Origin of the sequence: Gemmiger formicilis, assembly GCF_016900095.1 — a bacterium.
In the GTDB taxonomy this organism is placed as follows: Bacteria; Bacillota; Clostridia; order Oscillospirales; family Ruminococcaceae; genus Gemmiger; species Gemmiger formicilis_A.
In genome coordinates, this window is the sequence record NZ_JACJJP010000018.1 from 1 (window position 1) to 56161 (window position 56161).

Annotated in this window: 57 protein-coding genes (1 of these 57 cut by a window edge); 8 read left to right on the top strand and 49 right to left on the bottom strand. The window is 62.9% G+C overall.

Annotation, left to right across the window (positions count from 1 at the left end; translation table 11 throughout):
- From recA to H6B15_RS09480, 6 genes are all read right to left on the bottom strand, one after another.
- On the bottom strand, positions 1–1093 hold a 1093-nt coding region (gene recA / locus H6B15_RS09455), incomplete at its 3' end, for a recombinase RecA (RefSeq protein WP_243424362.1).
- 123 nt (positions 1094–1216) lie between these two features.
- Complete coding sequence (prmC, locus tag H6B15_RS09460) at positions 1217–2098, bottom strand: peptide chain release factor N(5)-glutamine methyltransferase (RefSeq protein ID WP_345941968.1); 882 nt, start codon at positions 2096–2098, stop codon at positions 1217–1219.
- On the bottom strand, positions 2091–3047 hold the full coding sequence (locus H6B15_RS09465) for a DUF1385 domain-containing protein (protein ID WP_204647742.1): 957 nt from the start codon (positions 3045–3047) through the stop codon (positions 2091–2093). Before H6B15_RS09465 ends, prmC begins: the two co-directional genes overlap by 8 nt.
- 25 nt (positions 3048–3072) lie before the next feature.
- Positions 3073–4515: a sensor histidine kinase gene (locus H6B15_RS09470; RefSeq protein ID WP_204647743.1), complete on the bottom strand. Its 1443-nt coding sequence runs from the start codon at positions 4513–4515 to the stop codon at positions 3073–3075.
- A gap of 40 nt (positions 4516–4555) precedes the next feature.
- The gene (locus tag H6B15_RS09475) at positions 4556–5257 is read right to left on the bottom strand and encodes a response regulator transcription factor (RefSeq protein WP_204647744.1); all 702 of its coding nucleotides are present in this window, start codon (positions 5255–5257) and stop codon (positions 4556–4558) included.
- 37 nt (positions 5258–5294) lie between these two features.
- A complete protein-coding gene (locus H6B15_RS09480; RefSeq protein ID WP_204647745.1) occupies positions 5295–6614 on the bottom strand; it encodes a hypothetical protein in 1320 nt (439 codons plus the stop codon).
- A 200-nt stretch (positions 6615–6814) separates the two neighbouring features.
- On the opposite strand from H6B15_RS09480, the gene H6B15_RS09485 reads away from it, so the two are divergent.
- The 3 genes from H6B15_RS09485 to H6B15_RS09495 are packed head-to-tail and all read left to right on the top strand — an operon-like array spanning position 6815 to position 8401.
- Positions 6815–7024: a helix-turn-helix transcriptional regulator gene (locus tag H6B15_RS09485; protein ID WP_204647746.1), complete on the top strand. Its 210-nt coding sequence runs from the start codon at positions 6815–6817 to the stop codon at positions 7022–7024.
- Positions 7021–7509, top strand: a complete 489-nt coding sequence (locus H6B15_RS09490) for a hypothetical protein (RefSeq protein ID WP_204647747.1) — start codon at positions 7021–7023, stop codon at positions 7507–7509. The genes H6B15_RS09485 and H6B15_RS09490 overlap by 4 nt, the downstream gene beginning before the upstream one ends.
- Before the next feature lie 28 nt (positions 7510–7537).
- Positions 7538–8401, top strand: a complete 864-nt coding sequence (locus H6B15_RS09495; RefSeq protein WP_204647748.1) for a CPBP family intramembrane glutamic endopeptidase — start codon at positions 7538–7540, stop codon at positions 8399–8401.
- Between the two features lie 61 nt (positions 8402–8462).
- Here the strand turns inward: H6B15_RS09495 and deoC are convergent, their stop codons facing one another.
- From deoC to H6B15_RS09635, 28 genes are all read right to left on the bottom strand, one after another.
- Positions 8463–9122: a deoxyribose-phosphate aldolase gene (gene deoC, locus H6B15_RS09500; protein ID WP_204647749.1), complete on the bottom strand. Its 660-nt coding sequence runs from the start codon at positions 9120–9122 to the stop codon at positions 8463–8465.
- Positions 9119–9277 (bottom strand): hypothetical protein, encoded by a 159-nt coding sequence (locus H6B15_RS09505; protein ID WP_204647750.1) that lies wholly within the window; start codon positions 9275–9277, stop codon positions 9119–9121. Before H6B15_RS09505 ends, deoC begins: the two co-directional genes overlap by 4 nt.
- Before the next feature lie 25 nt (positions 9278–9302).
- A complete protein-coding gene (locus tag H6B15_RS09510) occupies positions 9303–9752 on the bottom strand; it encodes a GtrA family protein (protein ID WP_207751520.1) in 450 nt (149 codons plus the stop codon).
- 69 nt (positions 9753–9821) lie between these two features.
- Positions 9822–11753, bottom strand: coding sequence for a bifunctional 4-hydroxy-3-methylbut-2-enyl diphosphate reductase/30S ribosomal protein S1 (locus tag H6B15_RS09515; protein WP_204647751.1), 1932 nt, complete (start codon positions 11751–11753; stop codon positions 9822–9824).
- Between the two features lie 17 nt (positions 11754–11770).
- Positions 11771–12457, bottom strand: coding sequence for a lysophospholipid acyltransferase family protein (locus H6B15_RS09520; protein ID WP_204647752.1), 687 nt, complete (start codon positions 12455–12457; stop codon positions 11771–11773).
- Positions 12458–12495: 38 nt separating this feature from the next.
- Complete coding sequence (gene cmk / locus H6B15_RS09525) at positions 12496–13158, bottom strand: (d)CMP kinase (protein WP_204647753.1); 663 nt, start codon at positions 13156–13158, stop codon at positions 12496–12498.
- Between the two features lie 16 nt (positions 13159–13174).
- The gene (locus H6B15_RS09530) at positions 13175–14410 is read right to left on the bottom strand and encodes an NAD(P)/FAD-dependent oxidoreductase (protein WP_430661839.1); all 1236 of its coding nucleotides are present in this window, start codon (positions 14408–14410) and stop codon (positions 13175–13177) included.
- The gene (locus H6B15_RS09535; protein ID WP_204647754.1) at positions 14397–16103 is read right to left on the bottom strand and encodes a hypothetical protein; all 1707 of its coding nucleotides are present in this window, start codon (positions 16101–16103) and stop codon (positions 14397–14399) included. The genes H6B15_RS09530 and H6B15_RS09535 overlap by 14 nt, the downstream gene beginning before the upstream one ends.
- 33 nt (positions 16104–16136) lie before the next feature.
- The gene (locus H6B15_RS09540; RefSeq protein ID WP_204647755.1) at positions 16137–17072 is read right to left on the bottom strand and encodes a glycosyltransferase; all 936 of its coding nucleotides are present in this window, start codon (positions 17070–17072) and stop codon (positions 16137–16139) included.
- Positions 17069–18187: an FAD-dependent oxidoreductase gene (locus tag H6B15_RS09545; protein ID WP_204647756.1), complete on the bottom strand. Its 1119-nt coding sequence runs from the start codon at positions 18185–18187 to the stop codon at positions 17069–17071. Before H6B15_RS09545 ends, H6B15_RS09540 begins: the two co-directional genes overlap by 4 nt.
- A gap of 46 nt (positions 18188–18233) precedes the next feature.
- The gene (locus H6B15_RS09550; protein WP_204647757.1) at positions 18234–19013 is read right to left on the bottom strand and encodes a glycosyltransferase family 2 protein; all 780 of its coding nucleotides are present in this window, start codon (positions 19011–19013) and stop codon (positions 18234–18236) included.
- Positions 19013–19804, bottom strand: a complete 792-nt coding sequence (locus H6B15_RS09555; protein ID WP_204647758.1) for a sugar phosphate isomerase/epimerase family protein — start codon at positions 19802–19804, stop codon at positions 19013–19015. The genes H6B15_RS09550 and H6B15_RS09555 overlap by 1 nt, the downstream gene beginning before the upstream one ends.
- 13 nt (positions 19805–19817) lie before the next feature.
- Positions 19818–20741 carry a sugar nucleotide-binding protein gene (locus H6B15_RS09560; protein ID WP_204647759.1) on the bottom strand — a complete coding sequence of 308 codons (924 nt, stop codon included), beginning with the start codon at positions 20739–20741 and terminating at the stop codon, positions 19818–19820.
- Positions 20742–20944: 203 nt separating this feature from the next.
- Complete coding sequence (locus H6B15_RS09565) at positions 20945–21571, bottom strand: AAA family ATPase (RefSeq protein ID WP_204647760.1); 627 nt, start codon at positions 21569–21571, stop codon at positions 20945–20947.
- Positions 21572–21732: 161 nt separating this feature from the next.
- Positions 21733–22389 (bottom strand): imidazole glycerol phosphate synthase subunit HisH, encoded by a 657-nt coding sequence (gene hisH / locus H6B15_RS09570; RefSeq protein WP_204647761.1) that lies wholly within the window; start codon positions 22387–22389, stop codon positions 21733–21735.
- On the bottom strand, positions 22386–23159 hold the full coding sequence (gene hisF, locus H6B15_RS09575; RefSeq protein WP_204647762.1) for an imidazole glycerol phosphate synthase subunit HisF: 774 nt from the start codon (positions 23157–23159) through the stop codon (positions 22386–22388). The genes hisH and hisF overlap by 4 nt, the downstream gene beginning before the upstream one ends.
- 15 nt (positions 23160–23174) lie before the next feature.
- Positions 23175–24548, bottom strand: a complete 1374-nt coding sequence (locus tag H6B15_RS09580; protein ID WP_204647763.1) for an N-acetyl sugar amidotransferase — start codon at positions 24546–24548, stop codon at positions 23175–23177.
- Between the two features lie 131 nt (positions 24549–24679).
- The gene (locus H6B15_RS09585; RefSeq protein ID WP_204647764.1) at positions 24680–25084 is read right to left on the bottom strand and encodes a hypothetical protein; all 405 of its coding nucleotides are present in this window, start codon (positions 25082–25084) and stop codon (positions 24680–24682) included.
- Positions 25085–25104: 20 nt separating this feature from the next.
- The gene (locus H6B15_RS09590) at positions 25105–25407 is read right to left on the bottom strand and encodes a Dabb family protein (protein ID WP_204647765.1); all 303 of its coding nucleotides are present in this window, start codon (positions 25405–25407) and stop codon (positions 25105–25107) included.
- 16 nt (positions 25408–25423) lie between these two features.
- Positions 25424–26284, bottom strand: coding sequence for a hypothetical protein (locus tag H6B15_RS09595; protein ID WP_204647766.1), 861 nt, complete (start codon positions 26282–26284; stop codon positions 25424–25426).
- Entirely contained in the window at positions 26281–26964 is a 684-nt protein-coding gene (locus H6B15_RS09600) for a class D sortase (protein ID WP_204647767.1), read from the bottom strand. Before H6B15_RS09600 ends, H6B15_RS09595 begins: the two co-directional genes overlap by 4 nt.
- A gap of 35 nt (positions 26965–26999) precedes the next feature.
- Positions 27000–27869 (bottom strand): hypothetical protein, encoded by an 870-nt coding sequence (locus H6B15_RS09605; RefSeq protein ID WP_204647768.1) that lies wholly within the window; start codon positions 27867–27869, stop codon positions 27000–27002.
- 158 nt (positions 27870–28027) lie between these two features.
- Complete coding sequence (locus H6B15_RS09610) at positions 28028–29587, bottom strand: O-antigen ligase family protein (protein ID WP_204647769.1); 1560 nt, start codon at positions 29585–29587, stop codon at positions 28028–28030.
- A gap of 136 nt (positions 29588–29723) precedes the next feature.
- Positions 29724–30845, bottom strand: coding sequence for an N-acetyl sugar amidotransferase (locus tag H6B15_RS09615; RefSeq protein ID WP_204647770.1), 1122 nt, complete (start codon positions 30843–30845; stop codon positions 29724–29726).
- 153 nt (positions 30846–30998) lie between these two features.
- Complete coding sequence (gene gpmI, locus H6B15_RS09620; protein ID WP_204647771.1) at positions 30999–32525, bottom strand: 2,3-bisphosphoglycerate-independent phosphoglycerate mutase; 1527 nt, start codon at positions 32523–32525, stop codon at positions 30999–31001.
- Positions 32526–32573: 48 nt separating this feature from the next.
- Entirely contained in the window at positions 32574–33344 is a 771-nt protein-coding gene (gene tpiA / locus H6B15_RS09625) for a triose-phosphate isomerase (protein ID WP_204647772.1), read from the bottom strand.
- Positions 33345–33413: 69 nt separating this feature from the next.
- Positions 33414–34622: a phosphoglycerate kinase gene (locus H6B15_RS09630; RefSeq protein WP_204647773.1), complete on the bottom strand. Its 1209-nt coding sequence runs from the start codon at positions 34620–34622 to the stop codon at positions 33414–33416.
- A complete protein-coding gene (locus tag H6B15_RS09635) occupies positions 34591–34914 on the bottom strand; it encodes a hypothetical protein (RefSeq protein ID WP_204647774.1) in 324 nt (107 codons plus the stop codon). The genes H6B15_RS09630 and H6B15_RS09635 overlap by 32 nt, the downstream gene beginning before the upstream one ends.
- Between H6B15_RS09635 and H6B15_RS09640 the strand changes: the two genes are divergently transcribed.
- Genes H6B15_RS09640 through H6B15_RS09650 form a run of 3 tightly spaced genes read left to right on the top strand, consistent with a single transcriptional unit; the run spans position 34913 to position 39168 of the window.
- Entirely contained in the window at positions 34913–36466 is a 1554-nt protein-coding gene (locus H6B15_RS09640) for an alpha-amylase family glycosyl hydrolase (protein WP_204647775.1), read from the top strand. The genes H6B15_RS09635 and H6B15_RS09640 overlap by 2 nt on opposite strands.
- A gap of 39 nt (positions 36467–36505) precedes the next feature.
- Positions 36506–37420, top strand: a complete 915-nt coding sequence (locus H6B15_RS09645; protein ID WP_204647776.1) for an AAA family ATPase — start codon at positions 36506–36508, stop codon at positions 37418–37420.
- A gap of 5 nt (positions 37421–37425) precedes the next feature.
- Positions 37426–39168 (top strand): hypothetical protein, encoded by a 1743-nt coding sequence (locus tag H6B15_RS09650; RefSeq protein ID WP_204647777.1) that lies wholly within the window; start codon positions 37426–37428, stop codon positions 39166–39168.
- Between the two features lie 75 nt (positions 39169–39243).
- Here the strand turns inward: H6B15_RS09650 and lysS are convergent, their stop codons facing one another.
- The 4 genes from lysS to H6B15_RS09670 form a co-directional block, all read right to left on the bottom strand.
- Entirely contained in the window at positions 39244–40734 is a 1491-nt protein-coding gene (gene lysS, locus H6B15_RS09655; RefSeq protein ID WP_204647778.1) for a lysine--tRNA ligase, read from the bottom strand.
- Between the two features lie 75 nt (positions 40735–40809).
- The gene (greA, locus tag H6B15_RS09660; protein ID WP_204647779.1) at positions 40810–41298 is read right to left on the bottom strand and encodes a transcription elongation factor GreA; all 489 of its coding nucleotides are present in this window, start codon (positions 41296–41298) and stop codon (positions 40810–40812) included.
- 117 nt (positions 41299–41415) lie between these two features.
- Positions 41416–42429, bottom strand: a complete 1014-nt coding sequence (gene trpS, locus H6B15_RS09665) for a tryptophan--tRNA ligase (protein ID WP_204647780.1) — start codon at positions 42427–42429, stop codon at positions 41416–41418.
- A 364-nt stretch (positions 42430–42793) separates the two neighbouring features.
- Complete coding sequence (locus H6B15_RS09670; RefSeq protein ID WP_204647781.1) at positions 42794–43048, bottom strand: hypothetical protein; 255 nt, start codon at positions 43046–43048, stop codon at positions 42794–42796.
- Positions 43049–43181: 133 nt separating this feature from the next.
- Here H6B15_RS09670 and H6B15_RS09675 point away from each other — a divergent pair, with 133 nt between their 5' ends.
- Both H6B15_RS09675 and gltX read left to right on the top strand, forming a co-directional pair.
- Positions 43182–43361: a ribbon-helix-helix domain-containing protein gene (locus H6B15_RS09675; protein ID WP_204647782.1), complete on the top strand. Its 180-nt coding sequence runs from the start codon at positions 43182–43184 to the stop codon at positions 43359–43361.
- 84 nt (positions 43362–43445) lie between these two features.
- Positions 43446–44891, top strand: coding sequence for a glutamate--tRNA ligase (gene gltX, locus H6B15_RS09680; RefSeq protein ID WP_204647783.1), 1446 nt, complete (start codon positions 43446–43448; stop codon positions 44889–44891).
- Positions 44892–44968: 77 nt separating this feature from the next.
- Here gltX and galE read toward each other — a convergent pair whose 3' ends face one another.
- From galE to H6B15_RS09735, 11 genes are all read right to left on the bottom strand, one after another.
- On the bottom strand, positions 44969–45997 hold the full coding sequence (gene galE, locus H6B15_RS09685) for a UDP-glucose 4-epimerase GalE (RefSeq protein ID WP_204647784.1): 1029 nt from the start codon (positions 45995–45997) through the stop codon (positions 44969–44971).
- Between the two features lie 124 nt (positions 45998–46121).
- Complete coding sequence (locus H6B15_RS09690) at positions 46122–47012, bottom strand: helix-turn-helix domain-containing protein (protein ID WP_204647785.1); 891 nt, start codon at positions 47010–47012, stop codon at positions 46122–46124.
- A 16-nt stretch (positions 47013–47028) separates the two neighbouring features.
- Entirely contained in the window at positions 47029–48045 is a 1017-nt protein-coding gene (locus H6B15_RS09695; RefSeq protein ID WP_204647786.1) for a hypothetical protein, read from the bottom strand.
- Positions 48046–48070: 25 nt separating this feature from the next.
- Entirely contained in the window at positions 48071–50362 is a 2292-nt protein-coding gene (locus H6B15_RS09700; protein WP_204647787.1) for an ATP-dependent Clp protease ATP-binding subunit, read from the bottom strand.
- A gap of 157 nt (positions 50363–50519) precedes the next feature.
- Positions 50520–51194 carry a CvpA family protein gene (locus H6B15_RS09705; RefSeq protein WP_204647788.1) on the bottom strand — a complete coding sequence of 225 codons (675 nt, stop codon included), beginning with the start codon at positions 51192–51194 and terminating at the stop codon, positions 50520–50522.
- A gap of 45 nt (positions 51195–51239) precedes the next feature.
- Positions 51240–52631, bottom strand: coding sequence for a DUF5711 family protein (locus H6B15_RS09710; RefSeq protein ID WP_204647789.1), 1392 nt, complete (start codon positions 52629–52631; stop codon positions 51240–51242).
- A gap of 41 nt (positions 52632–52672) precedes the next feature.
- Positions 52673–53440 carry a tRNA pseudouridine(38-40) synthase TruA gene (gene truA, locus H6B15_RS09715; protein WP_204647790.1) on the bottom strand — a complete coding sequence of 256 codons (768 nt, stop codon included), beginning with the start codon at positions 53438–53440 and terminating at the stop codon, positions 52673–52675.
- Positions 53441–53450: 10 nt separating this feature from the next.
- Complete coding sequence (locus H6B15_RS09720) at positions 53451–54257, bottom strand: energy-coupling factor transporter transmembrane component T family protein (protein WP_204647791.1); 807 nt, start codon at positions 54255–54257, stop codon at positions 53451–53453.
- On the bottom strand, positions 54247–55161 hold the full coding sequence (locus H6B15_RS09725; protein ID WP_204647792.1) for an energy-coupling factor transporter ATPase: 915 nt from the start codon (positions 55159–55161) through the stop codon (positions 54247–54249). Before H6B15_RS09725 ends, H6B15_RS09720 begins: the two co-directional genes overlap by 11 nt.
- 84 nt (positions 55162–55245) lie before the next feature.
- Positions 55246–56079: an energy-coupling factor transporter ATPase gene (locus tag H6B15_RS09730; protein ID WP_430661840.1), complete on the bottom strand. Its 834-nt coding sequence runs from the start codon at positions 56077–56079 to the stop codon at positions 55246–55248.
- Between the two features lie 18 nt (positions 56080–56097).
- On the bottom strand, positions 56098–56161 hold the end of the coding sequence (locus H6B15_RS09735) for a class I SAM-dependent methyltransferase (RefSeq protein ID WP_204647793.1). The gene runs 803 nt beyond the window's last position; the window shows 64 of its 867 coding nt (coding positions 804–867); the start codon falls outside the window, past its right edge — the gene reads right to left on this strand; its stop codon occupies positions 56098–56100.

Here is a 56161-nt window from a genome sequence, read left to right on the forward strand (position 1 = left end):
GGGCGGCCACGGGGGTGGCCACCTTCTCGATGGGCTTGACGGTGCCCTTCTTGCCGGCGGCGATGAGACGGTCGGCGTTTTCCCGCACGATCTTCTCGATCTCCTCGGCCACGGCGGGGTTGTCCTTCAGGAACTGCTTGGCGTTGTCACGGCCCTGGCCCAGGCGGACATCCCCGTAGTTGAACCAGGCGCCGCTCTTCTGCACGATGCCCAGCTTGACGCCCAGGTCGATGATCTCGCCCACCTTGGAGATGCCTTCGCCGAACATGATGTCGAATTCGGCTTCCCGGAAGGGCGGGGCCACCTTGTTCTTGACGATCTTGGCGCGGGTGCGGTTGCCGATGAAGGAGCCGTTGGAGTCCTTCAGGCCCTCAATGCGGCGCACGTCGATGCGCACCGAGGAATAATACTTCAGGGCACGGCCGCCGGTGGTGACTTCGGGGCTGCCGTAGACCACGCCCACCTTCTCGCGCAACTGGTTGATGAAGATGCAGACGGTGTTGGTCTTGCCGATGATACCGGTGAGCTTGCGCAGGGCCTGGCTCATCAGGCGGGCCTGCAGGCCCACGTGGGAGTCGCCCATTTCGCCCTCGATTTCGGCCTTGGGCACCATGGCGGCCACCGAGTCCACCACGATGGCGTCGATGGCGCCGGAACGGACCAGGGCTTCGCAGATTTCCATGGCCTGCTCACCGGTGTCCGGCTGGCTGACCAGCAGGCTGTCGATGTCCACCCCCAGGGCCCGGGCATAGGTGGGGTCCAGGGCGTGTTCCACGTCGATGAAGGCCACCTCGCCGCCGTTGCGCTGGGCTTCCGCCAGCACCTGCAGCGCCAGGGTGGTCTTGCCGGAAGATTCGGGTCCGTAGATTTCCACAATACGGCCGCGGGGCACGCCGCCGATGCCCAGGGCCATATCCAGGCCCAGGCTGCCGGTGGAGATGGCGTCCACCTGCATGGTGACGTTGGCGCCCAGCTTCATGACCGCGCCCTTGCCGAACTGCTTTTCAATCTGGGCCAGGGCTGTTTCCAGCGCGGCCTTCTTGTCGCCGACGGGTGCCGCCGGGGTGGATTTGGTTTCTTTCTTGGCTGCCATTGTATTACTCCTTTTCAGGGGAAATCCCCTGCCCTGTTTTGTTTTTGTCTGCCCCTATTATACCCGTTCCGGCAGAAAATTACAACTATTTGTTGTGTATTTGTAGGCCGGTTTATGGGTCTTTCACTCCCGGTTCCGGGGTTTTTGCAGCAGAACGGCCCGGTCGTTGCCGCCGTAATCCTGCCGGCAGCTGCCGTTGACCCAGCCGTTTTCCGCCCCCAGGGCCAGCACGGCTTCCCGCTGTTCGTAGCCGATCTCCAGCACCAGCCAGCCGCCGGGGCGCAGAATCTGCTTCCAGGGGCCGGTCAGGCAGCGGTAAAAGACGAGACCGTCCGCCCCACCGTCCAGGGCCATGGCCGGTTCCCGGGCGGTTTCGGGCATCAGCGCCTGCATTTCGGCGCCGGTGAGGTAGGGCGGGTTGCTGACGATGAGATCCGCGCTTTCCGGGGGCAGGGTCTGCCAGTCGGTGAGCACATCCCCCTCCCGCACGGCCACCTCCGCCCCCGGCAGCGCCTGCCGGGCGTTGCGGCGCAGGTAGGCCAGGGCTTCGGGGCTTTTTTCCCAGCAGGTGACCCGGGCGCCGGGCACAAACCGCTTGATGCCCAGACCCAGGCACCCGGTGCCGGCGCACAGGTCCAGCACGGTGGGGGTGGGATTGCCGCTTGCTTGCAGCAGTTTCACGGCGGCTTCGCACACCACCTCGGTGTCCGCCCGGGGGCAGAGCACCCCGGGCCCCACCGCCAGGGTGAAGTCCAGAAAGTCCCACTGTCCCGCAATGTATTGCAGGGGTTCCCGCCCGGCGCGGCGGGCGGTGAGAGCGGCCAGAGACGCGGCCTCCTCCGCCGTCAGCGGGGATATATCCAGCCGGGGGTCCTTGCCCACGGCCAGACGGTAGAGTTCCCGGGCGTCAAAGGCGGCGTCGGGCACATCGGCCTGTTCCAGGGCCTGCCGCACGGCGCGCAGAGCGGCGCGGGGCGCCAGGCCGGTCAGTTGCAGTTCAGCCACGGCTCCAGGCGGCCTCCTCCGGGTTTTCGGGCAGGACGGGGGTCACGGCGGCGATGGCCACCTCGATCATGTCATCCTCCGGCTCAAAGGTGGTCAGCCGCTGCAGCCACAGCCCCGGCACCGACACCGCCCGGGCCAGCAGCGAGTTGGAACGCCCGGCCCAGCGCAGCACCTCGTAGGAGATGCCCACCAGCAGGGGCAGCATGGCCAGCTTGTACAGCACCCGCAGACCGGTGCTGGTCCAGGGCAGCACTGCGTAGAGCACGATACTGATGAGCAGCACCAGAATCAGAAAGCTGGTGCCGCAGCGGGGGTGGAAGCGGGTGTGGCGGCGGATGTTTTCCACCGTCAGTTCCTCCCCGGCCTCATAGCAGGCGATGGTCTTGTGCTCGGCGCCGTGGTAGGCAAACACCCGGTGGATCTCCTTGGTGCGGGTGCACAGGAACATGTACGCCAGGAAGAGGGCCAGCTTGATGACGGCCTCGATGATGACCCGGGGCCAGCGCCCCAGGGTCAGCACATTGGACAGCAGCCCGGTGAGGAAGGTGGGCAGGTACAGAAACAGGAACAGGGCCAGCACCACCCCCAGCAGGGCCGAAGCGGTCATCAGGACGTTCTGGAAGGCGGGGCCGGTGTGTTCGTCCAGCCACTTGTCAAAGCGGGACTGTTCGGCCTCCTGCTCCTCCTCGGTGAGGGCGATGTCGGCGCTGTGCATCAGGTACTTGTACCCCATGCGCAGGTTTTCCACCATGTTGCAGACGCCCCGCACCAGGGGGACCTTGTTGTACCAGTGGGAATGCACATCCTCATAGGTGAGGTCGATGGTGCCGTCCGGGCGGCGCACGGCGCAGCAGATCTTTTTGGGGCCGCGCATCATGATGCCTTCCATCAGGGCCTGGCCGCCCACGCTGGTACGGAATTTTTCGGTCGGACGCGATTCTTGCGGCATAGGATTGGTGTACTCCTTTGTTGTGTCAGATCGGTTCGTGCAGGTGTTCCTGCCCGGAACGGTAGATGGGCAGGGTGATGCGCACCGTGGTGCCCTGGCCCAGGGTGCTGGCGATGTCGGTGGTGCCGCCCAGGGCGGTGACGATGGCATCCACCACCGCCAGGCCGATGCCCGACCCGCGCACCGCGTTCTTGCCCTTGAAAAACTTCACCTTGACCTTTTCCAGGTCTTCCGGCGAGATGCCCCTTCCCTGGTCCCGCACCGACACGGTGACGGTGGTGGGGGTGCGGCTGAGGGTGAGAAACACCGACCCGCCGGGGGGCGAATACTTGATGGCGTTGTCCAGCACGTTGATGAACACCTGCCGCAGCCGGGCGGGGTCCGCCCACACCGGGTAGGGTTCGGGGGGTTCCTCATACACCAGACGCAGGCCTTCCTGCCGGATGCGGCCCTCCACAAACAGGGCGGCGTCGGTGGCTTCGGCCACCAGGTCCAGCACCTGACAGTCCAGCTTGATGCCGTTCTGCAGGCGGGAGAAGTCCAGCAGTTCCTCCACCATGGCGTACAGGCGATCGGTTTCGGCCCCAATGACCTCCAGCCCCTTGCGGTAGTTCTGGTCGGTGGGATCCTGGATGGTGCCGATGGTCTCCACCCAGCCCTTGATGGAGGTCAGAGGGGTGCGCAGTTCATGGCTGACCGAGGAGATGAACTCGTTTTTCATCCGCTCGGTCTCGGTCAGGTGCTCGGCCATCTCGTTGATGGTGTGGCAGAGCCGGCCGATCTCGTCGTTGTAGCGGGTGTCGGGCAGGCGGGTCTGCAGGTCGCCCCCGGCAATGCGGTTGGCGATGGATTCCACCTGACCCAGGGGCCGCACGATGGACCGGATGAAGAAAAGCCCGCTCCACAGCGCAAAGCCCAGGGCCACCAGCACCACCCCCGCCGAGAGCAGCACCGTATTCCACCATTGCCGGTCGGCCAGGGTCAGGCTGGTGACCAGCCGCATGGCGGTGATGTTGCCCGCATCGTAGGGCACCAGGGCGGTGACCGCCATGACCCGCTCCCCGTCCGGGGTGCGGAAGATGGCCCGGCCGAAGCCGTCCGAGCTGATCAGGGCGTGGTAGTAGTCCGCCCCTTCGGTAAGGTTTTCGTTGATGGTGCCGCTGGAGGTGGCCAGCACAATGCCGTTCTGGTCCAGCAGCATGAATTCAAACTTGTCTTTTTCCTCAAACTGTTCCACCGTCCGGCGCAGAGACTGGGCCCGGCTGGCGGCATTGCTGTCGCTGTCGCCGGCGGTGCCGGTGGCCTGCAGCCGGCCGATGAAGGTGGAAAAGCGGCTTTCCATGGCGCGCTCAATGTCGCCGTACAGGTTCTGGTAGCAAAAATACAGGAACAGCCCTTCGGCCAGGGCCAGGATCAGCACCGTGATGAGCAGGCTGCCCCGCAGCCAGCGCTTGGTGATGCTTTGCATGCGGGGTCCCTCCTTTCCTCAGGCGCATGCGGGGTGCGGGTCAGGGGCTCCAGCGGTAGCCGTAGCCCCAGACCGTCAGGATGTGGGTGGGGCTGCTGGGCTCGTCCTCGATCTTCATGCGAAGACGGCGGATGTTCACGTCCACGATCTTCACGTCGCCGTAATAGCCCTTGCCCCAGACACCCTCCAGAATCTTTTCCCGCACCAGGGCGGCGCCGGGATTGCGGAAGAACAGTTCCATGATCTGGAATTCCACCTGGGTCAGGTCGATGGGTTTGCCGGCCTTGTACAGCACCCGGCTCTTTTCGTCCAGCACAAAGCTGCCGCTGACCAGCTGGTCGGGACCGGAACCGTCCCGGCTGTCCCCGGCGTTGCGGTGCACCCGGCGGGCCAGGGCCTCCACCCGGGCGATGAGCTCGGACACCGAGAAGGGCTTGGTGATATAGTCGTCGGCGCCGATGGACAGGCCCCGGATCTTGTCGGTTTCCTGCCCTTTGGCGGACACGATGATGATACCGATGTCGGGGTCATCCCGGCGGATGGTCTCGCACAGGGAAAGCCCGTCCATGCCGGGCAGCATCAGGTCCAGCAGCGCCGCGTCGCAGGGCGGGTTGGCGTGCAGCAGTTCCAGGGCGCGCTCGGCGCTGGGAGCTTCCAGCACTTCCCACCCGGCCATGCGCAGGTTCAGCACCTCCATTTCCCGGATGCTGTTTTCGTCCTCCACTACCAGGACTCGTTTCATATACACAACTCCTTTCAAAGACAGGGAAAGGTTTTTGTCAGGGCAGCACGGTCACACCGGAGAGAATGTCGTCCAGGGTCAGGCCGTAATACTCGGTGAGGATGCGCGCCTGCAATTGCTGGCTGCCGATGGTGGCCACCCGGCTGTATTTGTCGTTGCGCAGGTCGGTCTCCGCCGGGTCCACGACCCGCAGTTCGCAGTACATGATATCCCCGGTCAGGTTGCCGATGATCCAGCCGGTGCCGCCGGCGTTGGCTTTTACCGACACATTGCCGTGCATGGATTCGGGCAGGCGCAGGAAAAACCGGTGTTCGCTGTCGTACACGCCGAAGATGTTGTTGCCGCCTTCCTCGGTGGCGTAGTCCTTCCACAAAAGGAAATGCAGCTGGTTGGTAAGGTTTTCCTGCACGTTGCCGCCGTCGGCCACCTCGGTGGGAATGTCCACCGTGCCGTTGCCGTCCAGATCCATGCTCAGCAGGTCGGTGTCGTAGCGCTGGGTGGCGCGGGACAAATCCGACATCCCCGGCGGGTTGTAGGTTTTGAGAAATCCGCTTTCGGCGTCATAGATGATGATGCTGGACGCCAGGCTGGAGGCGGACCCGGTCCAGCCGTCCACCACCAGGTAGGAGGCGCCGTCCTCCCCCACCCCGGCGTGCAGGCCGGCACAGCCGCTGTAATAGCCCTCCCCCACGGCCAGGGTCTGGGCCGCCAGGAAGGTATCCCCGCCGGTGTAGGTGAGCAGCTGCAGGTTGATGCCGCCGTTTTCCGTCTCGGTGGGCAGCACCAGGACAAGGTCCTCGGTGCCGTCGCCGCCGTCGGTCACATCCGACACCAGCATGTCGGTATAGCTCTGTTTGTTCACCGTCTGGAGGGACTCGTCGCTGTTGTACAGGTACACCACCATATACCGGTCGCCCTGGGCGCTGTCGTACCCCACCAGCAGCTGCAGGGACTGGGCGTCCCGCAGGTGGGCGTAGCTCACCGTCTCCACCTCGCTGGAAAGGCCCTCGGTCTGCTGGGATACCCGCCAGCCCCCCGAATCGGTGGGTTCCAGAATGGCCAGCCAGACGTTGGAGCCGGAGGATTCCGCGGTATACAGCACCGCGGCTTCCTCGGTGCCGTCCCCATCCCAGTCGCCGAAGAGAAAGGGGGAAAGAAAATCGCCGCTGGCCGGGTATTTCAGGGTAGCCACCCCGCCCAGATAGCTGTTCAGCGCTTTCTGTACGGCGCTGGTCTCCCCTGAAAGGCGGGGTGCGCGCAGCAGGCTCTCGGTTTCGCCGCCGGGCAGCACACTGCAGCCGGTCAGGCCCAGGGCCAGCGCCAGGACTGCCGCCGCCCTGCCCCTTGTACAAGGCATACGCGCACCTCCTTTTCCGTGTTTTACGATATACACAGTTAGTATACCACAAGGCCGCCTTTCCCGCAACGCGTAAGGAGGCAGCTCACTTTGCAAAGTTTGCTTGACAGTTTTTGCAAAGCATGCTATGCTAAAAACACAAAGCAAACTTTGCACTCCCAATCCTGGTCCTGTTCTGGGAATCGGAAAGGCGATGAACAATGAAAACCCATATTCCCGAACTGCGCAAAGCCCGCCGCATGAGCCAGCAGGATCTGGCTGATGCTGTGGGGGTCACGCGGCAGACAATCACCAGCATCGAGGTGGGCAAATACACCGCCAGCCTGGAGCTGGCCTACAAAATTGCCCACTATTTCGGCCTTACCATTGAGGACGTATTTGATTTCAGTCATCTGGAGGGAGTCGTATGATCATCCGTCAGCTTTTCACCGGTCATCCCGCCACACCGGAAGCCTACCGAGCCCGGCTGCGCACCTTGCGCCCCCTTTGCGCGGTGCTCCCGGTGCTGGGGGCCGCCACCGTCTTGTTTGCCCTGCTGGGGGTGCCCAGGCTGCTGGGCGAAGAACAGAATGGTTCCTTTTTCAGCGGCTTTTACACCGGTACCGGGTTATTTCTCATCGTTTTGGGCGCCCGCCTGTTTTTCCGTATCGGTAGTCTTCTGAAAGATGGCACCGCCCTGCGCCGCCATTTTACCGAATGCACCGACGAGCGGAATCTTCGAATCAGCGAGAAAGCTGCCCTTTCGGCAGTCGTCGCACTGTTTGTGATTCTGTATCTTATCCTGCTGTGTGCCGGTCTGTTTGCACCGGTTCTGTTCGTCTTCTGTCTGGCAGGTATTCTGGGGTTTGCGGTGCTGTATCTGGCATTCCGCTTTTATTACAGCCGGCTTCTTTGACGCCTGCCCTGCAAAAGGAGGTTTTCCCATGCGCACATCCCGCAAAAACGTTCCGGCGGCCGTCAGCGGCTATATTCTGGCCCTGCTGTTTCTGATTTTCCTTGCCGCCCCGCTGCAGGTCCGGTACGGCATGGCCGGACTGGCCGCCACCGAGCTGGGGCTGCTGGCCCTGGCCCTGCTGGGCACTGCGGTGTTCCGGGCTCCCTTTCGTCAGGTATTCAACCTCCACCGTCCCGCCTGGCGGGGGGTGTTTGGCGCCCTGCTGCTGTGGATGGGTACCTACATCCTGGTCATGCTGGTGTCCATGGTCACCCTGCTCCTCTTTCCCCAGCAGATGACCACGGTGAGCACCGCCATCACCGACCTGTTTGCCCAGGTGCCCTTTCCGGTGCGGTTTTTCATCGTGGCGGTGATGCCCGCGGTGTGTGAGGAATCCCTGTTCCGGGGATACCTGCTCTACCACATGCAGCCCATGCCCCTGTGGGGCCGGGCGCTGCTGTGCGGGGCGCTGTTCGGGGCCTTTCACCTGGACCCGGTGCGGTTTCTGCCCACCGCCATCCTGGGGGTGGCCATCAGCTGGGCGGCGCTGCGCAGCGGCAACCTGGTCTATCCCATGCTGATCCATCTGTTCAACAACGGGCTTTCCGCCCTGGCCACCCAGATTCCCACCGACGCCATGACCGTGGAGGCCGCCCAGACCGCCATGACCCCTGCCACACTGGGCGCCTATGTGTTCCTGGCGGCGGCCAGCCCCTGGCTGATCTGGGCCGGCGGCAACCTGCTGCGGCCCAAAGGGGAACCGGTGCCCGACCGGGCACGCCCCGCCATGACCTGCCTGGTGTGCAGCGCCGTCTGCATCGTTCTGGGCTGGCTGCTGATGCAGCTGGGCTGAAAATTTACATGCAAAAACCGCCTTGCCGGCAACAGCGTCGGCAAGGCGGTTTTGTTTTGGGTTATTCGGCGGTCAGAAGCCCCACGGCACGGGAAGTGCCCAGGCGATCGGCGCCCAGGTCCAGGAATTTTTCCATATCCTCGATGGTGGAGATGCCGCCCGCGGCCTTGATCTTGCAGCGGCCCGCCACGTGTTTGGCGAACAGCTCAATATCATGGAAGGTGGCCCCGGCGGTGGAAAAGCCGGTGGAGGTCTTGATGAAATCGGCACCGGCTTCGGGCACGATGTCGCACATCTTGATCTTTTCTTCGTCGGTGAGCAGGCAGGTCTCGATGATGACCTTCAGGCAGTGGTCCCCCACCGCTTCCTTCACCGCGGCGATGTCCTCCCGCACGGCGTCGTACTCGCCGTTTTTCAGGCGGCCGATGTTGATGACCATGTCCACTTCGGACGCGCCGTTTTCGATGGCGGTGCGGGCTTCAAAGCATTTGCTGGCGGTGTCCATGGCGCCCAGTGGGAAGCCCACCACGCAGCACACCGGCACCCGGCCGGCCATATAGTCGGCGGCCTGCTTCACATAGCAGGTGTTGATGCACACCGAGGCGGTGTGGTACTGCATGGCCTCGTCACAGAGTTTCTGGATCTGCGGCCAGGTTGCTTCGGGCTTGAGCAGGGTGTGGTCCACCACCGAAAACAGATGTTCTTTGGAGTAACGGCTCACCGGTATTCAGCCCCCTTTTTGCAGTGCTTGCACAGATGTGCCTGGTGCAGCCCGATGGCCGCAAAGATGATGGAGGTAACACCGCACACGGTGGCGATGATGCCCAGGATCAGGCCGGTGAGGCGGAGACCTCCGCCGCGAACGTTGTTTTTCATGGAAATGCCTCCTTTGGCGCACGGGTCACGGCGCTTTTTTGGTGAAGATCAGAATCTTGGAAAACACGTAGTTGGATACGATCACCACGACCTGAGAGAACAGCTTGACGATGTTGGCCCACAGTTCGGGGGAAACAAAGGCGATCATGGGGCCCAGAACGCTCACGCCGCCCCACATGATCAGCTGATCCACCACGGCGGTGAAGATGCGACAGCCCACAAACTTGGTAAATTCCTGCCAGGCGGCGGCACCGCGGCTTTTGCTGCGGAAAACAAAGCTGCGGTTGGTCCAGTAGGCAAACAGAATGCAGATGGCATTGTTGAGGATGTTGCCCACACCGGCGGCAAAGCCCAGACCGAAAGCCGCCTGGAAGATGTTGAGGATGACAAAGTTGAGCAGCGTGGCCAGCCCGCCGAAAAACAGGTAGGACAGCTGTTCATAGTATCTGCGAATGAAATCTTTGATTTTCTGCATGATGCACCCGTGAATCAAAAAGAGGCCCGCCTGTTACCAGGCAGGCCTCCCATTGGGATCGTTCAGAGATTATTCAGCGTCGGAGCCTTCAGCTTCCACTTCGCCCTCGCAGGCCTTCATGGACAGGCTGATGCGCTTGCGGTCAAAGTCAACGTTGATGAGCTTGACGCGCACTTCATCGCCGACCTTCAGCACGTCGCTGACCTTGTTGACGCGCTCGTTGGAGATCTCACTGATGTGGACCAGGCCGTCAACACCGGGCAGGATGCGCACGAAGGCACCGAACTTGGTGATGGAGACAACCGGAGCGGTGAACTCGCTGCCGATGGGATACTCGTTCTTCAGCTTCTCCCAGGGGTTGTCCTCTTCCTTCTTGTAGCCCAGAGAAACCTTCTGGTTCTCGGGGTCGTAGCTCTTGACATACACGTCGATGGTATCGCCAACGCTGACGACCTCGGACGGATGCTTCAGGTTGGACCAGCTCAGCTCGCTGATGTGGCACAGGCCGTCCACACCGCCGATGTCCACAAAGGCGCCGTAGGAGGTCAGGCTCTTGACAACGCCGGTGTAGTGCTTGCCCACTTCCACGTTCTGCCAGAACTCTTCACGCTTGGCCTTGTTCTCTTCGGCGGTCACCTTGTTGATGCTGCCCACGATCTTGCGGCCGGCGCACTCGGTGATGACCAGACGCACGTGCTGACCCACCAGCTTGGTGTAGTCCTCGTCACGGCGCATGGTGGCCTGAGAGCGGGGCACGAAGACGCGCACGCCCTTGACATTGACGACAACGCCGCCCTTGTTGGACTCCATGACGTCGCCTTCCATGACGGTGCCGTTCTCGGCAGCTTCGGAAACGTCCTTCATGCCCTTCTGGGCTTCAAAACGGACACGGGAAAGGGTGTCAACGCCTTCCTGGTCGTTGGTCTTCACCACAACCAGATCCAGCTCGTCGTCCACCTTAACAAGGTCTTCCATCTTGGCGTTGGGATCATGCGTCATCTCGTTGAGCTTGACGATGCCGGTGTGCTTGGAACCATCGATGCCCACGACGCACTCCGTCGGGCTAACGCTGATGACCTTGGCTTTAACGATCTTACCTGCGAACAGCGGTTTTGCCTCAGAAGCTTCCAGCATCTCGGCAAAACTCATGTCGTCACGGATTTCTTCACTCATACAGTTAAGTACCTCCTCAATTATAGACGAAGGCGTGGAAGCCCCTGCCGTTACGCCCACCACCTTGGCCCCCCGCAGCCAGTTCCGATCGAGTTCATCAGCTGTCTCGATGGTAACGGCGTCGGTGTGCCGGGCGGCGACCTGCAACAGTTTCTGGGTGTTGGAGGAATGATGACCACCAATGACGATCATATGATCGCATTTTTGGCTGAGGTCCTCCGCCTCCTGTTGCCTCGCCCACGTTGCATTACATATTGTATCAAATATTTTGGCATTTGTACACCACTTTTTTAGAAAAGCCTTGCAACTTTCCCAACTTTGGACCCGAAAGGTGGTTTGTGCCACCACATAAATGGATTTTTGCTGCGCAAGATTTTCGCGCATGTTTTCCAACTCGTCCAGGTTCGCAAAAACCTGCACTTCCCCGCTTGTATGGCCAACTATTCCCTGCACTTCCGGGTGGGAGGCATCCCCCGCCACCAGCAAAAGCGCACCGTTTTTGCCCGCTTCTTCGGCAATTTTATGGATTTTTGATACGAACGGGCAGGTGGCATCGTGATACGCCAGGCCGCGTGTGCCAATTTTTTCATATACGCTGCGGGGCACCCCGTGGCTGCGGATGACCACCTCATACCCGTCGGGCACGGCGTCGATATCGGGGCAGGTCAGGGCCCCTTTGCCTTCCAGATCTCCCACCACCTGGGGGTTGTGGATCAGCGGGCCCAGGGTGGCCACCTTGCAGCCTTTGTCCAGCAAATCGTAGGTCAGTTTCACCGCCCGGTCCACACCGAAGCAGAAACCGGCGGTCTTGGCCAGAATGATTTCCATGATGAATTCTCCCGTGTTCAGGTTCCGGGTTCGGTGCCCGGGTTGGGTTCGGCGGCAGGCAGGGCTGCCGGTTCAAAGCTGTTTTGGCGGTACAGTTCCTCCAGATCGTTGGTCAGGCGGGTGCGCAGGGCGCGCAGCTCCTTGATCTGGTGGCGCGGGTCGGTGATGCGCAGTTCCGACGCCGGGATGGGTTCCCCGAAGCAGATGCGCATACGGCAGAAGGGGCGCATGCGGTGGTCGGGGGTGTCGTAGATGATGCGGCAGGGCACCATATCCGCCCCGGCCTGCCCCGCAATGACAAAGGCGCCGCTTTTCAGCTTGCCCAGCTTGCCGTCCTTGCTGCGGGTGCCTTCGGGGAAGATGAGCACCCCGGTGCCCTTCTTGCATTCTTCGGTCACCTTGTTGACGGTGTCCAAATCCCCACGGCCGCGGTCGATGGGCACAGCGCCCATACACCGCAGGAACCACCCGATGAAGGGGTTGCGGAACAGTTCCTGTTTGGCCAGGATCCGGAAACGGTGAAAGCGGAACACCACCACCAGAATGAACACCGGGTCCAGGTCCGAAATATGGTTGGGGGCGATGACGATGGGCCGGCCCCGGGGAATCAGGTTGCGGCCCACAACCTCCACCCGATAGACAATGTGCATCAGCACCCACACGATGGGCAGCAGGATCCAGTACAAAAGCATAAGTTCCACCATTTCCTAATTTTTTACATCCCTATGCGGCAAGGCATGTCTCAGATGTGCGCAAGAATCGTTTTTTTCAGCAGGGCAAAGCTCTCCTCAATGCCGATGTCGCTGGTGTCCACCAGGATGGCGTCCTCCGCCTGGCGCAGGGGTGCCACCGCCCGGTGGGTGTCCTGGTAGTCCCGCTGTTCAATGTCGGCCAGGACGGTTTCGTAATCGGTCTGTTTGCCTTTCTCCAGCAGTTCGGCCAGACGGCGGCGGGCCCGGGCGTCGGCGCTGGCGGTGAGGTAGATCTTGACGGTGGCGTCGGGCAGCACCACGGTGCCGATGTCCCGGCCATCCATGAGCACGTCCCGGCTGGCAGCCAGGTTGCGCTGGGTGTCCAGCAGGAAAGCCCGCACCGCCGGGTGGGCAGACACGTCCGACGCCGCCATGCCGATGTCCTCGGCGCGGACGGCCTCGGTCACGTCCTCGCCGTTGAGCAGGATGTGCTGGGCGCCGTCTTCCAGGCGGATGTCCAGCTTGATTTGGGGCAGCAGAGCCCCCACGGCGCCGGCGTCCTTGGTATCCGCCCCGGCGCGGCGGGCGTACAGCCCGATGGCCCGGTACATGGCACCGGTATCCACATAAGTATACCCCAGATCGGCCGCCAGACGGCGGGCCATGCTGGACTTACCGGCCCCGGAAGGGCCGTCGATGGCAACAGAGATCATGAGAAAACGCTCCTTTTTATTGGTCGGCCTCCGCGATGGCGTTGGCCGCAGCCCGGGCGGTGGCCCAGGCGATCTGCAGATTGTACCCGCCGGTGCGGGCGTCCACGTCCAGGATCTCCCCGGCGAAATACAGTCCGGGGCACAGCTTGCTGGCCATGGTCTTGGGGTCCACCTCCCGCACGTCCACACCGCCGGCGGTGATGACCGCGTGTTCCAGGTCCCCCAGTTCGGTGACCGGCACCGCCCAGTGCTTGCACAGCCGTACCAGGGCCATCTTCTGGTCCCGGGTGATCTGGGCGGCCCGGGTGGCGGGATCCACACCCCATTTTTCCACCGCCACCGGGCGCATGGAATGGGGCAGCAGCTTTTCCAGGGCTCCCTGGGCGCTGCGTCCGCCCAGGGCCGCAAAATCCCGGGTCAGGCGGTCGTACAGCTGCTTTTCGTCCAGGGCGGGTTTCAGGTCAAACTCGCACACAAACTTGTGGGCGTGGATGTCGTCGATGTAGGTGGAGGCGGAGAGCACCAGCGGCCCGGACAGGCCGAAATGAGTGAAGAGGGCTTCCCCCAGCTCGGTGAAGAGAGGCTTGCCGTCCCGCAGCAGGGTCAGGGTGACGTTGCGCAGGGACAGGCCCATGAGTTTGCGGCAGGTGGGGTCCGGGGAGACCAGGCTGCACAGGCTGGGCTGAGGCTTGACGATGGTGTGCCCCGCCTGGGCGGCCAGGCGGTAGCCGCTGCCGTCGCTGCCGGTGACGGGGTAGCTCACCCCGCCGGTGGCCAGCAGCACATGGTGGGCCCGGTAGGTCTTGCCCCCGGCGATCACGCCCTGGCAGGTGCCGTCCTCCAGAATCAGCTTTTCGGCGTCCGCCTTCACGAAGCGGGCGTCCGCCGCGTACTGCCGCAGGGCGGCCAGCACATCCGCGGCCCGGTCGCTCTGGGGAAAGACCCGGCGCCCCCGCTCGGTCTTGAGGGGCACGCCCAAGGATTCGAACAGCTCCATGGCCGCCGCCGGCGGGAAGGCATGGAGGCAGGAAAAGAGGAACCGGGGGTTCCGGCGCACATAGTTCATGAATTCCCGGGGTTCGCAATCGTTGGTAACGTTGCAGCGTCCCTTTCCAGTGATGAGCAGTTTCTGGCCCGGGCCTTTGGGGTTGTGTTCCAGCACGGTGACCGAGGCTCCCCGGGCACAGGCGGCCCCGGCAGCCATGAGGCCGGCCGCACCGCCGCCCACGACAAGAAGATCATCCAGCGGCATGGGGGTTCCTCCTTTGCTGAATGGCCCACACAAAACTCAGGGCCGTGAACAACACCAGCAGCGGCTGCACCGTTGCCAGGTACATGGTGGAAGTGCCGATGCCGAAGCTGGACACCTCCACAAAGGCGATCATGCCGCAGCGCAAAGCGGCCATGAAGAGAAGCAGGGTCTGCAGCGCCCAGGGCACGAGGGCGGTAAAGCACTTCCGGGCGGCGCGCACCCGCTCAGGCAGGGCGCGCAGCCAGAACAGCACCGCCAGGATAAAGCACACCGGCAGGGCGAAGGCCCACACCAGGCGCAGGGCGCCCAGCACAGCGAAGACGATCTTCTGGTTGGGGCTGTAGTAGGGGGTATCCTTGCCCGCCTCGGCGGCGCCGTTCAGCAGGCAGTGCAGATACCCGGACCACAGAGCAAAGTCTTCGGGGGTGCCGATGGAACGCAGGGTCTCGTAGGGGGCGCAGTCCTGGAAGGTGAGCACCCAGCCAAGGCTGCGCACGCTCTCCTGCAGGGTGGGCAGCACATACTCGGCCCGGATGGGCTGGGTGGTGCCGCTGCGCCGCCCGCTGCGGGTGGGCAGGGTGCCGTCCTCACAGGCGGCGTTGACCTTGTCCGCCACCGTCTGCCAGTATTCTTCGGCCCCGGCGGCGGTGTCATAGATGCCCTCGTATTGCGCAGCCCGCCGGATTGCCCAGTAAAAACTGCCCGCACGATAGTCTTCCAGTTCCGGGTCCCGGAAATCGTTGATCATCTGGGGGTCTTCCTCCAGCCAGTAGGACAGGCATTCCAGTTCCGGCACCGCCGCATACAGCTTCTGTCGGGCGTCGGCGGGCACGCTGAGCATGGGATTCTCGGCGTCGGTGGACACCCGGCTCATGGCGCCCATGGCGTCGGCAAAGGCGCCGCCGGAGAAGTCGGAGAGGGTGAACACCCCGTAATAGGCCTGGTTCAAAGCGCAGAAGATGCCGATGCCCCCGGCCAACATAGCGTAGGGCAGCAGCTGCACCAGCAGACGGATCCAGCGGTGGCGGCGCACCGCCACCCCCGCCATGCCCAGGGTGGCCAGGACGGTGAAGGGCAGCAGGAAGAGCCCGGCGTCCTCCCGGTTCAGATACCCGGCGGTGAGCCCCAAACCGCCCACCAGCAGCCAGGGCCACAGGGGGGTGCGGTCGGTGCGCAGCACCCGCAGGGCCGCCGCCGAAAACCCGGCGAAGGCCAATAGGCAGAGGGCCGGAAAGATGTTGTCCCGGTAGACCCGCAGGGTGTAGGAGGCCCAGGAGGTGGGCAGGTACGCCAGGGCGGCGAACAGGGCCAGGGTGACGGCCCTGCCCTGCCCGGCGGGCAGTTTCTGACACAGGGGCGAGAAGGCGAAGGCCGCAAAGAGGGCGGCGGCGCACCACAGCCCCACGCCCCCCAGCAGATAGGGGATGTGCAGGGCGTTCAGGAACGCCAGCCACACCGGGAAGAACATGGATTTGGACAGGGTGAGGTAGTCATAGTCCCCCAGCCACTGCCCGGCCGAGATGGACCGGGCGGCCCGGAACATGAGTTCGTCGTCCAAAGGAGCGCCGCCCACCCAGGTGTAGGCCTGCTGAAAGCCGGTGAGAGCCAGACGCACCAGCACCAGCGCAGCCACCCACACCCAGAAGGCGCGGCGGGACAGATTGATTCGGTTTTTCAGGCGGGGAAACGGCATGAGGGGTCCTTTCGGGTGCGCAGACTGCGCGGTTTACTTCTGGATTTTTTCGATGCTCTCGATCAGGTATTTCTGCTGTTTGAAGGTCAGGTCCACCAGCAGGGACAGATACTTGATGATGATGGTGAGCACTGCAAACACCCCGGCAAAGCCCAGGGTGAGCACGAACATGGTGGTGGTCCAGCCCTCGATGGGATGGCCGGTGCAGAAGACGAGAAAGGTGTAGGCCAGTTCGGCCAGGGCCAGCACCATCATGGCCAGGGCGATGCCGGCGCTGAGGCGGAACCCGGCGTCGGTGTACAGGGCCAGGCTGTCGGCGGCCAGGGCGAACCGGCCGGCGGGCTTGTCGGTCAGGCGGCCGTCAAACTCCAGGTCGGTCATTTTCAGCCCCGACGCCGCATAGGCCGCCTTGCGGTAAGGCAGGTGGGCGCTGGACGCGTGCACCCGGTTGATGGCCCGCCGGGTGACCAGGCGGAAGGCGTCGGTGCGCAGGCGGTAGGCGCTGTGGGAGTTGGCGTTGAAGATGCGGTAGAACAATCCGCTGCCGCCCCGGGTCTGCCGGGGGCAGACCGAGACGATATCGCTGCCCTTCTGGGCGGTGCGGTAGGCCTCAAAGATCAGGGAGGCGTCGTAGGGCATCTCGGTGGAGTCGAACTCATAGACATAGTCCCCGATGGCGGCGTCCAGACCGGCGTTCATGGCCGGTTCCAGCCCCTGGTGCAGGCTCATGTGCAGGATGGTCAGGGGTTTGGGCAGGTCGGCGGCCCAGGTGCGCAGAGCGTTCACCACCGATTGGTCGGCGGCGTCGTCCACCGCCACCAGCTCATACTGGGCAAAGTGGGCTTCCAATTCGGCGGTCAGGGTCTTGAAAAAGCGAAGGGTGCGGTCGGTATCCCCCCGCAGATACACCACCGCCGAGATGAAATTTTTTTCTTTGTTGAGCTTTTCGCTCAGAGATTCCTGGTTCATAGGTCCAATACCTCATCCAAATCGTAGACGGTGTTGATCTTGCCCGAGAGCACGCTGATCATGGTGGGGGCCTTGTGCATCACCCGCACCACCGTGGGGCGGGAATCGTCGATCTCGCTGGCTTTCAGGATGGGCTTCATGCTGAACAGACTGGTCTTGTAGGTGAAGCCGTACTCCTCTTTCAGGTACTTGCGGGCCAGCTGGCTCATGTAGGGCCAGGCGGATTCCGGTTTGGCCGGGCACTCGTTGCAGTTGAACAGGTTGCCCGGGGCACAGCGGCCCTCGCTGCGCTGCTGGCAGGGGAAGGTGGCCACCGAATCGTAGCTGGTCTCGTGGGGGGTGAAGGTCACGCTGGTCAGGCTGTGCAGCCCGGTCTGGCCGAAGGGCATCAGGCTGAAGAAGGGCCCGTCCATGACGGTGATGCCCACATTCTTCAAGGGTTCGGCCACCTCACACAGGATCATCTCGCACTTTTCGTACTTGATCTGGAAGGGCGGCAGCCCCAGCATGGCGTGCACATCATTGACCCCCGCATAGGTGGCGTTGAGCAGGAAGGGGGCTTCGGCCTTGACCTCCCCCGCCGTCACCTGCCACACATCCCCGTGTTCCCGGATGGAATCCGGCTTGTGGCTGTACAGGATGGTCACATTGGGCAGCTTGGCCAGCTGTTCCAGGAACCAGCGTTTCAGCACCTGGGCGTCGTAGGTGTACTCGGTGGTCAGGAAGGCCCCGTCGCACAGGCCGGGGTTGAAATACCGGGTGGGGGGCACATCGTCGCAGCGGATGCCCGCCGCGGCACAGAACCGCCGGAAGGCCGCCGCATCGGTCCAGGAAAAATGGGCGCTGGTGGCGTAGACCTGATCAAATTCCGTGTGCAGACAGAAACCGTAATCCCGGCAGAAGCGCTGAAAATAGTGGGCGCTCTTGATGGCGGTGGAGTAGCTGCGGGGATAGTGGTACCCCATATGCACCCGGGCCTGGTTGATGTAGGTGGCCCGCATGAAAGGGGCGGGGTCCCGCTCCAGTACCAGCACCCGCTGGCCCGCGGCGCCGCATTTCTGGGCCGCGTACAGGCCGTACAGCCCCGCACCCAGAATGATCTTGTCGTAGTTCATGGCGGATTCCTTCTCACACAATATACAATTTGTATATTATCGGTTTTTACTTCGGATCGTATTTTCCCGTGGCGGCGGCAAACAGCACCTTGAGCAGGTCGCTGTTGCCCTTGAAGCCGCTGATCTTGGTGGGGGTGCGGCCGCTGGCGGGGTAAGCCCGGGTGACCGGGACTTCGCAGGCTTTCAGGCCCAGGCGGGTGGCCCGGATGCTCAGGTAGGCCAGCAGCTCATACCCCATGAAGATGGGGCGCAGGGGCTGCACGGCGGGGTGGGTCAGGTATTCCCGGCTGTAGGCCCGGTAGGCGTTGGTGGTGTCGGTGAACCACTGCCCCGCCGCCGCGCTGATGACGGGGGCATGGATGAGCCGCACCCCCAAAAAGCGGGCCATGGGGGTGTTGATGGCCTTGCCGCCCTTGATGAAGCGGCTGCCCTGCACCAGGTCGTAGCCCTCTTTCAGCTTTTCGATGAACCGGGGCACGTCCTCGATGGAATCCTTGTTGTTGCCGTCGATGGTCAGAAAGCCCTTGTAGCCCCGGGCCAGGGCAAAGTGCAGGCCCATGCGCAGCTGGGCACCCTGCCGCCCGGCGCTCTTTTTGACCAGCAGGGTGTTGACGCCGTAGAGTTTCAGGGTGTCCGGCTTCATGCTGCCGTCGGTGGAGCCGCCGTCACACAGGATGATGTCGGCCATCTTGTCCACCCCGGCTTTCTGGGCGCGGCCCAGCTCGGTGAGGATGCGGGCGCCCTCGTTGATGACCGGGATCAGCAGGCAGTAGTCGCTGCTGCGGGGGGCAAATTCGGTGATGGTATAGGCAACGTCAAAGGACATTATGCAAACACCTCCGCGATATAGTCAATGGCACGCAGCACCCTGTCGGTATCGCCGGGGTTGCGCATCTCGATGGAGACAAAGCCGTGGTATCCCACCGCCTTGAGCATCATAGCCAGCTCCTTGTGCTCCGGGCGGGGCTGGATGGGTTCCAGGCCGGGCTCGCTGATGTGCACATGGCTGATCCAGTTCAGGTCGGGGATAAAATCCCGCAGCCGCTCCCCGTTCTCGATGACGGTGGACAGGTCCAGGTTCACGGCCAGACCGGGGTTGTCCAGCCGCTTGACCAGGGCGAAGGCGTCGGCGGTGCGGTTGAGGAAGTTGGTGTACCGGGTGGTGTTGGCCTCGATGGCCAGACGCACCCCGTACCGGGCGGCCAAGCGGCCCGCCTTGTCAAAGAAGGCATCCGCTTTGGCAGGGTCGGCGCCTTCGGGCAGCATACGGTTTTTGGGACAGCCGAAGACCAGGCTGGGGCAGTTGAGCACATGGGCGAAGTTGTAGGCTTCCTCGGTGTAGGCCAGCAGTTCCTCGGCCTGGGCATCGTCAAAGATGCTGCCGGTCTGCCCGTACCAGATGCTTTGCATGCTGGGCACCGCAAAGCCCCACCGGTTGCGCAGATACCCGCCGAAGAGGGCGGCGGAGCTCAGGTTGTCGTAGGGCTGTTCGGGGAAGATGCGGGTGGGGGCCAGTTCCAGCCCGGTGAACCCCGCGTTCTGCATGGCGGTGTAGATCAATTCATCGTCGGCCTTGTTCCAGGCAATGTTGCTGACGGCCAGTTGAATGGAAGGCATGGGTAAGCCCCTTTCAGTTCCAGTTTTTCATAAAAGCGCAGATGTCGGCCAGCTCCTCCGCCTCGGTGCAGAGGTAGCCGTCCCTGCCGCCCAGCAAATCGGCGTGGCGGCTGCGCAGGTCATAATCAAAAGGCGGTTTGGCCAGCTCGTTTTTCCAGCCGGTACGGCCGGTGACGGCGGTGTACACGGCGGCGGCGGTGACCGGCGGGGTGGTCAGGTTGAGCAGGGTCAGCCCGGCGTCCAGGGCCTTGCGGATGTCCTGCCACAGCCGGCCCAGGTTGTAGAACTGGTAGCGGCTGCGGGAATCGGTGAAGGCCAGGGCGTTGAAGTCGTTGGCAGCGAAAAAATTCCGCAGGGCGTCGGCATCCGCCCCCGGCACCAGCTTATAGAACCCGTTGTCCGCCAAAGCGTAGCCGGTCCTGACCAGATTGCTGACGGCGGCCAGCTCGGCGTATTTTTCCGGGCGGAGCATGGACGGGGTGATGGTGTGCAGATCAAAGAGGAAGTTTTTCCGCAGTCCCTTGCCGTACAAGGCGGGCAGGCGGACGATGAGGGCCGAGGGGAAATCCTCCCGCACCCAGCGTTCCAGCTGCAGGCGGTTGCGGCCGTAGGCGGGCAGGTCCGCCGAATCGGGGGCGTCGGACTCATCCTTGCCCCGGCTGTCGGCATACACGGCAATGGAGGAGATGAGCACCAGCTTTTGGGGTGCGATTTTGCGCAGATTTTCCCGGGCGGCGGCCATCACGGCCAGGTCGGCCTCGGGGTCGGCGTTGGCCAGGAACATGGCGGCGGGCACCCCGGCGTAAACGCACAGGTCCGGTGCGGTGCCGTACTGGGCGGCGATATCAGTGGAATGGCAGGCGGCGGCAAAGGTGTGGGCGGCCATCAGGTTGCCCCCCACAAAGCCGGTGGAACCCACCAGAAGATCCTTGGACATGGTCATCCTCCCGTATGCAGCAGAATTGCACATTTGTACAAGATACATTATAGTGGTTCCCGTCGCAAAAAGCAATGCCCGGGCCCGGGGGATTTTGCGGCCCAGCGCTTTTTCCGCCCAGGAAAAAACAAACCGGCAGTTTGCGCGGTCCCGGGGGACCGGCAAGCTGCCGGAAAAATGCTATAGGGTTGTGGTTGCATCCGTCACAGACGGCGGGGCGTGCGGGGGCGGCGGCCTTTTTTCACCGACGCTTCCAGCTGGGCCACGATCTCGGTCATGCTCTGCTGGAATTCCTCGTCCGAAGAATTGTGGAAGATCAGCAAAGAATCGGGCTGGTTTTCCAGTTTCAGATTCGTGGGGGGCTCAAAGTTGACGCCCAGGATGTACTCGTCCCAGTGGTTCAGCTTCCAGATATCCCGGTCGCTGGCCCGGTCGATCATCCGCTGGTGGCAGACTTCGGGGTCGGTATCCACCCAGATGACCACCAGTTCGGCTTCCTTCTTGGCCAGTTCCTTGCGCAGGTTGGCAATATATTCGTTGTCCCGGATCTCCTGGGTGAAAGGCGCGTTGATCAGCACGATGTCGTCGTAGAGCAGCGCTTCCATGGCCAGGTCCAGGGTGACCTGATATTCCAGGTCCCGGATATACTTTTCAAAGAAGATGCTGCTGCGGTCGTAGGGCTGATGGGCCACCGCAAAGATCTGCTTGGACAGCGGGATCAGGGTGTCTTTGTCCAGATACACCACATGCTTGAGTGCGGCCGCCAGCTGGCGGGAAATAAAGGTCTTGCCGCAAGCCGGCGGGCTTGTGACCAGGATCAGTTTTTTCAAACGGAGACACCCTTTCTGTTCGTTGTCACGCAGGCGGTTAATTTTTTAACTGCTAGCTGATTATACAACAAATACACCCGTTTGTGAATGGATAGAACGCCGATTTTTTCTCTTTTCTGGATTTTTGTTGCGTAAAATTGCGGTAAAACCCACCCAAAAACTCACACATTCGGCAGATTGGCGAAAGCACGCAGAATTTCCAACCCCACCGGGCCGGACTTTTCGGGGTGAAACTGCACCCCCAGCACCGACCCGCAGGCAGCCGCCGCGCAGATGCGCCGGCCGCCGTAGACGGTATCGGCCAGACGGTATTCCTGTGCCGCCGGTTTTGCCTCATAGCTATGAATGAAATAGCATTCCTGCCCCGGGTGCACCCCGGCCAGGGCGGTGCCCGCAAAGCCGGTTTCCGGGTCCAGGTGTTCGGCGGGGATCAGACCCTGCCAGCTGATGTGGGGCACCCGCTGGGGGTGGCCGTCGGCATCGGTGTCGGGGATGCGCACCACCCGGCCGGGAATGAGCCCCAGGCCCTTGTGCACGCCGAACTCCTCCGACTCGTCAAAGAGCATCTGCATACCCAGGCAGATGCCCAGCAGCGGAGTGCCCTCCTTCGCCTTCTGGCGGATGGGCTCGATGAGGCCCAGGCGTTCCAGCCCGGCCATGCCGTCCTGAAAGGCGCCCACACCGGGCAGCACCAGCAGCTGGGCGGCCAGCACATCCTCCGGGCGGTTGGTCAGGCAGACCTCGGCCCCGAAATGGGCAAAGGCATGCTGCACGCTGAGCAGGTTGGACAGACCGTAGTCAATGATGGTCACTTTCATGCGCGCACCTCCACCCCGCCTGCGCGGATTTCCTCTTTCAGTTCCTGGACGGTTTCCTGGTTGTAGTGCAGCACCGAAGCGCAGGCCACGGCATCGGCGCCGGCTTCGGCGGCGTCCACGATGTCGTCCCCGCAGCCCACACCGCCGCCGCAGATCACCGGCACGGTGACCGCCCCGGTCACGGCGCGGATCAGGTCCAGGTCCATGCCGTCCCGCAGGCCCTCGCAGTCCACGCTGGTGAGCAGGATCTCCCCTGCCCCCAGTTCCTGGCCCCGCTTGGCCCACTCCACCACGTCGTAGCCGGAATGGGCCCGGCCGTTGTCATAGTAGGCTTCCCAGCCGCTGGGCATGGTGTGGCTGCGCTTGGCCTGGATGGACAACACCATGCACTGGCTGCCGAAGGCCTTGGCGATCTCGGTGATGAGTTCGGGGCGCTTGACCGCCGCGGTGTTCACGGCCACCTTGTCGGCGCCCATGGACAGAATGGAGCGCACGTCCTCCACGCTGCGCAGACCGCCGCCCACACACACCGGGATATACACCTCATCCACCGTGCGGCGGACAATGCCCGACAGGTTGTTGCGGTTGTACAGGCTGGCCACAATGTCGATGTACAGCAGCTCATCAATGCCCTGCTCGTAGTAGCGGCGGGCAAAGTCGTTGGGGTTGCCCAGCTTGCGCAGGCCTTCCAGCTGGATGCCCTTGACCAGGTTTTCGTCCTTCACATCCAGCCGGGCGATGAGCCGAATTTTTTTATGCCCTTGTTCCATGGTATGCTCCCTGTATTACTGTTCGTGATGGGTGCCCTTGGGGTCGCCCCACAGCACTTCGCTGTCGCCCTCGTAGGGGGTGTGGCGCAGCTTCCACATGCCGTCCTCGTACTTCCAGATATGGGGAGAGCGGAACCGGTCGGCCAGGTGCATGAAGTAGTCGCGGTCCATGCGGGGCTGTTCGAACAGCTGGCTGGCCCAGGGGAAGTGCTTTTTGTCGATGGACAGATACTTGAAGATTTCCTTCTCGAAGCGGTCGGGGTATTCGCCGTCGAACTTCTTGCACAGTGCCTTGCCCTCGTCCAGGGTGATCTCGCCGTTGCGGATCTCCTGGGCGGCGTCGTAGGTGGTGCGGCCGATGCCGTACTTGATGTAGGTGGTGTAGTAGAAGAAATCGTCGATCTTGTCGTCGATGGAGTTGTACTTGGAGTAGGTGCCCTGGGTGCGTTCCGGGGCGGGACGGAAGCCGCCGTGCTCCACAGAGTAGTAGTAGGCTCCCTGGGGATGCCACTTTTCGTAATAGCCCAGATACCGCACCTGCACGTGATTTTTCTCCAGGTTGGAGGTCTCGGAGGGCAGATAGATGGCCAGGTCGGCCTTGTCGATCTTGTAGTCTTCTTCCAGCTGGCGCAGGCTCACGCCGCCCAGATAGATGTGGTCGTAGTCGTTGACCGCAAAGAAGTGCTCGTCCCGCAAAGCGGAGTTGTTGTCGGCGATGGGGTTGCCGAACTCGGCTTCGTTCTCGCCGTAAAACACCAGGGGGATGCCGAACTTGGCCGCCATCTTGGGGGCCAGCTGCTTCTGGCCCAGGATGAAGGGCTGGAAGGGATGGAAAAGATTCTCGGTGGCAAGGCGGGTGAGCAGACGATGGGTCATGCCGTTGGGGGTGCACAGGTAGTTGTCAAAGCCCGCATGAATCCAGGCCTGCATGTTGTCCCAGCCCCAGGGGGTGTAGATGTGAGGCGCCCAGGTCACGGTCAGCGGGTGCATACCATACTTGTACTTGAGCAGATGGGCGGCGTAGAAGCTGTCCTTGCCGCCGGAACCGGGAACCAGACAGTCGTAGGAACCGTCGTTCTTGCGGTACTCATCGCACAGTTCCCGCAGTTCCTTCTCCCGCAGGGCCCAGTCGATGTGGCCGTTGGCCTTGTTGTGGCAGGCATGGCAGGCATCGCAGACACCGTCGTCCTGGATGACCATGGTCTTCTTGATGGAATGGATGGTGTGCTCAAACTCGTAGCAGGAGTTGGGCTTCTGGTTGCTCATGACGCATTCCTTGCAGAACTGCACCTTCTGGGGCAGGCCGTAGTAGGTTTCCAGCTGGTCTTCGGGAATGTCCGGGGCGTATTTGGAATAATCAATTTCAACATTGCGAGGCAGTTTTTCCATAAAAGGTTCCTTCCTTTCTTCCACCAATCAAAAAAGACGCCGCGCACACAGAATAAACCTGCGTGCACGGCGCCTTTGCCTTGCTCAGATATTGGAGATTATACCATACCGGGAAATGGTTTGCAAGAGGCTTACCGGCAGAACACATCCTGCAAAGTCAGGTACTCGTCCCACCAGCCGGTGGCCAGCTGGTCAAACATCGGGAAATTTTCCGGGTCCAGGTGCTGTTTCCGCACCACCTCCGGGGGAATTTCCAGGGCCATCTGCACCCCGATGATGGTTTGCAGCTCTGTTTCTGCCAGTTTTTGCCGCAGGGCCGGGTCGGTGACCGAAACCCGCAGCGTATACCCCGGCTCGCTGTCGGTGCAGATGGTCAGCACATTCCGCTGCGGTCCGGGCTCATAGTCGGTGGCGGTGCAGAACAGGGCAATGACCGACGAGACGCCCCGGCTGGTCCGGGCGGCAAAAAGGCTCCAGCCCACCAGCACCGCCAGCATGGCCAGCGGCAGCCAGAATCGTCTGATCCCTGTTTTCATGGGGCGTTCCTTCCCGATGGTCACACCTCGTAATCCAGGCAGGTGCGGGTGGCGGTGTAGGGGCGGACCTTACCGTCAGCCACCGCCACATGGGCAGGGTGGACCGCGTAGCCCTTGAGGGCGGCTTCATCGGTGAAGGTGGAATCCAGCATCACATCGGCGTTGGAGGAGGGCAGGCCTTCGGTCTGCACGTGGATGTCCACCAGGCCGGGGATCTGCCCGGCCAGGCCTTCCAGCCCGGCCTTGATGCCGGCCTTGATTTCCGCCTTTTCGGCGTCGGTCAGTTCGGGTTTGAGCTGCCACAGAATGATATGCTTGACCATGGGAATGTCTCCTTTTTTATTGGTTGCCCGCAGCGGGCGCTTTCTTTTTGCGTCTGGCCTTTTCGGTGCGCAGGGCCATGGTGTAGGGCAGCAGCCCCACCAGCCACACCAACCCGGCGATGCCGCTGCCGCAAGCCGCCAGCACCGGGGCGAAACCTCCAAACCAGGATTTGTACAAGGCGTAGGCGGGGTCGGCGGCGGGCATCCAGCCCTGCCAGCCGGAGAGCTGCACCGCGATCAGGCCCAGCACGGCCCCCAGCACGATGCCCCCGCCGATGGTGTACAGCGCCCCGGCCAGCTGCCGCCAGCTGCGGCACAAGGGCACCTGCAGCCACAGGCAGACCAGCAGCACAGCCACCAGCACGATGGTCAGCGGGGTGGTCACCCGGCGGTACTGCATGAGAAGATTGAGCCCATTGGCCAGGGGCGGCACCGCGTTGCTGCGCCACATATCGTCGCAGACAGCCCGGATGCTGTTGTACAGGTTGAGGTCGTCCTCCTCCCACATCTCCCCGGTTTCGGCGCTCACCGTATCCTGTAAATAGGTCACCACGTCGGTGTAGGGAGAATCGGGCTGGGTGGTGGACCCGTGCCAGATTTCGTCGGTGCGGCGCAGCACCGCCACCCGCACATCCTCCTGGGTGACCAGGGAATCCAGAATGTCCTGGCGCAGACCGGCGGTCTGGGCCACCTTCTGCCCGGCCTGGAGGATGTTTTCGGTGATGGCGGACAGACAATCACTTTTTTCCAGTTTGTGGATGTAGTACCCTTCCCGGAACAGGGTCAGGCTGAGGGCCGCCAGCAGCGCCAGCAGGCACCCGGCCACACAGGCCAGACACTGGGTCAGGGGCGCGGCCCAGCCGCGCCGGGCCTTCATGGCTGTTGCGGCTCCACGGTGGGGCCGCTGACATAGTCGCAATAGATGAAATACCGTTGGTCGGTATACTGCAGGGTGCCGAAGGGATAGCAGGTATACATGATCAGGTTTTCCCGGTCGGCATCCAGGTCGTAGGCGGTGGTGTCGGTATCGGTGGCCACCTTCATGTCGGTGATGGTGTAGTGGTATTCGCCGTAATCGGTGGTGAAGGTCACGTCGGCCCCGATCTGGGCGCTCTCAAAATCCCGGAAATAGGTGTTGGTGTGCGCCCCCATCAGGATGGTGCCGCCCTCGCCGGGGATGTGGGCGCCCTTGTACACGCCGGCGCCCTTCTTGAATTCGCTTTCGCTGTCGCCGTAATACACGTCGCAGTCCACGGTGGTGCCGCTGACCGTCAGATGTCCCAGCAGGTCGCCGGCTTCCGGGTAGGCTTCCAGATCCACCGTGGTCTGCTGGGGCTCTTCGGTCTGTTGGGGCACGGGGGTGGCCAGCAGCGGGATGGAGGCTTCCTCCGGCAGACCGGAGGAGGACACCGCCGGGCGCAGCTGGGAGACCACCGGCACCATGACCACCAGCAGGACCGCCAGCGCCACAACAGAAAAAGCAAGGGGAAGAAGCAGTTTCTTCCCCTTGCCGGATTTCTGTTCGGAAGCGGCGGCCTGAGAATGTTGTTTCCTCATTTTGCCAAGCTCCTCACCTTGCTGTTATGGATGAATCACTCACCCTTGTGGGACTTCTTGACCGCAACACCGGCGCCGCAGGCAGCCACAGCCGCGCAGGCAACAACGGCGAAGACGGACAGGTTCATGGAAACGCCGGTGGCCTTGATCGGGTTTTCGGCCACGGTGGCGGTGGTGGCAGTGGTAGAAGCAGCGGTGCTCTCATCGGAAGAAGAGCTGGAAGAATCATCCGAAGTCACGGTCTGCTGTTCGCCGCCCTGATTCTGGTTCACGTTGACAGGAGTCAGCACGTAGGTGGTGAAGTGGGGAGCCCAGAAGGTGATCATGTCGAGCTGCTGACCGTTTTCATCCACATAAGAGGTGACGGGAACAGTGACATCGACCTGCTGGCCGTCCTGCATGGAAACATTGTAGTAATAATTGTTGTCGCCGTCGGCAGGCAGGGTGACGGAGATGGCGTAACCGCAATCAGAAGAAGTGCCGCCCTCGGTGGCATCCACGGTGATGACGCCCTGACCATCGTAGCCAAAGTTGTTCACGGTCAGATCGCTGGCATCCGCATCCTTGCGGTAGACCATGCCGGTGCCGTAGCGCTTTTCCACGCCCACAGACTTGGAAATAACGCTGTCGCCGTTGTTTTCGGCGGCGTCAAAGTAGGACAGAGCGGCGTTGTTCATCTTCTGGGTGATGGTAATGGCGGAATCGCTCTTGACCTGGGCGGTCAGTTCGCTCATCTTCTCGGTGGCGGCAGCCTTGTTGCCGGACCAATCTTCGGCGGTCAGGTCCAGAACCTGCTGGGCCAGGTCACCGGCTACTTCGCCGGGGGTAGCAGCATAGGCCGGAACACAGAACGCAGCGGCCATGGCGGCAGCCGCAACAACGGATACGATCTTCTTCATCTGCATGTTGATACTTTCCTTTCTTTCTTATTGCACAGGGGAATTGTTTACAAATTCGAAACTAGTATCAATCATACACCTATTATTTTTTAATGTCAATTCTTGTCAGCAACAATTTTTTCATAAATTTGCCCCGCTTTTGCATATCCGATACCATTTCCTGTTTAAGAAACAGGGAGATAGGGTTTGCACACCAGCGCCGCCAGAAACAGCACGCAGGCCGCCCCCGCGCGCCATCCGGCGCCGTGCCAGGGATGCCCCCGGTCCAGCCCGGCTACCCCGGCCAGCACAAACACCAGGGGCAGGGCCCCCGGCATACTGATGCTGAAGAAGGACTGCACCGCATACCCCACCAGAGCCGCGGCCACCGCCGGGCGGGCGCGCAGTCCGCGCCGGACCGCCGCCGCCAGAAAGCCACACCAGCACGCAAGGCCCACCACACCGCCGCACACCAGGTGCTGCAAAAACTCGTTGTGGGCGGAATCGAAGGTTTCGCCGTTGAGAAGGATCATGTACCGGATGGATTCGATGTCCGGGGCCAGCCGGGCCGAAACCGCATCCCCACCCAGCCCGAAGAGCATCTGGGGCAGGCTCAGGTCCTGGGTGTAGATGACCCACAGCCGCTGCCAGGCATACCCCCGGTTGGCACCCCAGCGCTCGTCAAAATGCAACGCCGACAGAAAACCCGGGCAGGCGGGCAGCAGGTTGGCAGCCAGCACCGCCCCCAGCCCCGCCAGCACGATCACCCCGGCCGCCACGCGGGCGGGGCGCACCGCCGGGCGGTCCCCCAGGCGCGCCAGGCCCCGGGCCGCCAGCAGGCACAGCACCAGCGGCAGCAGCATGAGGGGGCTGGCCAGCACCGCCGAGATGGTGCGCAGGGCGTTGCGCACCGGCCACACACGGGCAAGCAGGCCGGTAAGTACCCCACAGGCCAGCAGCCCCGCTCCCAGGCGGAAGAGCCGGGACAGGGTGCGGGCGGTGGTGCGGCGGGTACAGCACAGTACCCCCACCGCTGCGGCGGTGCCCAGCCAGGCGCCGTCGCTGCCGGCGGGAATCAGGCCGCTGCACAGCACCAGCACCACTACGTACCGCCAGTGCCGGCGGCCGCCGCCCTTGCGCAGATAGGCCGCCGCGGCCAGGGGCACGCACAGGCAGAGCAGTGCTCCGTAAAAGTTGATGTTGCCCATGGTGCCCAGGAAGAGCTCCCCCACCCCCGGCAGGAAGGTATAGTAGGCATCCAGGGGGTCCAGCATCCAGTAGTTCAGCCAGCTGATGCCGGTCACCGCCACCCCGGTGGCGGTCAGAGCGCCCAGCAGCAGCTCGGTGCCGTCCGCCGTGGCAAAGGCCGACACCAGCAGATACACCAGCGTGCACACCAGCAGCATGAGCAGGCCGTTCTTGCGCCCGCTCAGCCCCCAGAACGCCGTATACCGGTCATCGGCCATCCACCAGGCCACCGCGTAGGAGGCGCAAAGCCCCACCGGCCACAGCCAGGCCGGGGACGCCGGGTTCATGCCCCTGCGGGTGCGCACCGCCAGCAGGCTGACCAGCACCGCCGCGGTGCCCACCAGGGTGCAGGCCAGCAGCAGGCCGAATTTTTCGCCGATGAGCGCCACATACCCGTTGGGCATGAACAGCGGCAGGGACACCGCCAGCGCCAGGGCCAGGGCGTCGGCCCAGAGGCTGGCGGGATGGGAAGGCAGTTTCATGGCTTGGTAGCGCATTTACTTCACTCCTTGGGCGGACGTTGCCTAAAAATATCCCGTGCGGCCGGCAAAGCGGTCACACGGGGCGGATGCCCGGCGGCACGGCCGCCATGGCGTTACTGCATCAGAACGGAACCGGCACAGACCGCCGGGCTCAGGCCTTTTCTTCCCAGATGGGATGCTTCAGGACCCACTCGCCGTACTCGTTCTTCTCGAACAGGTCACGGTTGTAGAACTTGTCCATGATGGCCCAGAATTCGCTTTCGGTGTAGCCGCAGAAATCGCAGAAATCCCGCACGCACAGCGGGTCCAGCTTGCCGTCCCGCTCCTTGATGATCTTGACGGCCTCGTCCCGGGTCATCATGCCGTAGCGGATATAGCGGGCGGTGTAGTCGGTGGCGGCGGCGTGGCCGAACTTGGGATACTTCAGCCAGGAGTGCACCAGGTAGGCGCGGGAATCGATCTGGTCGAAGTTTTCCGCATGGTGGGTGCGGTCCCACTCATGGGTCAGGTCGTGGAAGCCGTGGGCCTTGGCGATCTGGTAGTTCTTGTAGCTGTTCCAGGGCACAAAATAGCTCAGGTAGAAGGGATCCAGCTTGGCGCGCTCCTCGGCGGAGGGGGCCAGGGTCAGGCTCAGGTCCTTCTCGGTGACGCCGTCGCCCAGCAGCTCCTCCATGGGCATGCCCACGGCCACGCCGTTCTCGATCTGGTCCATGGCGGAGTAGGTCTCCTGGTCGGCGTTGCCGCCGTACTCAAAGCTGACGTTCTCGCCGTAGCAGAGCATGGGGGTGTTGAACTTGGCCGCCATGTGCAGGGGGAAGGTGTAGATCAGCCGGTCCACATACCAGGTGGGCTTGCCGTACTTTTCAAAGAATTTGCGCATCAGGACCTTCTGGACCTTGATGTTGGGCTTGCAGCTGATGATGGTGCAGCCGAATTCCTCGCTGATATTCTTGAGGTTGTGGATACCCGCCTGGGTCATGGGGAAGTTGTCCTCCACACTGAACAGGATGGGGTTCATGTGCATGACTTCCTTGAGCATCCAGACCTGGAAATGGCTGTCCTTGCCACCGGAGACCGCCACCGCGCAGTCGTAGCCGCCGGGGCCGTTCATGCCGCGGTACTTATCGCAGAATTTTTCGAATTCCTTGAAGCGGGCATCCCAGTCCACATCCTTGCGGTGCTCATAATGGCGGCAGGCGCTGCAGACGCCTTCGGCGTCAAAGGTAATGCCGGGACGGGTGTCCGGCATGGTGCACTTTTTGCAATAACGCATGGTGTTCTCCTTCTGATTCCTTGGCCGCGGGGGGACGCGGCACAGTATTGCGGTTTTGCCTGTCCTTATCATACCCCATTTGGGCCCCGGGCGCAAGGGCAGACAAAAAAAGCCCGGAGGCACACAGTCTCCGGGCAAAAATGCGAGGGAAAATCAGCCGACGATGATGCTCTTGCCGGTCATTTCGGCGGGAACTTCCAGGCCGATATAGGGCAGCATGGTGGGGGCGATGTCGGCCAGGCAGCCGCCTTCGCGCAGCTTCACGTCGCCGGCGCCGATGACCGCAAAGGGCACCACGTTGGTGGTGTGGGCGGTGAAGGGAGAGCCGTCCGGGTTCTCCATCTTCTCGGCGTTGCCGTGGTCGGCGGTCAGGAACATGACGCCGCCCATCTTGAGCACGGCGTCCATGACCTTCTTGACGCCGGCATCCACAGCCTCCACGGCCTTGACGGCCGCGTCGAACACGCCGGTGTGGCCGACCATGTCGCAGTTGGCAAAGTTCAGGATGATGACGTCATACTTGCCGCTCTCGATGCGCTGGCGGCACTCTTCGGCCACCTCGGGGGCGCTCATCTCGGGCTTCAGGTCGTAGGTGGCCACCTTCGGGCTGGGGATGACCTTGCGGTCCTCGCCCTCGTAGGGGGCTTCCACGCCGCCGTTGAAGAAGAAGGTCACATGGGCGTACTTCTCGGTCTCGGCGATGCGCAGCTGGGTCTTGCCGTGAGCGGCCAGGTATTCGCCCAGCACGTTCTTCAGCTCCACCGGCGGATAAGCCACTTCGCAGTTGGGCATGGTGGCGTCGTACTCGGCCATGCAGACATAGTTCACAGGGAACCGGCCGTAGCGGCGCTCAAAGCCCTTGAAGTCGTCGTCCACGAAGATGCGGGTCATCTGACGGGCACGGTCGGGGCGGAAGTTCATGAAGATGACGGTGTCGCCTTCCTGCACGCGGCCACCTTCGCAGGTGATCACGGGCACGACGAACTCGTCGGTGACATCCTCGGCGTAGGAAGCGTCGATGGCCTCCTGGGCGTTGGCGGCACGGCGGCCTTCGCCGTACACGAAGGCGGCGTAGGCCTTCTCCTCACGATCCCAGTTGGAATCGCGGTCCATAGCGTAGTAACGGCCGGTGACGGTGGCGATTTCGCCGATGCCCAGCTCGTCCAGCTTGGCCTGCAGGTCGGCCAGGAAGCCCTTGCCGGAATGGGGGTCGGTGTCACGGCCGTCCATGATGCAGTGCAGGTAGACCTTGGTGGCGCCCATATGCTTGGCCATATCCAGCACGCCGAACCAGTGGTCGGCATGGCTGTGCACGCCGCCGGTGCCCACCAGGCCCATGAGATGGATGGCCTTGCCGGCGTCGATGGCGGCCTTCATGTTCTTGACCAGCACGGGGTTCTTGAACATTTCGCCGTCCTGGATGCTCTTGGTGATCAGGGTCAGCTGCTGGTAGACGATGCGGCCGGCGCCCATGTTGGTGTGGCCCACTTCGCTGTTGCCCATCTGGCCGTCGGGCAGGCCCACGGCCATGCCGGAAGCCTGGATGGTGGTCATGGGACATTCGGCAAAGATCTTGTCGAGGTTGGGGGTGTTGGCGGCGGCCACGGCGTTGCCGAAGGTGTTCTCCGGCGTCCAGCCAAAGCCGTCCATAATGCAAAGAAGAACAGGTTTCTTGGACATGGGAAAAATTGCTCCTTACCTAAATTTGGGATATACCTTTTGCCGGGATCAGCCCTTGGTGGCTGCGTCCACGATGATGGCGAACTGGTCGGCCTTCAGGGAAGCGCCGCCGATGAGACCGCCGTCCACGTCGGGCTTGCTCAGCAGTTCCTCGGCGTTCTTGGCGTTCATGCTGCCGCCGTACTGGACGGTCAGGGCCTTGGCGGCGTCCTCGCCGTACAGTTCGCCCACCACCTTGCGGATGGCGGCGCAGACTTCCTCGGCCTGGTCGGCGGTGGCGGTCTTGCCGGTGCCGATGGCCCAGATGGGCTCGTAGGCGATGATGACGTTCTTCAGCTCGTCAGCGCTCACGCCGTTCAGGGCGATCTTGACCTGCATGCGGACCAGCTCTTCGGTGACGCCCTGCTCACGCTGGGCCAGGCTTTCGCCCACGCAGACGATGGGCTTCAGGCCGCCGGCCAGCGCCGCCTTGGTGCGCTTGTTGACCGTTTCGTCGGTCTCGGCGAAGTACTGACGGCGCTCGCTGTGGCCGATGACCACATATTCCACGCCCAGGTCGGTGAGCATGTCGGCGCTGATTTCACCGGTGAAGGCACCGGACTTTTCAAAGTGAACGTTCTGGGCACCCACATGGATGTTGGTGCCGGAGCACTTGGCCACGGCCACGCACAGGTCGGTGGCGGGCACACAGACGACGACTTCGCAGCCGGCGTCGGCGACCAGCGGGATCAGGTGGTCCAGCAGATGGCCCGCGTCGGTGGGGGTCATGTTCATTTTCCAGTTGCCGGCAATAACGGCTTTGCGATTCTGCTTATCCATGAGAAAAACCTCCTGTTTTTGTTCCGTCAAAAATGCGCGGCGGCAGAGCCGCCGCGCATAGCGGGTTGATTATGCGTTCTGAATGACAGCGATGCCGGGCAGTTCCTTGCCTTCCAGGTATTCCAGGGAGGCGCCGCCGCCGGTGGAAATGTGGGTCATCTTGTCGCCCAGGCCCATCTGCTGCACGGCAGCCGCGCTGTCGCCGCCGCCGATGACGGTGGTAGCGTCGCTTTCGGCCATGGCCTTGGCAACAGCCAGGGTGCCGGCGGCCAGGGTCGGGTTCTCAAACACGCCCATGGGTCCGTTCCACACCACGGTCTTGGAAGCCTTGACGGCGTCGGCGAACAGCTTCATGGTAGCGGGGCCGATGTCGCAGCCTTCCATGTCGGCGGGCATATCGGTGACAGGGCAGATCTTGGTCTCGACAGGAGCGTCGATGGGATCGGGGAAGGCAGCCACGCAGGCGGTATCAACGGGCAGCAGCAGCTTGACGCCCTTGGCCTTGGCCTTTTCCATCATTTCCTTGCAGTAGTCCAGCTTGGAATCGTCGCACAGGCTGGTGCCGATCTCGTAGCCCTGGGCCTTCAGGAAGGTGTAGGCCATGCCGCCGCCGATGATCAGGGTGTCGACCTTTTCCAGCAGGTTGGAGATGACATTCAGCTTGTCCGCAACCTTGGCGCCGCCCAGGATGGCGGTGAAGGGACGGACGGGATCGTTGACAGCGTTGCCCAGGTACTTGATTTCCTTTTCCATCAGGTAGCCCACAGCGGTGTCCTTGATATAATCGGTGACGCCGGCGGTGGAGCAGTGAGCGCGGTGGCAGGAGCCGAAGGCGTCATCCACGTAAGCGTCGGCCAGAGAAGCCAGTTCCTGGCTGAAGGTGTCGATGTTCTTGGTTTCTTCCTTGCGGAAACGGGTGTTCTGCAGCAGAACCACATCGCCGTTGCCCATGGTGGCGGCGGCAGCCTTGGCCTTGGGGCCGACCACGTTGTCGTCATCGGCGAAGGTGACGGGCTGGCCCAGCTTTTCAGACAGGCGCACGGCGACCGGTGCCAGGCTGAACTTCTCTTCGGGGCCGTTCTTCGGCTTGCCCAGGTGGCTGCACAGGATGACCTTGGCGCCGTCGTTGATCAGCTTCTTGATGGTCGGCAGAGCCGCATTGATGCGGTTATCGTTGGTGATGACGCCGTCCTTCATCGGAACGTTGAAGTCGCAGCGGACAAGAACGCGCTTGCCGGCGTAGTTTTCATCGTCGATGGTCTTTTTGCCCAAACCCATGGTAAAAATCTCCTCTCGATCCGTTTTGTTGCAAAATTTCTGCATTTTTGCGGTTTACCTGGCGGCGGGGCGCAGTATCCCCTATCGCTATGCTTTTATTATACGCATAAACCGGGTCCAGCGCAAGGGGAAGTTGACACTTTTTTAACGGTTTTGGCGCAGGGTGTTGCCTTCCGCCGGTTTGGAGGCGTTTTTTTTGTGGGTTTTGGCGCTTTTTTCCGCCGGGCAAATGCGCTATAATGCAAGCAGAAATCCGTGCCCGCAAGGGGTGCGACCGGGAGGCGATCTGCATGGACCATTGGCTGAAAACAAGCATCTTTTACGAAATTTATCCCCAGAGTTTTCTGGACACCAACGCAGACGGCATCGGGGATCTGCCCGGCATTATAAAGAAGCTGGACTACATCCGGGAGCTGGGCTGCAACGCTCTGTGGCTGAACCCCTGTTTTCTTTCCCCCTTCGGGGATGCGGGGTACGATGTGGAGGACTACTGCAAAGTGGCCCCCCGCTACGGCACCAACGACGACCTGATTCATCTGTTTGAGGAAGCCCACCGCCGGGGAATGCATGTGATCCTGGACTTAGTGCCGGGGCACACCTCCATCCGGCATCCCTGGTTTGCCCAGTCCTGCAAGGTGGAGAAAAACGAGTATTCCGGGCGGTATATCTGGAGCGATTCCATCTGGCACGATGTGGCGGGGTACGGCAACATCACCGGGTCCCTGCGGGGGCTGTACCCCCGCGACGGCTGCGTGGCGGTGAACTTCTTCTCCAACCAGCCGGCGCTGAACTACGGCTTTGCCCGGCCCACCGAGCCCTGGCAGAGCGCGGTGGACTCTCCCGAAGCGCTGGCCACCCGGCAGGCCATGATGGATGTGATGGACTTCTGGCTGTCCCGGGGGTGCGATGGCTTCCGGGTGGACATGGCCGGTTCCCTGGTGAAAAATGACCCGGACAGTAAGGAGACCATCAAGCTGTGGCAGCAGGTGCGCCGGTTCATGGACGAAAAATACCCCGACGCGGTGATGCTCTCCGAGTGGGGCGAGCCGGACAAGTCGCTGATGGGCGGGTTCCACATGGACTTTCTGCTGCATTTCGGTCCTTCCCATTACATGGACCTGTTCCGGTGCGAGCACCCCTTCTTCAGCCGGGAAGGCAAGGGCAACGCCCGGGCCTTTGTAGATACCTATGAAAAGAACTACCGCCTGACCAGCGGCAAGGGGCTGATGTGCATCCCTTCCGGCAACCACGACATGGAACGTCTGCGCCATTGGCTGGACCCGGAGGAGATGAAAATTGCCTTCACCTTCCTGTTGTCCATGCCCGGGGCCCCCTTCGTCTACTACGGGGACGAGATCGGTATGCGGTATCTGGAGCTGGATTCGGTGGAAGGGGGCTACAACCGCACCGGTTCCCGCAGCCCCATGCAGTGGGACCACGGCAGGAACTACGGGTTCTCCGCTGCCGAAGCGGACCGGCTCTACACCGCCCAGGACAGGACCCCCGACGCCCCCACCGTGGCCGACGGCATGGCCGGAGCCGGATCCCTGTGGCACACGGTACAGACCTTGTGCGCGGTGCGCAAGGCTCATCCCGCCCTGCAGGCGGACGGCACCATGGAATTCATCTACTGCGAGACCGACGCCTACCCGCTGGTGTATCTGCGCACCGGCGGCGGGGAGAAGATTCTGGCGGCGGTGAACCCGGCGGCCAGAGCCGTGCGGTGCCCCTGCGCCCTTTCCCCCGCCGGGCAGCCGCTGTTCGCTCTGGGCGGCCCGGCAGCGCTGCAAAACGGCGTGCTGACCATGCCCGCCGAAAGCGCTGTATTGCTGCCGGTGAAATAAGGTTGTGTCTTTTTTTGTAAGCCAGAAGGGGATGTATCAATGCTGGATTTTCTGAAAGAGGAGGGCGTGTACCCGGCGGTCATCGAAGGGATTGCCGCCTTCCGCGCCGAACATCCCGTGCCCGAAGAGATGGCCCGACGGGTTCCCGAACCCCGGTACCGGTATTACGGCCGGGAGGTGTGGAACCAGGCCGCCACCGTCCTGCTGTGCGGGGAGAATCTGCTGCTAGCCGGGCCCAAGGCCACCGGCAAGAACGTGCTGGCCGAAAACCTGGCCTGGGCGTTCGGGCGGCCTTGCTGGGACGTTTCCTTCCACATCAATATGGATGCCTCCTACCTCATCGGGTCGGACACCTTCAACGGGGAAAAGGTGGTGTTTCAGCCGGGGCCCATCTGGCAGTGTGCGTGCCACGGCGGGTTCGGGGTGCTGGACGAGATCAACATGGCCAAGAATGAAGCCCTGGCCGTGCTGCACGCCACCCTGGACTACCGCCGCCGCATCGATGTGCCGGGCTATGACCTGATCGAGGTGGACCCGGCCGCCCGCTTCATCGCCACCATGAACCACGGCTATGCCGGCACCCGGGAACTGAACGAAGCCCTGGTTTCCCGGTTTGCGGTGCTGGACCTGCCGCTGATCTCCCAGGAGGACCTGAACAAGCTGCTGCGCCACCATTTCCCGCAGATCAGCCCCCGGTACGCCGGGCAGTTTGCCCAGCTGTTCTACGACCTGAACAAGAAGGCAGACAGCGCCGAGATCTCGGCCCGGGCGGTGGACCTGCGGGGACTTCTGGACGCGCTGCGCCTGATGGAGCACGGGCTGGACGCCACCGCGGCGCTGGATCTGTGCATCACCAACAAGACCTTTGACCCCTACGAACAGACCCTGATCCGGGATGTGATCGCCGCCCGCATCCCCCGGACCCTGGACCGGGCCAGGGTCTTTCCGGGGTAAGGGGTATGCTGCGGCGCGAATACAGCCCGGAACAGCGCCGGGCGCTGAACCTGATCTGGGCCGCCGCCGGGCGGTACGACCTGGACCCGCCCTTCATGGCCTTTACCCCCGACGGACAGCCGGATTTTTACTTCAACTGTGTGGTGGGCCTGACAGCCAAGTGGCTGGACCCGGACCGGCTGGAGGGATTTTTCGGCCGGTACGCGGGCAGTCCCCGGCGGGAGATGTTCGACGAGCTGGTCTGGCTGGGGCTGGAAAACTGCGTGTACGAGAAGGAGCTGCCCCAGCGGCCCATTCTGGCCGATCTGCGGCGGGACTATGCCCGGAACTTTTTTGCGGGGCAGAAATCCATGTCCCGCCAGCAGTGGATGGTCAAGAACAACCGGGTGTTTGAACAGCAGGAAGCCCGCTGGGCGCCTCTGGCCGGACGCCGCGGCCCCCTGCTGACGCCCCGGGGCCGGGAGCTGGCCGAAGCTCTGGCCCTGCCCGGCACCCTGGACACCGACGGGGTACTTGCCGCCCTGGAAGAGATGCTGGAGCGCTTTTTCGGGTTTACCGGCAGCGAGGCGGACCGGGGCCCCCGGACGCTGCATCTGCGGGGGGTGTGGGCCGCCCTGCTGACCAAGCTTCTGCCCACCGAGATCCGCCACACCGACCAGCTGGTGCTGCGGCGCAGTTCCCAGCTGCGGGAGGCAAACGCCAAACCGGCGGGCAAGGCCCTGCTGGCCCACCATTTTTCTGTCCGGCAAGGCGAAAAAGACCGGGCCTACATCGAAACCTGCTTTGGCCGCTCGGTGTATAACGACCATGACCTGGCCGCCCTGGAGCAGGAGCTGTGCACCGGCAATCACCGGGACTGTCACCTGTGGATTACCCGGGGCGAGCCCTCCCCCACCCGACCGCCGGATGCCGAATCCGGAAAGCTGGCCCGGGACGCCGCCCGGCAGCGGCAGCGCAACCTGGAATTTTACGCCAAAAACAGCCAGCTCTACGCCGGCAGCATCCGCCGGTTGAGCGAACAGCTGGAGGACGCCCTGCACTCCTACAGCCAGCCCCAGCCCGTGCGGGCCCGGGCCGGGAGGCTGGACAGCCGTCGGGTGTGGCGGGCGCCCTGCCTGCGGGACCCGGCGATTTTTCTGCGCCGGACCGACGATATACAGCCTGATCTTTCGGTGGACCTGCTGCTGGACGCCTCCGCCTCCCGGCTGAACAGCCAGGAGACCATCGCCGCCCAGGGGTACATCCTGGGGGAGAGTCTGCGCCGCTGCGGGGTGCCGGTGCAGATCTACGCCTTCCGCAGCCTGCGGGGATATACGGTGCTGCAGCTGCTGAAGGGCTACAAGGACCCGGGCTGCCGGTCCGTCTTCGGCTACTTTGCCGCCGGGTGGAACCGGGATGGGCTGGCCCTGCGCACCGTGGGCCGGCTGGCGGACGCCCGCTGTCCCCACCGGCTGGTGCTGATTCTCACCGACGCCAGCCCCAACGACAGCCAGCGGATTCCCCCTGCCGGCGCCCTGCCGGTCAGCCGGGACTACGGCGACGAGGCCTCCGTGGCCGACACCGCCGCCGAGGTGAAGGCCCTGCGCAGGCAGGGGTTCCGGGTGGGGGCCGTCTTCTTCGGTCTGAACCGGGACGTGCCCGCTTTGAAAACCATCTACGGCAACGAGTTTGTGCGTATCGGCAGTATTGACCGGCTGGCGGGGGCGGTGGGGTCCCTTTTGCAGCGGATGCTGCGGGAGATGGACTGACAAGGACAAAAAAAAGCGCTTCCCGGAATCTTCCGGAAAGCGCTTTTTCACTGTTTATGATTTTCCTGGTGCAGCTCAGTCCAGCGGCTTCATGGTGGGGAAGAGCAGCACATCGCGGATGGAGGCGGAGTCGGTGAGCAGCATGACCAGACGATCCACACCGAAGCCCAGGCCGCCCGTGGGGGGCAGGCCGTATTCCAGGGCGGTGACGTAGTCGTAGTCCACCTGGGCCTTGCTGGTGGGTTCCAGCTTCTTGCGCTCGGCCACCTGGCGTTCAAAACGGCCCTTCTGGTCGATGGGGTCGTTCAGCTCGCTGAAGGCGTTGCCGAACTCGGTGCAGTTGATGAAGTACTCGAACCGCTCGGTGAAGGCCGGGTCGTTGGGCTTGCGCTTGGCCAGGGGGCTGATCTCCACGGGGTAGTCATAGATGAAGGTGGGCTGGACCAGGTTGCCCTCCACAAAGGCGTCGAAGAACTCGGCCAGGATGGCGCCCTTGGTGGGCACTTCGGGCAGTTCCACGTGGTGCTTCTTGGCCAGGGCGATGGCTTCCTCGTCCGAAGCCACGGTGGTGAAGTCCACGCCGGAATACTTCTTGACCGCTTCCAGCATGGTCAGGCGCTCCCAGTGGGACAGGTCGATCTGCTTGCCCTGGTACTCGATCTGCAGGGTGCCGCAGACCTTCTGGGCCACCGTCTTCATCATCTCTTCCACCAGGTCCATCATGCCGTGGTAGTCGGTGTAGGCCTGGTACAGCTCGATGGTGGTGAACTCGGGGTTGTGCTTGGGGTCCATGCCCTCGTTGCGGAAGATGCGGCCCACTTCGTACACGCGGTCCATGCCGCCCACCACCAAGCGCTTGAGGTACAGCTCGGTCTCGATGCGCAGCACCATGTCCATATCCAGGGTGTTGTGGTGGGTGAGGAAGGGACGGGCGGAAGCGCCGATCTCAAAGGGGGTCAGGATGGGGGTTTCCACTTCCAGGAATCCCTTGTTGTCCAGGAAGGCGCGCAGTTCCCGCAGGATCTGGCTGCGGCGCACGAAGGTCTGCTTGACATCCGGGTTGACGATCAGGTCCACATACCGCTGACGGTAGCGGGCTTCCCGGTCGGTCAGGCCGTGGAACTTCTCGGGCAGAGGCAGCAGGCTCTTGGACAGCAGGGTCAGCTCGCTGATGCGCACGCTGAGTTCGCCCATGCGGGTGCGGAACACTTCGCCCTTGCAGCCCACAATGTCGCCCACATCCAGCTTTTTGAAGGCGGCGTAGGGTTCATCGCCCAGCACGTCCCGCTTGGCGAAGATCTGGATGTCCCCCTTGGCGTCCCGCAGATGGGCAAAGCTGGCCTTGCCCATCACGCGTTTGGACATCAGACGCCCGGCCAGGGTGACCACCTTGCCGGTTTCGCTCTCGGCGGGCAGGTCTTTGAATTCGGCCTGCAGATCGGCGGAGAAAGCGTCCTGGGGATACTTGGTGATGGTGAACGGGTCATGCCCGGCAGCCTGCAGGTCCGCCAGCTTCTGGCGACGCACAGCCTGCTCGGTGGCGGCGTTGACGGGGGTGTTCTGCATGAGAAGATTCCTCTTTTCCTGTAAATAAAGCAGCGCCGACCGGGTCGGCCCCGCCCGGCGCTGTTTGCGTTTGACTTACTTGCTGCGGCTGACAGCCAGGATCTTGTAGTCGATCACGCTGCCGTTGGGCAGGGTGACGGCCACCACATCCCCGGCCTTGTGGCCGATGAGGGCGGCGCCCACCGGGCTTTCGTCGCTGATGCGGTTCAGGTCCATGTCGGCTTCGGTGGAACCGGTGATGTCGTATTCCTCGGCATCCTCCTCATCGTCGCCCTCGGCCAGGATCTTGACCTTCATGCCGATGGAGACGGTGTCGTGGGACAGCTCGTTGTCGTCGATGATGCGGGCAACCTTCAGGGTTGCTTCCAGATCGGCGATGCGGGCTTCCACAATGGCCTGCTCTTCCTTGGCGGCATCGTACTCGGCATTTTCCGACAAGTCGCCGTAACCGCGGGCCACCTTGATCTTGTCCGCAACTTCCTTACGTTTGACGGTGCGCAGGGTGTCCAGGTCCTGCTCCAGCTTCTGATATCCCTCGCGGGTAACAACAACCTCTTTGGCCATTTCGGATAGCTCCTTACTCTAACAGTAAAAGTTGTGCGGCCCAGCAGGGGCCGCACCAGTTGTAATATTATATCCAAAAATTGTGTCGCTGTCAAGCGTTTTCCGGGCTTTGCAGGCTCACTTTTCCAGCTGCAGCAGGCCCACCTTGCGGTGCACCTTGGACACGGTGCGGTTGGCCAGACGGGCGGCCCGCTCGGCGCCGTCCTTGAGCACCCCGTCCACATAGGCCTTGTCCGCCTGGATGCGCTGCAGCTCCTCCTGCACCGGGCAGATGGCGTCGACGGTGGTTTCGGCCACGGCCATCTTGAAGTCGCCGTAGCCCTTGCCCGCAAACTCGGCCTCGATCTCCGGCATGGTCTTGCCGGTGAAGGCGGCGTAGATGGTCATCAGGTTGGACACGCCCGGCTTGTTGGCCGTATCGAAATGCACCATACCGTCGGAGTCGGTGACCGCCCGCTTGAACTTGCGCACGATGGTGTCCTTGTCGTCGGTCATGAGGATGAAGCTGTTCACGTTGGGGTCGGACTTGCTCATCTTTTTGGTGGGTTCGGACAGGGACATGACCTTGGCGCCGGCGGCGGGCACGTAGCCTTCGGGCAAGACAAAGGTTTCGCCGTAGATGTTGTTGAACCGGCCGGCAATGTCCCGGGCCAGCTCCAGGTGCTGGGTCTGGTCCTGGCCCACCGGCACCAGGTCGGCGTTGTAGATCAGGATGTCCGAGGCCATCAGCACCGGATAGGTGAACAGGCCGCCGTTGACGTTGTCGGGGTGTTTGGCGCTCTTGTCCTTGAACTGGGTCATGCGGGACAGTTCGCCGAACTGGGTGTTGCAGGCCAGGATCCAGCTCAGCTCACAGTGGGCGGGCACATGGCTCTGCACAAACAGGATGTGTTCCTTGGGGTCGATGCCCACGGCCAGCAGCAGGGCGGTCAGGGCCCGGCTGTTGCGGCGCAGGTCGGCGGGGACCTGGCGCACGGTCAACGCGTGCAGGTCGGCCACCATATACAGGCAGTCATAGCTGTTCTGCAGCAGCGCCCAGTTGCGCAGGGCCCCCAGATAGTTGCCCAGGGTGGGGGTGCCGGTGGGCTGGATGCCGGAAAGGATACGCTTGCGTTTGAGAAGTTCGGACATGATGTTTCAGCTCCTTTGATGTCGGCGGAGGGGAACAAAAAGGCCCGCCCCCGCACAGAAGTGGTTTCTGTGCAAGGGCAGGCCTGTGATTTTGCCTGTGGTGCCACCTTGCTTGCCGCGCCGTTTTCCGGCCGCGGCCTCTTAACGGGGCGCTGTTCTGCGTCCCTGCCCGATAACGGGGGCTGCCGGCGAGCGGATACTGCCCCGCCGAAACAGGGGTTCCCCGCCGCCCTCGGCGATCCATTTGTCCGTGCAGCCTTCCGCCCCGTTCCCAGCTTCGGGGGCTCTCTGTGGGCGCCGCCACGGTTTTACTTTCGCCTCGTCGGTTTATTCCCCTACATTATAGCCAGCCCGTTCCCGGGTGTCAAGCGGGGTTTTCCAGTGCCGCCAACAGCGCGGTGCGGGCCGTATCGGCATCCTTCAAAGGGTCCTGGCCGGTCAGGTAGGTCAGGGCGTCGTTCCACTCCGTTTGCGGGGCATCGCCGGGGGCGATGCCCCGCACCAGTCCGGCCAGCCTTTCCCTGCCCGCGGGGTCCAGGTATTTCAGGTCGGACAGATACTCGCAGCCCATCTGCCGGGCCAGGGTTTCCAGCAGCGCAAAAGAATTTTTTTCCACCATAGCCGTCTCCTTTGGGGATAACAAGGTCGAATACCACCAGTATACATCAGTTTATGTTAAAATGTAAACATTTTTTAGTCATATTTTTCCATGTTTTGCGCGTGGATAATGGTATATAAGGTGGTGGAAAATTATGGAAACCTTAAAAATCTCCAAAAAGACAGAGCCGGTCATGTTCACCATCCGGGTGGACAAATCCATCGTGGATTTTTACGACGACCTGGCCAAAAAGACCAACCGTTCCCGCAACGAGCTCATCGGCCTGGCGCTGGACTTTGCCAAGGACAAGATCCAGATCGACCCGGAGGAGTAAAATGTCCTTCTTTGGTTGACAAACCCTCCCCCGGCCGCTAAACTGAGGGATAGACAACAGTTTTTTACAGGGGGAAGTTAGTTTATGGCCAACACCGTACGCACCCGCTTTGCGCCGTCCCCCACGGGCTATATGCACGTGGGCAACCTGCGCACCGCGCTGTACACCTATCTGCAGGCCCGCCACAACGGCGGCACCTTTATCCTGCGCATTGAGGACACCGACCAGGGCCGCCTGGTGGAAGGTGCCACCGACATCATCTACAACACCCTGAAGGCCACCGGCCTGACCTGGGACGAAGGCCCGGACATCGGCGGCCCGGTGGGCCCCTATGTGCAGAGCCAGCGCATGGGCATGTTCAAGCAGTATGCCGAAGAGCTGGTGCGCAAGGGCGAAGCTTACTACTGCTTCTGCACCAACGAGCGGCTGGAGGCCATGCACGAAAGCCAGAAGGCCGCCGGCGAGATGACCCACTACGACGGGCACTGCCGCAACCTGTCCCAGGAGGAAGTGGAAGCCAAGCTGGCCGCCGGGGAACCCTATGTCATCCGGCAGAAGATCCCCACCGAGGGCAAGACCGCCTTTGACGACCTGGTCTTCGGGCACATCGAGGTGGACAACAGCGAGCTGGACGACCAGATTCTTCTGAAGAGCGACGGCATGCCCACCTACAACTTTGCCAACGTGGTGGACGACCATCTCATGGGCATCACCCATGTCATCCGCGGCAGCGAGTATCTGTCCAGCACCCCCAAGTACAACCTTCTGTACAAGGCCTTCGGCTGGGAGATTCCCACCTACATCCACTGCCCGCCGGTGATGAAGGACGCCCAGCACAAGCTGTCCAAGCGCAACGGCGACGCCAGCTACCAGGATCTGGTGGCCAAGGGCTATCTGCCCGCGGCGGTGCTGAACTATCTGCTGCTGCTGGGCTGGGCCCCCGAGGGCGAACAGGAGATCTTCAACCTGGACGAGATGATCCGCATCTGGGACCCCACCCGCATTTCCAAGTCCCCGGCCATCTTTGACCCGCTGAAGCTGCGGGCCATCAACGCCGCCTACATCCGGGCCCTGCCGGCCGAGGAATTCCGCCGTCTGGCCGACCCCTTCATCGACCAGGCCGTGCACCGGGACATTGACCGGGATCTGCTGTGCGCCAACCTGCAGCCCCGGTGCGAGGTACTGGAGGACATTCCGCCCCAGCTGGACTTCTTTGACGCGGTGCTGCCCTTTGACGCCGAGCTCTACCGCAACAAGAAGCAGAAGACCACCCCGGAATCCGCCAAGGAAGCCCTGGAGGCCCTGCTGCCGGTGCTGGAAAACGAAACCGACTGGAACCGGGACGCCATCTTCGAGGTCTGCCGCAGCAAGGCCGAGGCGATGGAGAAGAAGAACGGCTGGCTGCTGTATCCTTTGGGCATCGCCCTTTCGGGCAAATCCCGCACCCCGGGCGGCGGCACCGATCTGGCCGCCATGCTGGGCAAGGAGGAAACCCTGGCCCGTCTGCGCGCCGCTCTGGCCGCGCTGTGACGGCTACGCCAAAATGAAATAAACGGAAAAACCGCCGCAGGAAGTTCCTGCAGCGGTTTTGTTTTGCTTATAAAGGCTTACTCGGCTTTGGTCTTGTAGCCGTCGGGGTTATGGCTCTGCCAGTTCCAGCTGTCGCGGCACATCTCCTCGATGCCGTACTGGGCTTCCCAGCCCAGTTCCCGCTTGGCCTTGCTGGGATCGCACCAGCATTCGGCGATGTCGCCGGGGCGGCGGGGATCGATGACGTAGGGCAGGTCCTTGCCGCAGGCCTTGCTGAACGCCTTGATCACGTCCAGCACGCTGTAGCCGTGACCGGTGCCCAGGTTGCAGATGAACAGGCCGGGCTTTTCCTGCAGCTTATGTACCGCCGCCACATGGCCGCGGGCCAGATCCACCACGTGGATGTAGTCACGCACGCCGGTGCCGTCCGGGGTGGGATAGTCATTGCCGTAGACATGGACTTTCTCCAGCTTGCCCACGGCCACCTTGGCGATGTAGGGCACCAGGTTGTTGGGAATGCCGTTGGGGTCTTCGCCGATGAGGCCGGAGGGATGGGCGCCGATGGGGTTGAAGTAGCGCAGCAGGGCCACGTTCAACTCGGGGTCCGCCTTGCAGCAGTCGGTGAGGATGCGCTCGGTGAAGACCTTGGTGGTGCCGTAGGGGTTGGTGGTGGCACCGGTGGGGAAATCTTCCCGGATGGGCACGCTGGCGGGGTCGCCGTAGACGGTGGCCGAGGAGGAGAAGATGATATTGTGGCAGCCGTAGTGGCGCATCACGTCCAGGATGGTCAGGGTGCAGCCCAGGTTGTTGGAGTAGTACTCAATGGGCTTGGAGACGCTCTCCCCCACCGCCTTGTAGGCAGCGAACTGGATGACACATTCGATGCCGGGGTTCTCCCGGAAGATGGCATCCACAGCGTCATGGTCGGTCATGTCTGCCTCAATGAAGCGGAAATCCTTGCCGGTGATTTGTTTGACGCGGGCAAGCGCTTCGGGGCTGGCGTTGTAGAGGTTGTCCGCCACCACGATGTCGTACCCGGCATTCAGGAGTTCGACGCAGGTATGGCTGCCGATGTAGCCGGCGCCGCCACTGACCAGAATGGACATAATGAACGCTCCTTTACAATTTTTATAAATTTGTTGCAAGCGGTCTTACACGGTCCGCTTTCTTGCCTTTATTTTATACCGAACCGTCCATATTTTAGAATAGACGTTTCAGCATTTGCCATGCCTATTTGTTGCACAGATGCAAAGGCTGCGGGTCCTTGCGGTAGGCGGTGGGGGTCTGGCCGGTCAGGGCCCGGAACCGCTGGGAAAAATAAGAAACCGAGGAGTATCCCAGCATGCGGGCCACCTCGCCGGGGGTGTAGCCCTGGGCCAGCAGGGTGCCGGCCCGCTCCACCTTGAGGCAGGCGTAATACCCGTGGGGGGAAAGGCCGGTCCTGGCCCGGAACGCCTGCTGCAATGCCACACGGCCGCAGCCCAGCGCATGGCAGATCTGGGCCAGGTCGGGTTCCTCGTCCATATGTTCGGAAAAATACAGCCGGGCCGCATCCACCAGGGCACGCTGGTTCTGCTCCGCCAGGGTGCGGGGGGACAGCTTGCGGCCGCCCCGGCGCAGCCGCCGGGCGGTGAGCCAGAGGAACTGTTCCAGGTACAGCTGCAGCAGCCGGGGCGCGCCGAAAGGCGGATCCGGCCGGGGGGTGGGTTCCCGCCCCGGTTCGGAGCGCAGCCAGGTTTCCCGCACCGTATCAGCCAGCAGGCGCAGCACGTTTTTTTCCACCGCATTCACCCGGATGAGCCGGTTGCGGAAGATATCCAGCGTGGTGCCGGAAGCCCGGAAAGCCACCCGCAGCACTTCGGGGGGCACTTCCCCCGCGGCCCGCATGGACCAGGTTTCCTCCGGCTGGTGGATCATGGCCCGCCCCGCCCGCAGCAGGATGGGGCGGCCGTCGGTGATCTCCTCGATGACGCCGTCCATCACATACACCAACTGCCACACTTCGCACAGGCGGGTGGGCAGGGTATCCCCCACACGCCATTCGGCGGCGGTGGCCGCCTGAATTCCCTGCAATTGCAGGGTGGGACTTTCTTTGACGGCTGTCGCCGTGGGCACAGCCATGGGCGTTGCCTCCTTTTTACGCAGCCACCACCCCGTCGTCAAAACGGTCGGTGGCGGTTCCCTCGTCCAGGCGGAAGGTGCCGGGCGGGTCCATGGTGACCAGGGGGAACCGTTCCATCCCCGGGAAGGAATCCGCCAGCCCCAGCCGGTAGGCGGTCAGGGGGCTGATCTCCTTGTGGATGACCTCGTATTCCAGCGACCCGTCGGTGGCGTAGGTGTCATGCATGATCTCGTCCGGCCAGTTCCGGGCCACATAGTCCACCAGTTCCCGGCTGACAAACAGATCATTGCTGCCGTTGTACAGGTCCGGCGCGCCGAACAGATGCAAAATCTCGTGGGCATAGACCGCCGGGCCGTCAAAGGTGCCGGGTTCAAAGAAGACGTTGTCCTTGTACAGGCAGCAGTACTCGTTGAAGTAGTAGCCCCCGTCTTCCAGGTAATGGACCATGGTGAAGGAGCACCCCGCCACCGGCAGAAACACCAGGAACCCGATGTTGGTGGTGCCGTAGGTTTCGGCCAGGTCGGCGGTGTTCAGTTCCCCGCACACCTTGTCCATATCCTCGTAGAAGGCCTGGCCCTCGTCCGACTCCTCCCCGCCCACAAAGCCGGGTTCATAGTCCAGGACGGTCATCAGGTCTTCCCCGTAATAGAGGGTGGGGGCGGCGTTGTAGGCCGCTGCCTGCTGGGTGATCCAGTCCACCGCCACCTCCAGATTCTGCTGGCTGCGGGCGATTCCCTCCTCGGTCCAGCCGGGGCCGTCGGGCTGCTGCAGGTAAACGCTGTACAGCACGCAGGGCCAGGCCAGCAGCCCGGCGCTGCCGTATTTCTGCTGGGCAGCGGTCAGGCCGTCGGTCCACAGGGTACCGGGCTGGGTGGGCTGGGGTTCCGGGGTGGGGGTTTCGGGTTCGGACAGGTCCGGCATCTGCTCCAGGCGGCTGCCGGGACCGCGGGCGTAGGAAAGATCCCCCCGGGCGCAGCCCACCAGCAGCAAGGCTGCCAGCAGCAGCGCCGGGCTCCGCAAACGTGGTTTCATCCGCACCTCCTCAGGGTGTCAAAGGTCAGGAAGGCAGTTTCAGCCGCGGGGTGCCGTCCTCCGCCGCTTCCAGGGTGATGGTGGCGCCGCCAGCCAGCCGGCCGTCGATGAGGGCTTCGGCCACCGGGTCTTCCAGGGTCTTGCGGATGGTACGCCGCAGTTCCCGGGCACCAAACCGGGTGGAGGTGGCCTTGACGATGGCGGTGAGGGCCTCGGGGCCGTATGCCAGGGTCAGGCCGCGGGCGGACAGACCGGGACGGTATTCCTCCAGCATGAGGGCGGCGATCTTTTCCAGGTCGGCCTGCTCCAGCGGGCGGAAGGTGATGACCTCATCCACACGGCCCAGGAACTCGGGGCGCAGGAACTCCTGCAAGGCTTTCATGCTCTTGTCGTGGGAGGCCTGCTCGGCGGTGCGGTTGAAGCCGGTGGCGCCGGTGCGGTCGGTGGAACCGGCGTTGGAGGTCATGCAGATGACCGTGTTGGAGAAATCCACCACACGGCCCTGGGCGTCGTTGATCTTGCCTTCGTCCAGAATCTGCAGAAGAATGTTCATCACATCGGGGTGGGCCTTTTCGATCTCGTCAAAGAGCACCACGCTGTAGGGGCGGCGGCGCACCTTCTCGGTGAGCTGGCCGGCCTCGTCATAACCCACGTAGCCCGGGGGCGAACCGATCAGGCGGGACACCGTGTGCTTTTCCATATACTCGCTCATGTCGATGGAGATCAGCGGGTCCACCGTGTCAAAGAGCTGGCTGGCCAGCTGTTTGACCAGTTCGGTCTTGCCCACGCCGGTGGGGCCCACAAAGATGAAGCTGGCGGGGCGATGCCGGCCGGACAGGTCCGCCCGGGCCCGCTTGACCGCCTGGGCCACGCTGTGCACGGCCTCGTCCTGGCCGATGATGTGCTCTTTCAGGGCCGCTTCCAGCCCCTGCAGGCGGCCGTACTCGCTCTCCTTGATCTTGACGGCAGGAATGCCGGTCCACAGTTCCACCACCTTGGCCACGTCGTCCAGGGTCACCTGGATGTCCGCCACCTGCAGTTCCAGGGCGGGCAGACGTTCCCGCTGGCGGGCCAGCTCGGTCTTGGTCTTGGCCAGCTCCTCATAGTCGATGGCTGCATCGGCGCTGTCCCCGTCGGGGTTTTCCAGGTCGTGCTCCTTCTCCTCCAGCTCGGCAATGCTGCGCTGCAGGTTGAACAGCTCGGTGATCTCGGGATGGCGCAGGTTGCAGCAGGCGCAGGCTTCGTCCAGCAGGTCGATGGCCTTGTCGGGCAGGTACCGGTCGGTGATGTACCGCTCGGACAGCTGCACCACGCTGGTGACGATGGCGTCGGGCACCCGCACGCAGTGGTGCTTTTCGTAGTAGGAGCGCACCCCGCGGATGACCTCGATGGCATCGTTGAGGGAGGGTTCCTCCACCTTGATGGGCTGGAACCGGCGTTCCAGGGCGGAATCCTTCTCGATATACTTGCGGTATTCGGTGAAGGTGGTGGCGCCGATGACCTGCACCTGGCCCCGGGACAGGGCGGGTTTCATGATGTTGGCGGCGTTCATGGCGCCGTCGGAATCACCGGCGCCCACAATGTTGTGGATTTCGTCGATGAAGAGAATCACATTGCCGGCGGCCTTGATCTCGCTGAGCAGGCCCTTGACCCGCTGTTCGAACTGGCCGCGGAACTGGGTGCCGGCCACCAGGGCGGTCAGGTCCAGCAGATAGATTTCCTTGTCCTGCAGCCGGGCGGGAACCTGGCCCGCGGCAATGCGCTCGGCCAGACCTTCCGCAATGGCGGTCTTGCCCACGCCGGCCTCGCCGATCAGGCAGGGATTGTTTTTCTGGCGGCGGCAGAGAATCTGGATGGCGCGGTAGATTTCCCGGTCGCGGCCGATGATGCGGTCCAGACGGCCTTCCTTGGCCTTTTTGGTCAGATTTTCACAATAGGTATCCAGGTATTTGCGGCGGGGCGGCTTTTCCTTCTTGGAGTTTTTCTTGCCGGACTGCCCTTCCTTGCTTTCGGCGGGGGCGCCGAAACCAAAGGGGAAGGCCGGGCTGCCGCCGGGCACAAAATCGTCGTCTTCTTCGCCTTCGGTGGGCATGAGGGCGCCGGACTGCCCCGCTTCCTCCAGGAAGCTGGCCATGCGCTCCTCCATGTTTTCCAGATCCTGATCGGACATGCCGAAGCGCTCCATCAGGTCATCCACCGGTTTGATGTGCATCGCCTTGGCACAGCTCAGGCAGTAGCCTTCCTGAATGGGTTTGCCGTCCTCGATGCGCTGTATAAATACCACTGCGGTACGTTTTTTGCAGCGGACACACAACATATACTCTCACCTCTTTCTGGCGGCCCCATGGGAAAAACAGGCCGCCTTAAGAACCATTATCCCCCTGCAAAGCCCCTTTTGCAAGGGCGCGGGGGCAATGTTCAGATATTGTTCATAGCGACAACATGGTTTATTCATGCCCGGGGGCATGGGATTTTCAGTAATAGATCGTAAAGGGGTTGAGCCCCGCCAGCAAGCCGTAGATGGCGCTTTTGCCCAAGGCGGCGCTGCTCAGGAATTCGATCTGGCCGTTGCTGAGCATGCTGAGCAGCCACAGTCCCAGGGACAGCAGCCAGCAGTTGAGCAGGCCGGACAGCGCCCCCAGCACCAGGCCCAGAAGCCGGTTCAGGCCGCCCACCAGGGGAATGGCGTTGCAGCCACGCATGGCCCAGGCCAGAGCCCGGAACACCCAGCGCACCACCAGGCAGACCACCAGGAACAGAATGACCTGGATCAGGGGCAACACGATGGGTTCCAGCACCTCCACCACGTGGGGGGTGGCTTCGCCGGAAATCTCGGTCAGGGTGCCGGCCAGGGCGTTGCGGATGGTTTCGGGCAAAAAGGACAGTCCCTGCACCGCCGCGGCCACATCGCCGCCGCTTTCGGCCAGGGCAGCCGAGACCTTCTGGGCGATGGCTTCGCCCACGTAGTTGTTGTAGATGACCGGACCGGCGGCCCGGGCCACCCACACGGCCCCGAAGATGCTGACCACGGCGCCGGCCAGCAGCACCAGCGAAGACAGAAATCCCCGTTTCCAGCCGTAGAGGGCCGTCAGAAACAGGATGACGGCAAACAGAATGTCATACAGTAAGCCTGTGATGGAATAGCTCATTTTGTTTTCCTCTTTGATAATTCTACAGTTTGTATATTCTGGCGGTCAGGCCGCGGCGTTGAGCACCTCGGCCCGGCCGGCAGTGACCAGCAGGGGCTGGGCGGCGTCCAGCACGGCCAGGGGGCGGGTATCCAGCACGGTTTCCCAGCGCTGGGTGCCGCTCAGGTCGTGGCAGGCCACCGTATCCGCTCCCCACAGGTAGACGGCGGTGTCGGCGCAGGTCACGCCTTCGGCCTGGCCTGCATTGCCCTGCCCCACCACCTGCAGGTCGGCGTTGAGCACAATGAGCTCGTTGCCGCTGTGGGTGGACAACAGCAGGGCGGTGGTGCGCCGGTTCACCGAAGCCCCCTGCAGGTTGGCGCCGCCGAAATCATAGCGAGCCAGCTGCTGGGCGCTGCCGGTTTCCAGCACCACGGCGTAGGTATCGAACACGGCCAGCAGCTTGTCGGTGGCGATCCAGTGCAGCTGCAGCAGCAGGCTGCCCTCGTCCGCCGTGTACACCGGGCCGGTTTCACTCTTGGCGGTGTCCATCAGGTAGATGCTGCAGGCCAGGCGGCCGTTGCGGGCGGCCACCGTGCCTACCGCAAACCGATGGTTGTCGGTGGCAAATTCCAGCGCCAGGGGGGTGCCCTGGTCCTGGGTCATCTTCCAGCTGTAAATGCTGCGCATGGTGGGGCTGAACACCTGCAGTTCCGCCGCATACCGGTCGGATTCAGTGACCACCCCCAGCGTCCCGTTGGGGGAGATGGCGCACAGCATGAGGGCGTTGGTGAAGGTTTTTGTGTACAGGGTGCGGGTGCGGCTTTCCACCTGCAGGGCGGTGCCGGACCGGTCATACAGCACAAACCGGGTGTTGCCCACGTCCAGCGCCGGGCGGGCATAGCCGGGCTGGATGGTGCGCACCTTGGTGCCGTAGGCGGAGAAAACCACGGTTTCCTCCTTGTCCAGCTCCACAAAACCGCCGGCCAGCTCTTCCACCCGCAGGGGTTCCTCGATGCCGGTATCGGCGGGCCAGCCGCCGCTGCGCTGGAAATACAGGCTCACCGAATCCAGCACATCGCTCAGGGAGGATACCGAGGCCCCCAGCACTCCGGTGACCCAGGCCGCCGCCACCACCAGCGCCAGCAGCAGCGCCACCAGCATCATGCGGCGGCGGCGCGCCCGGCGGCGCAGAATGGGGCTGAACGGCCGGGTGTTGCCGGCGCGGGGGGCGCGCACCCCCTCGGCGCGGGAGACCGGTTCCTGTTTGGCCGTCTTTTTGGCCGCAGCGAACTCGGTCTTTTTCGGTTCGCTCTTCTTCGGTTCGGGTTTGGCGGCGGGTTCCCGGCTCTGCCGGGGCTCCTCCTGCCGGGGTTCGGGTTCGGGCAGGGACTCGCCCCGTTCCCGTGCCAGCATACGCTGCCGCCGGGCCAGACGTTCCTTGTCTTCGGCTCTCATGGGCGATCCCCCTTTCCTCAGATGATACAAAGACGGGCGTTTCAGGCCTCGTCTGCCGGTTCAAGACCGGGATACTCCACGTCCACCAGGCAAAGCCCGTGGGCGGGCAGGGTGGGACCGGCGCGGCGCCGGTCCCGGCTTTGCAGAATGGCGGGCACATCCGCCGGGTCCAGCTTGCCCAGGCCTGCCTGGACAATGGTTCCCGCCAGAATCCGCACCATATTATACAGGTATCCGTCGGCGGTGACTGTGATGGAAAACACATCCTTGTCCCGGGTCACCTCGCACCGGGTGATGGTGCGCACCGTGTCCCCGTGGGCGGCCACCGACGACCCCGACGCGCACAGGGCCAGGAAATCGTGTCTGCCCACAAACCCGGCGGCGGCCTGTTGCATGGCCTGTTCGTTGAGGGGCTTGGGGATGCGGTGGGTGAACTCGGCGTCAAAGGGGTCGTCCACCGCCCCGTTGCGGATACGGTAACAGTAGGTCTTGGCGTGGGCGGCGTACCGGGCGTGGAAATCCTCCGGCACGGCCTGCGCCTGCAGCACCCGCACATCGGCGGGCAGGTGGGCGTTGAGGGCCAGGGGCAGCCGCCGCAGCGGCACGGTCCCATCATACCGGAAACTGAGCGCGAAACGGCGCGCATGGACGCCGGCGTCGGTGCGGGAACAGCCTTTTACATCCGGCCGGGAGCCCAGCACCGCCTCCATGGCGTCCTGCAAAACCTGACAGACGGTCAGGCCGTTGGGCTGCACCTGGAACCCGGCGTACCGGGTGCCCTTGTACGCCAGCCACAAAAGTACGGTCATGGGCATCTCCTCAGAACAGCAGGGTGGTGGACAGGATGATGCCCAACAGCACCGCCAGGGCCAGGGCGCACTGCACGTCCAGCTTGCCGAAGCGCAGCACCTTCAGACGGGTGCGGCCTTCGCCGCCGTGGTAGCAGCGGCATTCCATGGCCATGGCCAGCTCGTCCGCCCGGCGGAAGGCGCTGATGAACAGGGGGATCAGAATGGGAATCAGGGCGCGGATGCGCTCGGTGAATTTTCCGTTGTCCAGCTTGGCGCCCCGGGCTTTCTGGGCGTTCATGATCTTTTCGGTCTCCTCAATCAGGGTGGGGATGAACCGCAGGGCGATGGTCATCATCATGGCCAGCTCATGCACCGGGAAGTGCAGCTTCTGCAAGGGGCGCAGCAGGGATTCGATGGCGTCGGTGAGGACGATGGGGCTGGTGGTGTAGGTGAGCAGGCTGGTGCCCGCAATGAGCGCCACCACCCGGGTAGCCATGAGGATGGCGTAGGAGACGCCTTCCTTATAAATGGCGAAAATCCACAGCCGGACCAGGGGTTGTCCTTCCCCGGTGATGAAGAAGAGGTTGAGCACCGCCGTGAAGATGATGATGGGCACGATGGGCTTCAGGCTCTTGAGGATGAGCCGATAGGGAATTTTGGCCACCGCGTACAGCAGGGCCAGCAGCGCCAGGGACAAAGCGATGCCCAGAGGGTTGGAGGCCACAAACAGCACGATGATATAGGCGATGGTGCCCACCAGTTTCAGGCGGGGGTCGCAGCGGTGCAGCACCGAGTTGCCGGGGAAGTGCTGCCCGATGGTGATATCACGAAGCATGGTCTTCCCCTCCTTTCTGTGCCGGGATGGGCAGAGGCTTTTCGGGATGGCGGGCGTTGTAGGCCTTGAGCACCGTCTTGACGGCGTAGGGCATGGTGTAGACGTCGGTCTTGATGTCCAGGCCCATCTCCTTCAGCCGCAGGAAGATCTGGGTAACCTGGGGCACCGAAAGCCCCAGCTCCAGCAGTTCCGGCGCCCGGGCAAAGATGTTCTCCACCGTGTCGTACATGGCCACCCCCGCCTTGTGCATGACCAGCACCTTGTCGGCGTATTTGGCGATGTCCTCCATGGAATGGCTGACCAGCACCACGGTCACGCCGGTCTTTTTGTGGTAGGCCTTGATCTGGGCCAGGATGGTGTCCCGGCCTTCCGGGTCCAGGCCGGCGGCGGGCTCGTCCAGCACCAGGATGCGGGGCTCCATGGCCATGACGCCCGCAATGGCCACCCGGCGTTTCTGGCCGCCGGACAGCTCAAAGGGGCTGCGCTGGAGCAGGTCCTCGCTCAGGCCGGTGAACTCGGCCGCTTCCTTGACCCGGCGCTGGATTTCCTCCTCGCTCAGGCCCATGTTGCGGGGGCCGTAGGCGATGTCCTGGGCGCAGGTTTCCTCAAACAGCTGGTATTCGGGGTACTGGAAGACCAGCCCCACCAGGAACCGGAAGCTTCGCAGGTCCTCCCCTTCCGCCCACATGTCCCGGCCGTCCACATAGATCTTGCCGGAGGTGGGCCGGTTCAGGCCGTTGAAATGGCTGATGAGGGTGGACTTGCCGCTGCCGGTGGAACCGATGATGCCCACAAAGTCCCCTTCCTGGATGGAAAAGCTCACATCCTCCAGGGCTGCGGTCTCGTCCGGCAGTCCGGCGTTGTATACATAGCGCAGATGTTCGCAGCGAATAATCTCTGACACGTTCGTTTCCCTTCCTTTCCGCATGCCGCCCGGCCCTTGCCGGTGAAGCTGCGGCCATTCAGATTTCGGCGTGGTGCCGTTTGTTCAGCGAAGCAGGTCGTACAGCGCCTGGGCGCAGGCTTCGGGGGTGATGACATTGGCGGGCATGGGCAGCCCGGCGGCCACCAGCGCGTCCCGCAGTTCCGCGGCCTGGGGCACGTCCAGCCGGTAGCGCTTGAGGCGCTCGGTCTGGCTGAACACCTGTTCGGGGGTACCCTCCATGACGATGCGGCCGTGGCTCATGACCAGCACCCGGTCGGCCTGGGCGGCCTCCTCCATATAATGGGTGATGGACACGATGGTGATGCCCGCCGCCCGCAGGCTGTGGATGGTGTTCATGACGGCGGCCCGGCCCCGGGGGTCCAGCATGGCGGTGGCTTCGTCCAGGATCAGGCAGTCCGGCCGCATGGCGATGACCCCCGCGATGGCCACCCGCTGTTTCTGGCCGCCGGACAGCTTGTAGGGGGCCTTTTCCCGGCACTCGTAGATGCCGGTCATCTTCATGGCCTCATCGATGCGGGTGCGGATCTCCTCGCTGGGCACGCCCAGGTTTTCCAGGGCGAAGGCCACGTCCTCCTCCACGATGGTGGCCACAATCTGGTTGTCCGGATTCTGGAACACCATGCCCGCCTTCTGGCGGATGTCGTAGAGTTTTTCCTCGGTGCGGGTGTCGATGCCCTCCACCAGCACGGTGCCGGTTTCGGGCAGCAAAATGGCGTTGAAATGTTTGGCCAGGGTGCTTTTGCCGCTGCCGTTGCCCCCCAGCACGGCGACGAACTCGCCGTGTTTGACTTCCAGGCTCACGCCGTCCACGGCGTAGTCCGGGCGTTCGGGGTCATAGCGGAAGCGCACATCCTGGGCTTTGAGCATAGGTTCCATGAACCTTTCCCCCTTTATTTATTCCTTTTCCCACACGGCGGTGGCGCCGCAGGGCACCACGCCCCCGGTGGCCGAGACCGGC

Coding starts and splice junctions, on each gene's coding strand:
- H6B15_RS09465 (WP_204647742.1), bottom strand. CDS start 3,047: ATGCCGCAAGAATCGCGTCCGACCGAAAAATTCCGTACCAGCGTGGGC.
- H6B15_RS09470 (WP_204647743.1), bottom strand. CDS start 4,515: ATGCAAAGCATCACCAAGCGCTGGCTGCGGGGCAGCCTGCTCATCACG.
- H6B15_RS09475 (WP_204647744.1), bottom strand. CDS start 5,257: ATGAAACGAGTCCTGGTAGTGGAGGACGAAAACAGCATCCGGGAAATG.
- H6B15_RS09480 (WP_204647745.1), bottom strand. CDS start 6,614: ATGCCTTGTACAAGGGGCAGGGCGGCGGCAGTCCTGGCGCTGGCCCTG.
- H6B15_RS09485 (WP_204647746.1), top strand. CDS start 6,815: ATGAAAACCCATATTCCCGAACTGCGCAAAGCCCGCCGCATGAGCCAG.
- H6B15_RS09490 (WP_204647747.1), top strand. CDS start 7,021: ATGATCATCCGTCAGCTTTTCACCGGTCATCCCGCCACACCGGAAGCC.
- H6B15_RS09495 (WP_204647748.1), top strand. CDS start 7,538: ATGCGCACATCCCGCAAAAACGTTCCGGCGGCCGTCAGCGGCTATATT.
- H6B15_RS09505 (WP_204647750.1), bottom strand. CDS start 9,277: ATGAAAAACAACGTTCGCGGCGGAGGTCTCCGCCTCACCGGCCTGATC.
- H6B15_RS09510 (WP_207751520.1), bottom strand. CDS start 9,752: ATGCAGAAAATCAAAGATTTCATTCGCAGATACTATGAACAGCTGTCC.
- H6B15_RS09515 (WP_204647751.1), bottom strand. CDS start 11,753: ATGGAAATCATTCTGGCCAAGACCGCCGGTTTCTGCTTCGGTGTGGAC.
- H6B15_RS09520 (WP_204647752.1), bottom strand. CDS start 12,457: ATGGTGGAACTTATGCTTTTGTACTGGATCCTGCTGCCCATCGTGTGG.
- cmk (WP_204647753.1), bottom strand. CDS start 13,158: ATGATCTCTGTTGCCATCGACGGCCCTTCCGGGGCCGGTAAGTCCAGC.
- H6B15_RS09530 (WP_430661839.1), bottom strand. CDS start 14,410: ATGCCGCTGGATGATCTTCTTGTCGTGGGCGGCGGTGCGGCCGGCCTC.
- H6B15_RS09535 (WP_204647754.1), bottom strand. CDS start 16,103: ATGCCGTTTCCCCGCCTGAAAAACCGAATCAATCTGTCCCGCCGCGCC.
- H6B15_RS09540 (WP_204647755.1), bottom strand. CDS start 17,072: ATGAACCAGGAATCTCTGAGCGAAAAGCTCAACAAAGAAAAAAATTTC.
- H6B15_RS09545 (WP_204647756.1), bottom strand. CDS start 18,187: ATGAACTACGACAAGATCATTCTGGGTGCGGGGCTGTACGGCCTGTAC.
- H6B15_RS09550 (WP_204647757.1), bottom strand. CDS start 19,013: ATGTCCTTTGACGTTGCCTATACCATCACCGAATTTGCCCCCCGCAGC.
- H6B15_RS09555 (WP_204647758.1), bottom strand. CDS start 19,804: ATGCCTTCCATTCAACTGGCCGTCAGCAACATTGCCTGGAACAAGGCC.
- H6B15_RS09560 (WP_204647759.1), bottom strand. CDS start 20,741: ATGTCCAAGGATCTTCTGGTGGGTTCCACCGGCTTTGTGGGGGGCAAC.
- hisH (WP_204647761.1), bottom strand. CDS start 22,389: ATGAAAGTGACCATCATTGACTACGGTCTGTCCAACCTGCTCAGCGTG.
- hisF (WP_204647762.1), bottom strand. CDS start 23,159: ATGGAACAAGGGCATAAAAAAATTCGGCTCATCGCCCGGCTGGATGTG.
- H6B15_RS09580 (WP_204647763.1), bottom strand. CDS start 24,548: ATGGAAAAACTGCCTCGCAATGTTGAAATTGATTATTCCAAATACGCC.
- H6B15_RS09585 (WP_204647764.1), bottom strand. CDS start 25,084: ATGAAAACAGGGATCAGACGATTCTGGCTGCCGCTGGCCATGCTGGCG.
- H6B15_RS09590 (WP_204647765.1), bottom strand. CDS start 25,407: ATGGTCAAGCATATCATTCTGTGGCAGCTCAAACCCGAACTGACCGAC.
- H6B15_RS09595 (WP_204647766.1), bottom strand. CDS start 26,284: ATGAAGGCCCGGCGCGGCTGGGCCGCGCCCCTGACCCAGTGTCTGGCC.
- H6B15_RS09600 (WP_204647767.1), bottom strand. CDS start 26,964: ATGAGGAAACAACATTCTCAGGCCGCCGCTTCCGAACAGAAATCCGGC.
- H6B15_RS09605 (WP_204647768.1), bottom strand. CDS start 27,869: ATGCAGATGAAGAAGATCGTATCCGTTGTTGCGGCTGCCGCCATGGCC.
- H6B15_RS09610 (WP_204647769.1), bottom strand. CDS start 29,587: ATGCGCTACCAAGCCATGAAACTGCCTTCCCATCCCGCCAGCCTCTGG.
- H6B15_RS09615 (WP_204647770.1), bottom strand. CDS start 30,845: ATGCGTTATTGCAAAAAGTGCACCATGCCGGACACCCGTCCCGGCATT.
- gpmI (WP_204647771.1), bottom strand. CDS start 32,525: ATGTCCAAGAAACCTGTTCTTCTTTGCATTATGGACGGCTTTGGCTGG.
- tpiA (WP_204647772.1), bottom strand. CDS start 33,344: ATGGATAAGCAGAATCGCAAAGCCGTTATTGCCGGCAACTGGAAAATG.
- H6B15_RS09630 (WP_204647773.1), bottom strand. CDS start 34,622: ATGGGTTTGGGCAAAAAGACCATCGACGATGAAAACTACGCCGGCAAG.
- H6B15_RS09640 (WP_204647775.1), top strand. CDS start 34,913: ATGGACCATTGGCTGAAAACAAGCATCTTTTACGAAATTTATCCCCAG.
- H6B15_RS09635 (WP_204647774.1), bottom strand. CDS start 34,914: ATGCAGATCGCCTCCCGGTCGCACCCCTTGCGGGCACGGATTTCTGCT.
- H6B15_RS09645 (WP_204647776.1), top strand. CDS start 36,506: ATGCTGGATTTTCTGAAAGAGGAGGGCGTGTACCCGGCGGTCATCGAA.
- H6B15_RS09650 (WP_204647777.1), top strand. CDS start 37,426: ATGCTGCGGCGCGAATACAGCCCGGAACAGCGCCGGGCGCTGAACCTG.
- lysS (WP_204647778.1), bottom strand. CDS start 40,734: ATGCAGAACACCCCCGTCAACGCCGCCACCGAGCAGGCTGTGCGTCGC.
- greA (WP_204647779.1), bottom strand. CDS start 41,298: ATGGCCAAAGAGGTTGTTGTTACCCGCGAGGGATATCAGAAGCTGGAG.
- trpS (WP_204647780.1), bottom strand. CDS start 42,429: ATGTCCGAACTTCTCAAACGCAAGCGTATCCTTTCCGGCATCCAGCCC.
- H6B15_RS09670 (WP_204647781.1), bottom strand. CDS start 43,048: ATGGTGGAAAAAAATTCTTTTGCGCTGCTGGAAACCCTGGCCCGGCAG.
- H6B15_RS09675 (WP_204647782.1), top strand. CDS start 43,182: ATGGAAACCTTAAAAATCTCCAAAAAGACAGAGCCGGTCATGTTCACC.
- gltX (WP_204647783.1), top strand. CDS start 43,446: ATGGCCAACACCGTACGCACCCGCTTTGCGCCGTCCCCCACGGGCTAT.
- galE (WP_204647784.1), bottom strand. CDS start 45,997: ATGTCCATTCTGGTCAGTGGCGGCGCCGGCTACATCGGCAGCCATACC.
- H6B15_RS09690 (WP_204647785.1), bottom strand. CDS start 47,012: ATGGCTGTGCCCACGGCGACAGCCGTCAAAGAAAGTCCCACCCTGCAA.
- H6B15_RS09695 (WP_204647786.1), bottom strand. CDS start 48,045: ATGAAACCACGTTTGCGGAGCCCGGCGCTGCTGCTGGCAGCCTTGCTG.
- H6B15_RS09700 (WP_204647787.1), bottom strand. CDS start 50,362: ATGTTGTGTGTCCGCTGCAAAAAACGTACCGCAGTGGTATTTATACAG.
- H6B15_RS09705 (WP_204647788.1), bottom strand. CDS start 51,194: ATGAGCTATTCCATCACAGGCTTACTGTATGACATTCTGTTTGCCGTC.
- H6B15_RS09710 (WP_204647789.1), bottom strand. CDS start 52,631: ATGAGAGCCGAAGACAAGGAACGTCTGGCCCGGCGGCAGCGTATGCTG.
- truA (WP_204647790.1), bottom strand. CDS start 53,440: ATGACCGTACTTTTGTGGCTGGCGTACAAGGGCACCCGGTACGCCGGG.
- H6B15_RS09720 (WP_204647791.1), bottom strand. CDS start 54,257: ATGCTTCGTGATATCACCATCGGGCAGCACTTCCCCGGCAACTCGGTG.
- H6B15_RS09730 (WP_430661840.1), bottom strand. CDS start 56,079: ATGGAACCTATGCTCAAAGCCCAGGATGTGCGCTTCCGCTATGACCCC.